56 protein-coding genes and 2 tRNA genes (2 of these 58 only partly in view) are annotated in these 57,671 nt (G+C 52.2%); 51 read left to right on the top strand and 7 right to left on the bottom strand.

Going from position 1 to position 57,671, the window contains the following annotated elements; translation table 11 throughout:
- The 22 genes from rarD to KNP78_RS00820 form a co-directional block, all read left to right on the top strand.
- Positions 1 to 593, top strand: partial view of an EamA family transporter RarD gene (gene rarD / locus KNP78_RS00925; RefSeq protein ID WP_034779976.1) — the 3' portion only. The gene continues 286 nt to the left of window position 1, outside the view; 593 of the gene's 879 nt are visible here — the last part of the coding sequence; the start codon falls outside the window, past its left edge; it ends in the stop codon at positions 591 to 593.
- Positions 594 to 684: 91 nt separating this feature from the next.
- The gene (gene deoC / locus KNP78_RS00920) at positions 685 to 1,350 is read left to right on the top strand and encodes a deoxyribose-phosphate aldolase (RefSeq protein WP_029595219.1); all 666 of its coding nucleotides are present in this window, start codon (positions 685 to 687) and stop codon (positions 1,348 to 1,350) included.
- A 77-nt stretch (positions 1,351 to 1,427) separates the two neighbouring features.
- Entirely contained in the window at positions 1,428 to 1,622 is a 195-nt protein-coding gene (rpsU, locus tag KNP78_RS00915; RefSeq protein WP_029334745.1) for a 30S ribosomal protein S21, read from the top strand.
- Between the two features lie 33 nt (positions 1,623 to 1,655).
- On the top strand, positions 1,656 to 2,105 hold the full coding sequence (locus tag KNP78_RS00910) for a GatB/YqeY domain-containing protein (protein WP_034778124.1): 450 nt from the start codon (positions 1,656 to 1,658) through the stop codon (positions 2,103 to 2,105).
- 136 nt (positions 2,106 to 2,241) lie between these two features.
- The gene (locus KNP78_RS00905; protein WP_034778122.1) at positions 2,242 to 2,754 is read left to right on the top strand and encodes an NfeD family protein; all 513 of its coding nucleotides are present in this window, start codon (positions 2,242 to 2,244) and stop codon (positions 2,752 to 2,754) included.
- Positions 2,751 to 3,731 (top strand): flotillin-like protein FloA, encoded by a 981-nt coding sequence (gene floA / locus KNP78_RS00900; RefSeq protein ID WP_034778121.1) that lies wholly within the window; start codon positions 2,751 to 2,753, stop codon positions 3,729 to 3,731. The genes KNP78_RS00905 and floA overlap by 4 nt, the downstream gene beginning before the upstream one ends.
- Positions 3,732 to 3,736: 5 nt before the next feature.
- The gene (locus KNP78_RS00895) at positions 3,737 to 4,177 is read left to right on the top strand and encodes a hypothetical protein (protein ID WP_034778119.1); all 441 of its coding nucleotides are present in this window, start codon (positions 3,737 to 3,739) and stop codon (positions 4,175 to 4,177) included.
- Between the two features lie 134 nt (positions 4,178 to 4,311).
- Positions 4,312 to 5,268: a PhoH family protein gene (locus KNP78_RS00890; RefSeq protein WP_034779973.1), complete on the top strand. Its 957-nt coding sequence runs from the start codon at positions 4,312 to 4,314 to the stop codon at positions 5,266 to 5,268.
- An 18-nt stretch (positions 5,269 to 5,286) separates the two neighbouring features.
- A complete protein-coding gene (locus tag KNP78_RS00885) occupies positions 5,287 to 7,368 on the top strand; it encodes an HD family phosphohydrolase (RefSeq protein WP_034778117.1) in 2,082 nt (693 codons plus the stop codon).
- Positions 7,346 to 7,822, top strand: a complete 477-nt coding sequence (ybeY, locus tag KNP78_RS00880; RefSeq protein ID WP_034778115.1) for an rRNA maturation RNase YbeY — start codon at positions 7,346 to 7,348, stop codon at positions 7,820 to 7,822. The genes KNP78_RS00885 and ybeY overlap by 23 nt, the downstream gene beginning before the upstream one ends.
- Positions 7,819 to 8,169 carry a diacylglycerol kinase family protein gene (locus KNP78_RS00875; RefSeq protein ID WP_113929795.1) on the top strand — a complete coding sequence of 117 codons (351 nt, stop codon included), beginning with the start codon at positions 7,819 to 7,821 and terminating at the stop codon, positions 8,167 to 8,169. The genes ybeY and KNP78_RS00875 overlap by 4 nt, the downstream gene beginning before the upstream one ends.
- Positions 8,170 to 8,204: 35 nt before the next feature.
- On the top strand, positions 8,205 to 9,113 hold the full coding sequence (gene era / locus KNP78_RS00870; RefSeq protein WP_214753083.1) for a GTPase Era: 909 nt from the start codon (positions 8,205 to 8,207) through the stop codon (positions 9,111 to 9,113).
- 3 nt (positions 9,114 to 9,116) lie between these two features.
- A complete protein-coding gene (recO, locus tag KNP78_RS00865; RefSeq protein WP_034778111.1) occupies positions 9,117 to 9,866 on the top strand; it encodes a DNA repair protein RecO in 750 nt (249 codons plus the stop codon).
- 287 nt (positions 9,867 to 10,153) lie between these two features.
- Positions 10,154 to 11,047 carry a glycine--tRNA ligase subunit alpha gene (glyQ, locus tag KNP78_RS00860; RefSeq protein WP_371743415.1) on the top strand — a complete coding sequence of 298 codons (894 nt, stop codon included), beginning with the start codon at positions 10,154 to 10,156 and terminating at the stop codon, positions 11,045 to 11,047.
- Positions 11,040 to 13,094: a glycine--tRNA ligase subunit beta gene (gene glyS, locus KNP78_RS00855; protein ID WP_214753089.1), complete on the top strand. Its 2,055-nt coding sequence runs from the start codon at positions 11,040 to 11,042 to the stop codon at positions 13,092 to 13,094. Before glyQ ends, glyS begins: the two co-directional genes overlap by 8 nt.
- Before the next feature lie 21 nt (positions 13,095 to 13,115).
- Positions 13,116 to 13,745 (top strand): transcriptional regulator CcpN, encoded by a 630-nt coding sequence (gene ccpN, locus KNP78_RS00850; protein ID WP_034778102.1) that lies wholly within the window; start codon positions 13,116 to 13,118, stop codon positions 13,743 to 13,745.
- Positions 13,732 to 14,580 carry a pyruvate, water dikinase regulatory protein gene (locus KNP78_RS00845; protein ID WP_214711413.1) on the top strand — a complete coding sequence of 283 codons (849 nt, stop codon included), beginning with the start codon at positions 13,732 to 13,734 and terminating at the stop codon, positions 14,578 to 14,580. The genes ccpN and KNP78_RS00845 overlap by 14 nt, the downstream gene beginning before the upstream one ends.
- Positions 14,581 to 14,687: 107 nt before the next feature.
- The gene (dnaG, locus tag KNP78_RS00840) at positions 14,688 to 16,508 is read left to right on the top strand and encodes a DNA primase (protein ID WP_371819144.1); all 1,821 of its coding nucleotides are present in this window, start codon (positions 14,688 to 14,690) and stop codon (positions 16,506 to 16,508) included.
- A gap of 35 nt (positions 16,509 to 16,543) precedes the next feature.
- A complete protein-coding gene (gene rpoD, locus KNP78_RS00835) occupies positions 16,544 to 17,638 on the top strand; it encodes an RNA polymerase sigma factor RpoD (RefSeq protein WP_034778096.1) in 1,095 nt (364 codons plus the stop codon).
- A 132-nt stretch (positions 17,639 to 17,770) separates the two neighbouring features.
- Positions 17,771 to 18,109, top strand: coding sequence for a cytochrome c550 (cccA, locus tag KNP78_RS00830; RefSeq protein WP_021065699.1), 339 nt, complete (start codon positions 17,771 to 17,773; stop codon positions 18,107 to 18,109).
- A 97-nt stretch (positions 18,110 to 18,206) separates the two neighbouring features.
- Positions 18,207 to 18,923: a tRNA (adenine(22)-N(1))-methyltransferase gene (locus KNP78_RS00825; protein WP_034778092.1), complete on the top strand. Its 717-nt coding sequence runs from the start codon at positions 18,207 to 18,209 to the stop codon at positions 18,921 to 18,923.
- Positions 18,923 to 20,035: a Nif3-like dinuclear metal center hexameric protein gene (locus KNP78_RS00820; protein ID WP_214823129.1), complete on the top strand. Its 1,113-nt coding sequence runs from the start codon at positions 18,923 to 18,925 to the stop codon at positions 20,033 to 20,035. Before KNP78_RS00825 ends, KNP78_RS00820 begins: the two co-directional genes overlap by 1 nt.
- 48 nt (positions 20,036 to 20,083) lie before the next feature.
- Here KNP78_RS00820 and KNP78_RS00815 read toward each other — a convergent pair whose 3' ends face one another.
- Complete coding sequence (locus tag KNP78_RS00815; RefSeq protein WP_214753094.1) at positions 20,084 to 21,037, bottom strand: 4-hydroxy-3-methylbut-2-enyl diphosphate reductase; 954 nt, start codon at positions 21,035 to 21,037, stop codon at positions 20,084 to 20,086.
- Positions 21,038 to 21,157: 120 nt separating this feature from the next.
- On the opposite strand from KNP78_RS00815, the gene KNP78_RS00810 reads away from it, so the two are divergent.
- The 5 genes from KNP78_RS00810 to KNP78_RS00790 all read left to right on the top strand — a co-directional run bounded on the left by KNP78_RS00810 (position 21,158) and on the right by KNP78_RS00790 (position 26,810).
- Positions 21,158 to 22,921 carry an ATP-binding protein gene (locus tag KNP78_RS00810; RefSeq protein ID WP_214823128.1) on the top strand — a complete coding sequence of 588 codons (1,764 nt, stop codon included), beginning with the start codon at positions 21,158 to 21,160 and terminating at the stop codon, positions 22,919 to 22,921.
- Entirely contained in the window at positions 22,918 to 23,856 is a 939-nt protein-coding gene (locus tag KNP78_RS00805) for a sugar ABC transporter substrate-binding protein (RefSeq protein WP_034778085.1), read from the top strand. Before KNP78_RS00810 ends, KNP78_RS00805 begins: the two co-directional genes overlap by 4 nt.
- A 52-nt stretch (positions 23,857 to 23,908) precedes the next feature.
- Entirely contained in the window at positions 23,909 to 25,261 is a 1,353-nt protein-coding gene (locus KNP78_RS00800) for a DEAD/DEAH box helicase (protein ID WP_330857571.1), read from the top strand.
- 81 nt (positions 25,262 to 25,342) lie between these two features.
- A complete protein-coding gene (locus KNP78_RS00795; RefSeq protein WP_034778080.1) occupies positions 25,343 to 26,245 on the top strand; it encodes a deoxyribonuclease IV in 903 nt (300 codons plus the stop codon).
- On the top strand, positions 26,205 to 26,810 hold the full coding sequence (locus KNP78_RS00790; RefSeq protein WP_251128401.1) for a hypothetical protein: 606 nt from the start codon (positions 26,205 to 26,207) through the stop codon (positions 26,808 to 26,810). The genes KNP78_RS00795 and KNP78_RS00790 overlap by 41 nt, the downstream gene beginning before the upstream one ends.
- A 32-nt stretch (positions 26,811 to 26,842) precedes the next feature.
- On the opposite strand, the gene KNP78_RS00785 is transcribed toward KNP78_RS00790, so the two are convergent.
- The 3 genes from KNP78_RS00785 to KNP78_RS00775 form a co-directional block, all read right to left on the bottom strand.
- A complete protein-coding gene (locus KNP78_RS00785; RefSeq protein ID WP_021065708.1) occupies positions 26,843 to 27,013 on the bottom strand; it encodes a DUF1427 family protein in 171 nt (56 codons plus the stop codon).
- Positions 27,014 to 27,105: 92 nt separating this feature from the next.
- The gene (locus KNP78_RS00780; protein WP_034778078.1) at positions 27,106 to 29,271 is read right to left on the bottom strand and encodes an RNA degradosome polyphosphate kinase; all 2,166 of its coding nucleotides are present in this window, start codon (positions 29,269 to 29,271) and stop codon (positions 27,106 to 27,108) included.
- Entirely contained in the window at positions 29,268 to 30,800 is a 1,533-nt protein-coding gene (locus KNP78_RS00775) for a Ppx/GppA phosphatase family protein (RefSeq protein WP_214823127.1), read from the bottom strand. The genes KNP78_RS00780 and KNP78_RS00775 overlap by 4 nt, the downstream gene beginning before the upstream one ends.
- 189 nt (positions 30,801 to 30,989) lie before the next feature.
- Between KNP78_RS00775 and KNP78_RS00770 the strand changes: the two genes are divergently transcribed.
- Genes KNP78_RS00770 through KNP78_RS00755 form a run of 4 tightly spaced genes read left to right on the top strand, consistent with a single transcriptional unit; the run spans position 30,990 to position 34,462 of the window.
- The gene (locus KNP78_RS00770; protein ID WP_034778073.1) at positions 30,990 to 31,748 is read left to right on the top strand and encodes a metal ABC transporter ATP-binding protein; all 759 of its coding nucleotides are present in this window, start codon (positions 30,990 to 30,992) and stop codon (positions 31,746 to 31,748) included.
- On the top strand, positions 31,745 to 32,608 hold the full coding sequence (locus tag KNP78_RS00765; RefSeq protein WP_034778071.1) for a metal ABC transporter permease: 864 nt from the start codon (positions 31,745 to 31,747) through the stop codon (positions 32,606 to 32,608). The genes KNP78_RS00770 and KNP78_RS00765 overlap by 4 nt, the downstream gene beginning before the upstream one ends.
- Entirely contained in the window at positions 32,595 to 33,005 is a 411-nt protein-coding gene (locus KNP78_RS00760) for a Fur family transcriptional regulator (RefSeq protein ID WP_214823126.1), read from the top strand. The genes KNP78_RS00765 and KNP78_RS00760 overlap by 14 nt, the downstream gene beginning before the upstream one ends.
- Positions 33,006 to 33,064: 59 nt before the next feature.
- Positions 33,065 to 34,462, top strand: coding sequence for an NAD(P)H-hydrate dehydratase (locus KNP78_RS00755; protein ID WP_214823125.1), 1,398 nt, complete (start codon positions 33,065 to 33,067; stop codon positions 34,460 to 34,462).
- Between the two features lie 31 nt (positions 34,463 to 34,493).
- On the opposite strand, the gene KNP78_RS00750 is transcribed toward KNP78_RS00755, so the two are convergent.
- On the bottom strand, positions 34,494 to 35,075 hold the full coding sequence (locus KNP78_RS00750; protein WP_233004382.1) for a hypothetical protein: 582 nt from the start codon (positions 35,073 to 35,075) through the stop codon (positions 34,494 to 34,496).
- 71 nt (positions 35,076 to 35,146) lie between these two features.
- Positions 35,147 to 36,268: a flavodoxin-dependent (E)-4-hydroxy-3-methylbut-2-enyl-diphosphate synthase gene (ispG, locus tag KNP78_RS00745; protein WP_021065716.1), complete on the bottom strand. Its 1,122-nt coding sequence runs from the start codon at positions 36,266 to 36,268 to the stop codon at positions 35,147 to 35,149.
- A 217-nt stretch (positions 36,269 to 36,485) separates the two neighbouring features.
- Here ispG and KNP78_RS00740 point away from each other — a divergent pair, with 217 nt between their 5' ends.
- On the top strand, positions 36,486 to 38,171 hold the full coding sequence (locus tag KNP78_RS00740; RefSeq protein ID WP_214753102.1) for a methyl-accepting chemotaxis protein: 1,686 nt from the start codon (positions 36,486 to 36,488) through the stop codon (positions 38,169 to 38,171).
- 15 nt (positions 38,172 to 38,186) lie between these two features.
- Here KNP78_RS00740 and KNP78_RS00735 read toward each other — a convergent pair whose 3' ends face one another.
- Positions 38,187 to 38,663 (bottom strand): hypothetical protein, encoded by a 477-nt coding sequence (locus KNP78_RS00735; RefSeq protein ID WP_251128400.1) that lies wholly within the window; start codon positions 38,661 to 38,663, stop codon positions 38,187 to 38,189.
- Positions 38,664 to 38,844: 181 nt separating this feature from the next.
- Here KNP78_RS00735 and KNP78_RS00730 point away from each other — a divergent pair, with 181 nt between their 5' ends.
- From KNP78_RS00730 to KNP78_RS00640, 19 genes are all read left to right on the top strand, one after another.
- Complete coding sequence (locus tag KNP78_RS00730; RefSeq protein ID WP_034778062.1) at positions 38,845 to 40,488, top strand: Na/Pi cotransporter family protein; 1,644 nt, start codon at positions 38,845 to 38,847, stop codon at positions 40,486 to 40,488.
- A 108-nt stretch (positions 40,489 to 40,596) separates the two neighbouring features.
- A tRNA-Met gene (locus KNP78_RS00725) sits at positions 40,597 to 40,673 on the top strand.
- 4 nt (positions 40,674 to 40,677) lie between these two features.
- Positions 40,678 to 40,751: transfer RNA gene (locus KNP78_RS00720), tRNA-Ile, on the top strand.
- A 125-nt stretch (positions 40,752 to 40,876) separates the two neighbouring features.
- Positions 40,877 to 42,346 (top strand): alpha-amylase, encoded by a 1,470-nt coding sequence (locus KNP78_RS00715; RefSeq protein ID WP_214823124.1) that lies wholly within the window; start codon positions 40,877 to 40,879, stop codon positions 42,344 to 42,346.
- 84 nt (positions 42,347 to 42,430) lie between these two features.
- Positions 42,431 to 43,039, top strand: a complete 609-nt coding sequence (locus KNP78_RS00710) for a superoxide dismutase (protein WP_214711426.1) — start codon at positions 42,431 to 42,433, stop codon at positions 43,037 to 43,039.
- 165 nt (positions 43,040 to 43,204) lie between these two features.
- Complete coding sequence (locus KNP78_RS00705; protein ID WP_214823123.1) at positions 43,205 to 45,262, top strand: peptidoglycan D,D-transpeptidase FtsI family protein; 2,058 nt, start codon at positions 43,205 to 43,207, stop codon at positions 45,260 to 45,262.
- A 152-nt stretch (positions 45,263 to 45,414) separates the two neighbouring features.
- Complete coding sequence (locus KNP78_RS00700) at positions 45,415 to 46,353, top strand: PstS family phosphate ABC transporter substrate-binding protein (protein ID WP_214706183.1); 939 nt, start codon at positions 45,415 to 45,417, stop codon at positions 46,351 to 46,353.
- 83 nt (positions 46,354 to 46,436) lie between these two features.
- A complete protein-coding gene (gene pstC, locus KNP78_RS00695; RefSeq protein ID WP_138859246.1) occupies positions 46,437 to 47,381 on the top strand; it encodes a phosphate ABC transporter permease subunit PstC in 945 nt (314 codons plus the stop codon).
- Between the two features lies 1 nt (position 47,382).
- Positions 47,383 to 48,294, top strand: a complete 912-nt coding sequence (gene pstA, locus KNP78_RS00690; RefSeq protein ID WP_034778052.1) for a phosphate ABC transporter permease PstA — start codon at positions 47,383 to 47,385, stop codon at positions 48,292 to 48,294.
- 103 nt (positions 48,295 to 48,397) lie between these two features.
- Positions 48,398 to 49,159: a phosphate ABC transporter ATP-binding protein PstB gene (pstB, locus tag KNP78_RS00685; protein ID WP_233004945.1), complete on the top strand. Its 762-nt coding sequence runs from the start codon at positions 48,398 to 48,400 to the stop codon at positions 49,157 to 49,159.
- 15 nt (positions 49,160 to 49,174) lie between these two features.
- Entirely contained in the window at positions 49,175 to 49,837 is a 663-nt protein-coding gene (gene phoU / locus KNP78_RS00680) for a phosphate signaling complex protein PhoU (RefSeq protein ID WP_034778050.1), read from the top strand.
- Between the two features lie 117 nt (positions 49,838 to 49,954).
- A complete protein-coding gene (locus KNP78_RS00675; protein ID WP_214706178.1) occupies positions 49,955 to 50,722 on the top strand; it encodes a DUF4912 domain-containing protein in 768 nt (255 codons plus the stop codon).
- A gap of 14 nt (positions 50,723 to 50,736) precedes the next feature.
- Entirely contained in the window at positions 50,737 to 52,938 is a 2,202-nt protein-coding gene (locus KNP78_RS00670) for a 1,4-alpha-glucan branching protein domain-containing protein (protein ID WP_214753107.1), read from the top strand.
- 84 nt (positions 52,939 to 53,022) lie between these two features.
- Positions 53,023 to 53,187: a 50S ribosomal protein L33 gene (gene rpmG, locus KNP78_RS00665; RefSeq protein WP_255313299.1), complete on the top strand. Its 165-nt coding sequence runs from the start codon at positions 53,023 to 53,025 to the stop codon at positions 53,185 to 53,187.
- A gap of 55 nt (positions 53,188 to 53,242) precedes the next feature.
- Positions 53,243 to 53,797, top strand: a complete 555-nt coding sequence (locus KNP78_RS00660; RefSeq protein ID WP_214823121.1) for a 5-formyltetrahydrofolate cyclo-ligase — start codon at positions 53,243 to 53,245, stop codon at positions 53,795 to 53,797.
- Entirely contained in the window at positions 53,776 to 54,546 is a 771-nt protein-coding gene (locus KNP78_RS00655; protein WP_214797258.1) for a DUF92 domain-containing protein, read from the top strand. Before KNP78_RS00660 ends, KNP78_RS00655 begins: the two co-directional genes overlap by 22 nt.
- A gap of 169 nt (positions 54,547 to 54,715) precedes the next feature.
- Complete coding sequence (locus KNP78_RS00650) at positions 54,716 to 55,672, top strand: L-lactate dehydrogenase (RefSeq protein ID WP_034778040.1); 957 nt, start codon at positions 54,716 to 54,718, stop codon at positions 55,670 to 55,672.
- Between the two features lie 151 nt (positions 55,673 to 55,823).
- Entirely contained in the window at positions 55,824 to 56,876 is a 1,053-nt protein-coding gene (locus tag KNP78_RS00645) for a rhomboid family intramembrane serine protease (protein ID WP_214823120.1), read from the top strand.
- 15 nt (positions 56,877 to 56,891) lie between these two features.
- Positions 56,892 to 57,671 carry the 5' portion of a M42 family metallopeptidase gene (locus tag KNP78_RS00640; RefSeq protein WP_214823119.1) on the top strand. Its footprint extends 243 nt past the window's final position, so only the first 780 of its 1,023 coding nucleotides appear in the window; it begins with the start codon at positions 56,892 to 56,894; its stop codon lies off the right edge, out of view.

Here is a 57,671-nt window from a genome sequence, read left to right as displayed (position 1 = left end):
AGGCGTCACTTGGCTATTACATCAATCCGCTCGTGAGCATGGTGTTAGGTGTGCTTGTTTTTCGGGAATCATTAAACCGAGTCCAATGGCTCGCGGTGACGGTGGCGGCGATCGGCGTGCTCGTTTTGACGTTCGGGTATGGGTCGTTCCCGTGGATCGCCTTCATTCTGGCCAGTACGTTCGGATTTTACGGCATGGTGAAGAAACGCCGACCGCTTGCCTCGACGGTCAGTCTCGGGATTGAGACGCTCGCGGTCGTGCCGGTCGCTATCATTTTCTTAGGTTGGCAGACGTCACAGGGCGGATTGACGATGACGACCGAACCGGTCATTTGGGTCGCCTTGGTCGGGACAGGCGTGATGACGGCGTTGCCGCTTCTTTTGTTCGGGTACGGGGCGCAACATATCCCGTTCACGCTTGTCGGGTTTCTTCAATTCATCGCACCGACGCTCAGTCTCGCGATCGGGGTCATCCTCTATAATGAGCCGTTCACGGGTTATCACATTTTTGCGTTCACGTGCATCTGGATTGCGATTTTCTTCTTTAGTTGGAACAGCTGGATTCAGACACGAAAACGTCGTCAACTCGTCTGAATTGAAAGCTGTTACATTTCAAGAAAACATGATAATATGTTAGATGTCAGACCTATATGTCAGACCGATACATCAGAGGAGGAATTTTACGATGGAATTAGCACGTTATATCGACCACACAGCCTTGAAGGCAGAAACAACGAAAGATCAAGTCACGAAACTTTGTGCCGAGGCGCTCGAATACAAATTCGCAAGCGTCTGTGTCAACCCGACATGGGTGAAGTACGCGGCGGAACAACTCAAATCAGATGACGACGTCAAAGTATGTACGGTCATCGGTTTCCCGCTCGGAGCCAACACGCCAGAAGTGAAAGCGTTCGAAACAAAAGACGCGATTGCCAACGGTGCAGATGAAATTGACATGGTCATCAACATCGGAGCCATGAAAGACGGCGACTTCGACCTCGTCGAGCGCGATATCCGCGCAGTCGTCGAAGCGGCAAACGGGACGCTCGTCAAAGTCATCTTTGAGACGTGCCTCCTTACGAAAGAAGAAATCAAAAAAGCGGCTGAGCTTTCAGTCAAAGCAGGCGCAGACTTCGTGAAAACGTCGACTGGCTTCTCAACAGGCGGCGCGACGGTAGAAGATATCCGCCTCATGCGTGAGACGGTCGGACCAGATCTCGGCGTCAAAGCTTCAGGCGGCGTACGTGATTTCGAAGGCGCACAAGCGATGATCGATGCCGGCGCGACGCGCATCGGCGCATCAGCTGGAATCGCCATCGTCACAGGCGGACGTTCAGATAGCGACTATTAATAACTAGTGGTTGACCGCACGACTTACTTTCACTATAATATGTTATGACGTGTGAAACACGTTTCCTTAGTCGTGTAATTCGGAGGGAGGGAAAACTAGTGGAAACTCGTGTCCGTAAAAACGAATCGCTTGAAGACGCTCTTCGTCGTTTCAAACGCGGTGTTTCGAAAGATGGCACTCTTGCCGAAGTTCGCAAACGTCGTCACTACGAAAAGCCAAGCGTAAAACGCAAATTGAAATCAGAAGCTGCGCGTAAGCGTAAGAAATTCTAATTTCAGTTTCATTTGTAGAGAGGGTGTTAGCTCATGAGTCTTCAAGAACGCTTGACGGACGACATGAAGCAAGCCATGCGCGCAAAACAGAAAGATCGTCTCACGACGATCCGAATGGTCAAAGCGTCGCTCCAAAATGAGGCCATCAAATTTGGTCGACAAGATCTTACTGAGGAAGAGGAACTCACGGTGCTCAACCGAGAGATGAAACAGCGCAGAGACTCCCTCCGAGAATTCGAAAGCGCTGGTCGTGAAGACCTTGCATCTAAAGTAGCTGACGAGATTGTCGTACTAGAGGCCTATATGCCTGAACAACTTTCTGAAGATGAAGTCACGGCGATCGTGAAAGCAGTTATTGCTCAAACGAATGCCACAGGCCCGTCAGATATGGGTAAGGTGATGGGCGTCGTCATGCCTCAAGTTAAAGGCAAGGCAGACGGTGGTCTTGTGAACCGCATTGTCAAACAACAATTGACGAATTAATGAAAGAGACAGGAGCTTTTGGGTCAAACCAAAAGTTTCTGTCTTTTTTTGCGTATTCTGAAACCACAAGCAAACTTGTTTCGTATACACTAGAGATAAGAGGTAGCTTGTGAACTCGGAAGGGGGTTGCAATACGATGACATTTGGTCTCGGAGTGATTCTGACGGTGTTTTTTGTCGGGATCGTCCTTCTAGGAATTGAAGTGTTCGTTGCCGGTTTTGGATTGTTTGGCGTGCTAGGGATCGGGGCGGTCGTCGCCAGTTTGATTATGGCGGGCGCCACGATCGGGCAACTATGGTTGTCGCTCGGTTTAGCCACGGCCATCGTCGCTGGACTCGGATTTTGGGCATATCGTCGCCTGCAGTCCAATCGTTCGCTCATGTATAAAGGGTTGATTTTGACCGATTCGACGTCATCAGACAAAGGGTACCTGTCTCACGATGACCGCAAACGGTTACTCGGGAAAGTCGGGGTCACATTGACGCCGCTGCGCCCGGCGGGTACCGCTGAGATTGACGGAGAACGGATTGATGTCGTGACAGAAGGTAGCTATCTCGATTCGCAAACGAAAATTCAGGTGTATAAAGTCGATTCAGGGCGCGTTGTCGTCCGTAGCTTTATAGAGCCGAAGGAGGATGTAACAGAATGACACCAGAACTATTGACCACGTTACTCATCTCAGGTGGAGGATTGATTGCGCTCGCCGTATTCTTCACGTTCGTCCCGGTCGGGCTGTGGATCAGCTCGTTCGCCGCTGGCGTCCACGTCTCGATTTTCACATTGATCGGGATGCGACTCCGTCGCGTCGTCCCATCGAAAATCGTCAACCCGCTCATCAAAGCGGTCAAAGCCGGTATTGGCTTAAATACGAACCAGCTCGAGAGTCACTTCTTGGCTGGGGGTAACGTTGACCGTGTCGTCAACGCCTTGATTGCGGCCCACCGTGCCGATATCGAATTGTCGTTTGAACGTGCCGCAGCAATCGACCTTGCCGGCCGAAACGTGTTAGAGGCTGTTCAAATGTCCGTCAACCCGAAAGTCATCGAAACGCCGTTCATCGCCGGTGTGGCCATGGACGGGATTGAAGTGAAAGCGAAAGCCCGGATCACGGTTCGTGCCAACATCGACCGTCTTGTCGGGGGTGCCGGAGAAGAAACGATTATCGCCCGTGTCGGTGAAGGGGTCGTCTCGACGATCGGTTCGCAACATAACCATAAACACGTTTTGGAAAATCCGGATATGATTTCACGTACCGTATTGACGAAAGGTCTTGATTCAGGGACCGCGTTTGAAATCTTGTCCATCGATATCGCCGACATTGATATCGGTAAAAACATCGGAGCGGTTCTTCAGACCGACCAAGCCGAGGCTGATAAGAAAATCGCGCAAGCGAAAGCGGAAGAACGCCGCGCGATGGCTATCGCCCGTGAGCAAGAGATGAAGTCATCAGTCGAAGAGATGCGCGCGAAAGTTGTCGCGGCCGAGGCTGAAGTCCCGCTTGCGATGGCAGATGCGCTTCGCCACGGCAAGCTCGGTGTCATGGACTACGTCAACTACTTGAACGTCCAAGCCGATACAGAAATGCGTAAAGCGATCGGTCACCCAGTCGAATCTGACAAAGAGTGATCGGGATGGATGGACTTTGGGTACTACTCCTCGCCGCATTCGGGATCGCTTCGGCGGTCATGAAGCGGATGGAGAAATCATCTTCTACTGGAGAACGGCCGCCGAGTACGGATTTGAAACGCTATCTCGATACGGTCGGTGACATGATGAAAGAAGTCGAGGCGACATTTGACGAGCCACGCGATGGCAAGGAAAAACCGACGCCGCAAAAACTGCGTCGTCGTGTCGCTGCCCCGGCTGAATCAAGAGAGTCTCAGCCGTCGCGCCGGCGGGAAGAATTACCGCACGTGAGTGCGCAGTTCGAACAAACAGTCAAGATTCCGCCGATTTCGGAGGCGACCGAGTCTCGGCCGCAACCGCAACCGCGCATGTCGATGAAGCAAGTTCGGCAAGCTGTCGTTTGGAGTGAAATTTTGCAGCCGCCGGTGTCGAAACGCCGTCGCTAAGCCTGAAGCAGTGACATCGAGTCACTGCTTCTTTTTGTGGCCGAAACGGACGGTCTTTCTTTCACGAACGGCTTGATAGTGCTAAAGTAAAGAAGGAACAATCTACTGATGGGGAGGAGAAACAACCATTGATTATGACTGATAAGATACCGTTCGTCATGGAACATGCGAACGAAGCACAGGCGCTCCTCGGGCCGAAAGACGAGGTCTTTCACGCTATCGAGGCAGAACTCGCGGTCGCACTCACTCCTCGTGGAGAAGAATTGATCATTCAGGCCGATACTGCTGACACACTTGAATTGACGAAAACCGTCATCAAGACGCTACAACAGCTTGTCAAAAAAGGGGCTCGCTTGAACGAGAGTGATGCCATCAGCGTGATTCAACATATCAAGGTCGGCAAAGGCGATGAACTGCTCGAGCATTATGAGCGGGTCGTCTTCACGACGAACAAAGGCAAACCGATCCGGGCGAAAACAGTCGGACAAAGCCGCTACGTTCGTGCCATTGAAAAACGCGATCTTGTCTTCGGAATCGGGCCGGCCGGGACCGGAAAGACCTATCTGGCCGTCGTTTTGGCAGCACGGGCATTGAAAGAAGGACAAGTCAAACGTATTATTTTGACGCGTCCAGCCGTCGAAGCAGGGGAAAACTTGGGTTTCTTGCCAGGCGACTTGAAAGAGAAAGTCGATCCATACTTACGTCCGCTCTATGACGCCTTGTTTGACGTCTATGGCGTCGAGCAGACGAATCGGTTGCTCGAACGTGGCACAATCGAAGTCGCCCCGCTCGCCTATATGCGAGGACGCACGCTTGAAGATGCGTTCGTCATTTTAGATGAGGCGCAGAACACGACGAAAGAGCAGATGAAAATGTTCTTGACGCGACTCGGTTTCGGGTCGAAAATGGTCGTCACAGGCGACTTGACGCAAGTGGATTTACCTAAAGGGAAGGCGTCAGGTCTTCAAGAGGCGTTACATCTGCTCGAGCGAGTCGAAGGGATTCATTTCGAACACTTTACGTCGTCCGATGTCGTTCGACATCCGCTCGTCAAGAAAATTATTAACGCCTATAGTACCGAACTCACATAACAAAAAGGGGGGGCACTGATGCAGCAAGCACGTCATTGGACGGTCGCGACAATCTCCGTCCTCTTTTTTCTCATTCTAGGCGCGATTCTCTATTTTACGGTGCGCCCATCTATTATTAGCGTCGAACCGCTCGGGATTGCCGAACAGGATATCCGCTCGCCCATCACGGTCGAGGACCGAACGGCGACGGAACGGTTGCAACAAGAAGCCGTCAATGGCGTCGGTAGTCAATTTTCGCTCCGACGCGAGTTTGCCGATCAACAAATCGCCAAAGTCGAGCAACTGTTCGCGGCGTTCGAGGAGACGGGAGAAGAGACCGAACTCTCGGATATTAAGAACCGGTTGAACTCGACCGAAGTGAATGGCTTTCTCGGTGACGATGAGTTGAATCTGTTGCTCGAGGCGAGTGAGAACACGCGTCGAACGGTCGAAGACGTCACCGTGACGGCGCTCCAAGAAGTAATGGGCAACCGCATCGAGACGAGCTCACAGTCGATTTCAGAAGCGAGAGACCGGGCCGAGACGCTCGTCGACCAATCCCCGCTCTCACTCGAGTTCCGGGCCATCGCCAACAGCCTGAGCGATCAATTGATCGTCCCGAACTACGTGTTCGACTCTGAGGCGACGCGCGAGAAAGAACAGCAGGCGCTCGACGCGGTCGAGCCGGTCATCATCCAAGAAGGACAATTGCTCGTCAATCAAGGCGAGGTCGTGACACGTGAGATTTATCGGAAGCTCGAATTGACCGGTGCGATCGACCCGAACCGTTCGTTCGCACCGCTGTTCGGGGCTTACTTACTGAGCGGACTGTTGACGACCGGATTTCTGTTCATGTTGATCCGGTCGAAGATTCAACAGTTGTTGCTTCGTCCTAAAATTTTGATTACCGTGTACGGGTTGTTACTGCTTCAACTCGGCATCTTTTTCGGGGTCGGCTATATCGGCATCGAGTTTACGACGTACGCATACGTGCTCGCACCGACGGCGTTCGTTGTCCTCTTGCTCCGTATCCTCGTCGATGAACGGGTCGCGCTCGCCTCGGCACTCATTACGATGATCGCCGGATCGATCGTGGCGAGTTTCGGGCAAAACACGAGCTTCATGACGGTCGTCTATTTTGCGACCGGTAGTTTCCTGGCTGTCTTCCTCGTCGAACCGAAGATTCAGCGGAAACGGTTATTCTTGTCAGGTGTCTTGCTCGGCATCATCAACATCATTATGGTGCTCGCGCTCTTGTTCCTGCGTAACACGGTAGTGACATGGGAGATGGTCGCGTATCTGTCAGGCTTCGCGATTACGAGTGCCCTGTTATCAATCGTGCTCACGTTCGGATTCCTGCCGTTTCTCGAGCCGTGGTTCGGCGTCTTGTCATCGGGTCGCTTAATCGAATTGATGAGCCCGACGCATCCGCTGTTGCGGAAATTGTTGATGGAGGCACCGGGTACGTATCATCACAGCATGATGGTCGCCAACCTGGCTGAATCGGCTTGTGAGGCGATCGGAGCCGACGGATTGCTCGCCCGGGTCGCTAGTTATTACCATGATCTTGGGAAGACCGAGCGGCCGCTCCACTTCATCGAGAACCAACAGAGCGGCGTCAACCCGCACGACCGGCTTACACCGGAAGAATCGGCCGACATCATCATGGCCCATCCGTATGACGGTGCTGATCTGTTGCGCCGTTACAAGCTACCGAAAGAAATCATCGATATCGCCGAGCAACATCACGGCACGTCATTGTTGAAGTTCTTTTATGTGAAAGCGAAAGAGACACGAGATGTCACTGAGTCGCGCTTCCGTTACCCGGGACCGAAACCGCAGACGCGCGAGGCGGCGGTCGTCATGATCGTCGATTCGATTGAGGCGGCGGTAAGGTCACAGAAGCAGCCGACACCAGAACGGATCCGGCAGCTTGTCAGCGCGATCATCCGTGACAAGTTGCAAGACGGACAGTTCGAAGACTGCGAGTTGACGACGAAAGAAGTATGGCGGGTCGGGGAGAGCGCGTGTGAGACGTTGACCGGCTTGTTCCATGAACGGATCGAGTACCCAGAACTGAAGAAAGAAGGCGAATTACATGCAAATCATTTCGAACGATGAGCACGGGTTGTTGACCGATGCTCAAGTCGAGCTCGTCGAATCTATTTTGATGCACGCAGCGCTCGAAGAGGACATTGAAGAACCGAGCGAACTGTCGGTCACCTTTTTGACGAACGACGAGATTCAAGCAATCAATCGGGAATGGCGCGGGAAAGATGCGCCGACCGACGTGATCAGTTTTGCTTTTGACGAGATGGGCGAAGAAGAGATGGATTTCATGCTCGATGAAGACGAGCCTCGTCTCCTTGGCGATTTACTCATCTCGGTCGAGCGTTGCCGCGAACAGGCGGCCGACTATGGCCACTCATTCGAACGAGAACTCGGATTTTTGGCCATTCATGGCTTCTTACATCTCCTCGGCTATGATCACATGACGCCTGAGGAAGAAGCGGAGATGACGGCGCGCCAAGAACAAGTGCTCGCTCACTTCGAGCTGAAACGAGGCGAAGTGTGAAACCGTTCTGGTTCGCCGTGCACGGCATCGTGCACGCAGTGCGGACCGAACGCAACATGCTGATTCATCTCGCATCGAGCCTGCTCGTCGTCGTATTTGCCTGGTGGCTCCCAACGACGAAACTCGAGAACTTGATTCTGTTCGGTTGGGTCGTACTCGTCATCGCGCTCGAGCTGATGAACACGGCGGTCGAACGCACGGTCGACCTCGTCACGAAAGACATCAAACCGTTAGCGAGGCAAGCGAAAGATGTCGCAGCCGGATCAGTGCTCGTTGCCGCCATCGGGGCCGCCATCACGGCACTTTTCATTTTTGGCCCTTATGTAATCGACAAATTCGTTATATGATTGAACGTATTGGAAATTTAGAAAGCAGGTGCACTATGTATCAAGAAGATTTTAAATCAGGGTTTGTGTCCATCATCGGTCGTCCGAACGTCGGAAAATCGACGTTCTTGAACCGGGTCATCGGACAAAAGATTGCCATCATGTCAGACAAGCCGCAGACGACGCGCAACAAGGTCCAAGGTGTATATACGGCGGATGATTCGCAAATCATCTTTATCGACACGCCAGGGATTCATAAGCCGAAACACCGTCTCGGCGATTTCATGATGAAAGTCGCGACGAACGCACTCCGTGAAGTCGATGCGATCCTCTTCATGGTCAACGTCACGGAACCGCGCGGCGCCGGCGATGAGTTCATCATCGAGAAGTTAAAAGGGCTCGATACGCCAATCATTCTCGTCATGAACAAAATCGATTTGATTCATCCGGACGAGATTCCGGCTGTCATCGAGCAGTATACGAACCAACTCGATTTCGCGGCGTACGTCCCGATCTCGGCACTTCAAGGCAATAACGTCGAACCGCTCCTTAAAGAAATCAAAAAGTTGCTCCCGGAAGGACCGATGTATTACCCGGCCGACCAAGTGACCGACCACCCGGAACGGTTCATCATCTCTGAATTGATTCGCGAGAAAGTGCTCCATAAGACGCGTGATGAAGTGCCGCACTCAATCGCGGTCGCCATCGAATCGATCAAGAAACGGGAAAACTCGGAAATGATTGATGTCGAGGCCGTCATCATGGTCGAGCGTGATTCGCAAAAAGGAATCGTCATCGGCAAAAAAGGTGCGATGCTCCGCGAAATCGGGACAGAAGCACGCCACGACATCGAGGCGCTCCTCGGGACAAAAGTGTATTTGAACCTATGGGTGAAAGTACAAAAAGATTGGCGTAACAAGATGGGTCAACTCCGCGACCTCGGTTTCCGCGACGACGAGTATTAAGCCATGTTGCAAAAGGTCACGGGAATCGTCATTCGGACGGTCAATTACGGGGAATCGAACAAAGTCGTCACGTTGTTCACCGAAGAACTCGGGAAAGTCGCCGTCATGGCGCGCGGTGCGAAAAAGCCGGGCAGTCGCCTGCATGCGTCGAGCCAGCCTTTCGTCGAGGCGGTGTATATTTTCCCGGCGAGCCGTGGCCTCGGTCAACTGAAGTCGTCGGATGTGATCACGTCCTATCCGGAAATCCGGAAAGACGTCGAGCGCATGGCGTACGCCATGTACTGGCTCGAGCTCGTCGACCGCACCGTCGAGGACCGGGTGCCGAACCGTCCGCTCTATCGCATCTTGAACGATGCTCTGCAGGCGCTCAATGCAGGGATGGACCCGGATGTGATCACGCACCACTTTGAACTGCGGATTTTGCACCTGCTCGGGGTCGCACCGGTCTTGACCGGTTGCATCCGGTGCAACGATGTGACCGACCCGATGTATTTTTCAGTGGCGGCCGGTGGCTTTCTTTGCTCGCGTCACCAAGAAGAAGGGTCGGCCCGCATGAGCGAACGTCTAGCGAAGCTCCTCTATTTGATGAGCCGACACGAGCTGTCCGAATTCAGTAACGTCCCGCTCACAAAAGAGACGCGGATTCTGCTCAGGCAGCTGTTCGACGCCTATATGGAATCATACAGTGGCTTGCGGCTGAAGACGAAACGTGTCCTCGATCAAATGCAACGCCTTTACTTGAACGATGATTGACTTTTTCGACAAGATTCGATACCATAATCTACGATTAGACAAATGAAATAGCGTGCGCAATGAAGGAAACGAGTAGCTTTTACGCCATGGGTACAGCGAGTTCGGGGAGGTGGGAGCCGAACGCCAGGGGGAAGTGAATGGCAATTCCGGAGCGCCCACAATCCAAAGAGTGGCCTCATCTCGAGGCAAGTAGGGTGGAACCGCGGGTAATCCCGTCCCTATGTGCATGGCACATAGGGGCGTTTTTTGTCGTTTCAATACTTTTGGAGGTGTCACATATGAAGCACATGACCGTGCAAGAAATTATTTTGACGTTACAAAATTTCTGGGCGTCGAAAGGCTGCTTGACAATGCAAGCGTATGACGTTGAGAAAGGGGCCGGTACGATGAACCCGATGACGTTCTTACGGAGTCTCGGACCAGAGCCGTGGAACGTCTGTTACACGGAGCCGTCACGTCGTCCGGCGGATGGACGGTACGGAGAAAACCCGAACCGTTTGTATCAGCATCATCAGTTCCAAGTCATCATGAAGCCGTCACCGAGCAACATCCAAGAGCTTTACTTAGAAAGTTTAGAGTTGATCGGAATCAACCCACTCGAGCACGATATCCGTTTCGTCGAAGACAACTGGGAAAACCCGACGTTCGGCGCGGCCGGTCTAGGTTGGGAAGTTTGGTTGAACGGGATGGAGATCACCCAGTTCACGTATTTCCAACAAGTCGGTGGCATCGAGTGTGACCCGATCGCCGTCGAGATCACATACGGTCTCGAACGTCTCGCGTCGTACATCCAAGAAGTCGAGAGCGTGTTTGACCTCGTCTGGACGGACGGATTCAAGTATGGGGACATCTTCTACCAGCCCGAGTATGAACACTCAAAATATACGTTCGAACTTTCAGACGTCGACATGTTGTTCACGTTGTTCGATACGTACGAAAAAGAAGCGAAGCGTGCCCTTGACGAGAACCTCGTCTTCCCGGCTTACGACTATATCCTCAAATGTTCGCATACGTTCAACCTACTCGATGCGAAAGGCGCCATCTCGGTGACGGAACGGACCGGTTTCATCCAACGTGTCCGCAACATGTCCCGTGCGTGTGCTGCCAAATTTATCGAAGAGCGGGAACGTCTCGGTTTCCCACTTTTGAACCAAGAGAAAGCAGGTGCCCTTGATGCGTGACCTTTTATTAGAAATCGGACTTGAAGAATTACCAGCGCAATACGTCCTCCGTTCGGAGAAACAATTGGCAGAGCGTGTGACCGCCTTCTTGACGGACGCCCGTGTCCAGTTCGGGACATTGACCGTCTATTCAACACCGCGCCGTCTCGCCGTTCTTGTCAAAGACGTCGAAGAGAAGCAACAAGACTTGACGGAGACGCTTCGCGGACCGGCGAAAAAGATCGCTCAAGACGCTGAAGGAAACTGGTCGAAAGCAGCCGCTGGGTTTGCCCGTGGCCGTGGTCTCTCGGTCGACGACTTGTACTTCGCTGAAGAGAAAGGTGTCGAGTACGTGTTCGCAGACCGTCACGAGTCAGGTCAGGCGACGAGCACGCTGCTTCCGGCACTCGAAGACGTCGTCCGTGGTATGACGTTCCCGAAAAACATGAAGTGGGGCACGAGCAGTCTCCGCTACATGCGTCCGATTCGTTGGCTCGTCGCGTTGTTCGGTGCCGAGCAAATTGATTTTGAAATCGAAGGCGTAAAGACAGGAAACGTGACACGTGGTCACCGCTTCTTGAGTAAAGGTGACGTCACGATCGCCGAGCCGGCCGGCTACGCCGAGACGCTCGAACGCGAATTCGTCGTCGCGTCATATGAAGACCGTAAGGCCCGCATTGAGCGTCAAATCGACGAGTTGGCTTCAGAACAAGGGTGGACGGTTCCGCTCGACGCCTCATTGCTCGAGGAAGTGACGAACCTCGTCGAATGGCCGACTGCGCTGTTCGGTGAATTCGATGCAAGCTATCTCGAACTTCCGGAAGAAGTATTGATCACGACGATGAAAGAGCACCAACGCTATTTCCCGGTCTATATCGGTGAAACGCTTAAAAACTATTTCGTGACCGTCCGTAACGGGAACGCAGACCATCTTCAAAACGTGGCCAAAGGGAACGAGAAGGTCATCCGGGCCCGCTTGGCAGACGCCGTCTTCTTCTATGAGGAAGACCAAAAGACGAAGATTGACGATCAACTCGTCCGTCTCGACCGCATCGTCTTCCATGAGAAGTTGGGCACGACGGGAGACAAGGTCCGTCGCGTAGAACAACTCGCCGGAACGCTGGCGCCATTGTTCAATGCGGATGCAGCCAAAGTCGCCCGGGCTGGTGCCATCCATAAGTTCGACCTCGTCAGCCAAATGGTGTATGAGTTCACAGAACTCCAAGGGGTGATGGGTGAGAAGTATGCGCTCCAACAAGGTGAGGACAAAGAAGTGGCCGCGGCCATCCGTGAACACTATATGCCACGCTTTGCGGGCGACGCGTCACCATCGACGCCAACGGGTGCGGTTCTCGCACTAGCCGATAAATTGGATTCGATCGCTGCATTCTTCGGAATCGGCATGATTCCGAGCGGTTCGCAAGACCCGTTCGCGCTTCGTCGTCAAGCCCAAGGGGTCGTCCAAATTCTAGCGGATTGGAAGATTGTGCTCCCACTCGACAAATTACTTTCACAAGTTGTCGATTCGCAACTTCAGGCAGGACTTTATGATGCCGATAAAGAACAAGTCAAGGCGCAACTAAAAGACTTCTTCATGCTTCGCCTGAAGTATCGTCTCCAAGAACGGCAAGTCCGTTATGACGTCATCGACGCCGTATTGACGACAGAGCTCGCCATCAACCGGCTCGATGCCCGAGCGGACGCGGTTCAAGCCATGCTCGCAAACGATGCGAAACTACTCATTGAGCAATTGACGCGTGTCGTCAATATCGCCAAGAAAGGTGAGGCTGGAGAGGTCGATCCGGCATTGTTCGAAAACAAAGAAGAGAACGAACTCCATGTCGCCATCGAAGCGACGCTACCGGAAACGGAGCGAGCCGTCGAGGATGGGGATTATCATCAAGCGATCGCGTCATTGCGCGTATTGGAACAACCGATTAGCGCTTATTTCGAAAATACAATGGTCATGAGCGACGTTGAAGCGATTCGCGAGAACCGTCTGCGCGAGATGAAACGACTCGCCATGACGATCGAGAGCGTCGCCGACTTTAGCGCGCTCGTACTCTGACCAAACTTGAGGGGGTTGGCTATGCAGCTGAATGAACGCCAACAGAAGATCGTTGAGATCGTCAGGGTCAACGGACCGATCACGGGTGAGCAGATCGCGCAAGAGCTGTCGCTCACTCGCGCCACGCTCCGCCCGGACCTGGCCATCTTGACGATGACTGGAATACTAGAAGCCCGGCCACGTGTCGGCTACACGTTCGTCGGCAAACGAAACTCATCCCTGCTTCGGGAAAAATTGGATTCATTGACGGTCGGCGACTTCATGTCGTCCGCGAAAGTCGTCAGTGACGAGATGACGGTGTATGACGCCGTCGTGACCTTGTTTTTAGAAGACGTCGGTTCGCTGTTCGTCGTCGGCAAGGACAACGAGCTCGTCGGTGTCTTGTCACGTAAAGACTTACTTCGGGCCGCCATCGGCAATCAAGACTTGGATCAATTGCCGGTCAACGTCATCATGACCCGCATGCCGAACATCACGGTGTGCGAGAAGAGTGAGACGTTGATTCGGGCCGGGATGAAGCTGATCGAGAAACAAATCGATGCCATGCCAGTCGTCGAAGAGAAAGACGGCAAGCTGATCGTGCTCGGTCGCATGACGAAGACGAACATGACGAAAGTATTGATCGCACTCGCCAACGATGAGTCGTTCTGAGGAGGAATCTGGTTTGACACTGACACAAAAACAACTCGTATTTGTCGTGAGCGATTCGGTCGGGGAGACATGTGAACTCGTCGTCCGCGCCGCGAGCATCCAGTTCCACGAGAATGCGATTGAGACGCTTAGAATTCCGTTCGTGGAAGATGAACAGACGATTCACGATGTCGTGACACAAGCGCGTGCCCAAGGAGCAGTCATCGCCTTCACGTTGGTCAACGAAGAGCATCGGGCCCTCCTCGTTCAACTCGGACGAGAGCATGACGTGAAGACGGTCGACTTGCTCGGCGACTTACTCGACGTGCTCGCTGGTCAACTCGGAGAGAGTCCGCGCGAGAAACCGGGACTCATCTATCGTCTCGATGAGGATTACTTCCGGAAAATCGAAGCGATGGAGTTCGCGGTCAAGTACGACGACGGACGTGACCCAAGAGGCTTGAAAAAAGCTGATATCGTCCTCGTCGGCGTATCACGCACATCCAAGACGCCGCTCTCACAATATTTGGCGTTGAAGCGGTATAAGGTCGCCAACGTACCGCTCGTGCCGGAATCACGCCCGCCGGAAGAACTGTTCGATTTGCCGCCTGACAAGTGCGTCGGGTTGATCATCTCGCCGGATAAGTTGATTTCGATTCGGATGGAACGGTTGAAGTCGCTCGGTTTGAAACCGGAGGCCGACTACGCCCAACTCGAACGCATCAATCGTGAACTCGAGTATGCCCGAGGGATTTACGAACGAATCGGTTGCGAGGTCATCGACGTGACGAACAAAGCCGTCGAAGAGACGGCAGGCATCATTTTACGGATGCTCGACCAATCGAAAGACGATTGAGTACTCGGATTAGTAATCGACTGGTGTTAACGGTATAATAGAGTACTGACATTACAGTGAAACGGAACGTGGTGAGCGTTCCGTTTCGTTGCGAGTTTGGATAGGGAGTGGTCGAGTTGCCGCGAATACCGGATGAAGTCATTGCGGAAGTGAAACAAGCCACAGATATCGTTGATTTAATCAGTGAACGCGTTGAATTGAAGAAGCAAGGCCATCGCCTCGTCGGTCTCTGTCCGTTCCACTCGGAGAACAGTCCATCGTTCTCCGTGTCCCCGGAAAAAGGGATGTACCATTGTTTTGGATGTGGAGCCGGCGGGAACGTATTTACGTTCGTCATGGAGACAGAAGGTTTGTCGTTCCCTGAGACGATTGAACGTCTCGCGACGCGGGCGAACATCGCCATCGAGGGCGGGGTGTCTGGCGATGAGGAGTTGTCACGAGACCAAGTCATTCGTAAACAGATGCGCGATGCCCATCGTGTCGTGGCGGATTTGTATCATGAAGTGTTGATGAAGACCGAAGCGGGCGAAGTCGGATTGACGTATTTGCAAGCGCGCGGTCTACAGGAGACGACGATCGGACAGTATAAGATCGGGTATGCGCCTGATCATCGCCGTTTTACCGTTGATTCATTGGAACGAAGAGGTTTCGACCTCGAGGTCATGGTGGAGGCGGGGTTGATTTCTAAGTCAAGGTCCGGTGAATATTTTGACCGGTTTGAAGGCAGAGTCGTCTTTCCGATTGCGGATCGAGACGGCACCATCGTCGGATTTAGCGGACGGGCGATCGATGAGCGACAGCCAAAGTACGTCAACACGGCGGATACGCCCTTGTTCAACAAGAGCGAACTCCTCTTCGGCTTTTCACAGGCACGGGCCACGATGCGAAAGCAAAAACGGGTCGTGCTCGTGGAAGGGAACGTCGACGTCTTGCAAGTCGCGCAAGCTGGGACGAAGGAAGTCGTCGCGTCGCTCGGGACGGCGTTTTCGACGCAGCATGCCCGTGCGTTAGCTCGCATGGTCGAAGAAGTGATCATCTGTTATGACGGTGATACGGCCGGACAAGAAGCGACGATGAAAGTCGTCCGCTTGCTCGAGGGCTACCCGCTCGATGTCCAGGTGCTGATGTTACCTGAGAAGACCGACCCGGATGATTATATTCGGACGAACGGGGCGGAGCAGTGGCACAGACTTGTCGAATCGGAGCGTTTATCCGTCCTCGACTTCATGAACCGGACGCTACGGCGTGGGAAAAACATGAATCGAGAAGGAGAACGGATTCGATTTATTGAATCTATGCTTGTGGAAATCAGTAAAACGGACAATTCGATTCGACGTGATTTATATGTGAGAAAGCTGGCCGACGAATTTGAGATTCCAGTCGAGACATTCTTGTCACGGATGCCCTCGACAAGACCGAAAGAAATCGCACCCCAACGAGTGCCGGAAGCTGAACCGGTTCGCCGGCGTTCATCTAAGACGAATGAACCGCGTTATGTCAAAGCCGAAAAGCTGTTACTTCGGGCCATGCTGAGTGGTCCGGAGCGGGTCCGCTTCGTCAGGGACCGCCTCGGGCTAGCCTATCAGGACGAAGTGCATCGCATGCTGGCGACGGCCCTCTATGAGATCGTCTCGGAGGACATGACGCATGAAGAATTCGAACAAGTGGCGCCCCCGTTCATGGAGCGCTATTGTGACCAACGTCCGGACTATGCGAATCGGTATGCCGAGATTCGGCTCATGTCCGCACCGGACGAACTGACCGAAGAGGTTTTAGATGAATACATTAAGGTCATAAACAGTTATGAGGAACAGCGTCAAATCGAACGAGCGAAAAGGGAAATCGGACAAGATGCCGAAAGTATAGTGGACCAGGCATCCAAGTTACAAGAATTGATTACCCGGAGTCGTCGTCTTCGTGAACGATGAACGTGAAGGAAGTTTGGAAGGAGTTGAACTGCTAGATGGCAGAGAAGAAAAAAGAGGATTTATTTAACGCCATAGACGAACTCGAGAAATTAGGTAAGAAAAAAGGCGTCGTATCCATGCAAGCAATCCAAGATCGCCTCAGCCATTTCGAGGTGGATTCGGACTTTATCGATAACTTCATTGAAGACTTAGAAGGTAAAGATATCCGCGTCACAGAAGATGCGGCCGATGCCGAAGAAACACCAACCAAAAAAGAGGACGAAGAGGTCGATTTGAACGACTTGTCCGTCCCGCCAGGTATTAAGATCAACGACCCGGTCCGCATGTATTTGAAAGAGATCGGCCGCGTCGATCTCCTCAGTGCGAAAGATGAGACCGAACTCGCGAAACGGATTGAACAAGGGGACGAAGAGGCGAAGAAACGTCTTGCCGAAGCCAACCTCCGTCTCGTCGTCTCAATCGCGAAACGTTATGTCGGGCGCGGTATGCTCTTCCTTGACTTGATTCAAGAAGGAAACATGGGCCTCATTAAAGCCGTCGAGAAGTTCGACTACATGAAAGGGTTCAAGTTCTCGACGTACGCGACGTGGTGGATTCGTCAAGCTATCACCCGCGCCATCGCCGACCAAGCTCGGACAATCCGGATCCCGGTCCACATGGTCGAGACGATCAACAAGTTGATTCGTGTTCAACGTCAACTGTTGCAAGACCTCGGGCGCGAACCGGCACCTGAAGAAATCGCCAAAGAGATGGAACTCACACCTGAAAAAGTGCGTGAAATCTTGAAAATCGCCCAAGAGCCTGTCTCGCTCGAGACACCGATTGGGGAAGAGGATGATTCGCACCTCGGCGACTTCATCGAAGACCAAGATGCGATGGCACCGCAAGACGCCGCTGCCTATGAGCTACTCAAAGAACAACTCGAAGACGTGCTCGACACGCTCACGGACCGCGAAGAAAACGTACTCCGTCTCCGTTTCGGTCTCGATGATGGCCGTACGCGCACGCTCGAAGAAGTCGGGAAAGTGTTCGGCGTCACCCGCGAGCGGATTCGTCAAATCGAGGCGAAAGCGCTCCGGAAACTCCGTCACCCGAGCCGTTCGAAACGCTTGAAAGACTTCCTTGATTAATTGTGTTTTTGAATAAAATGTGAAGTTTTAGAAGAAAGGAAGGAAAATGAGTGATTTTCCTTCCTTCTTTATTATTTTTTGAGTAAAATAGTGATGGGTAGAAATTTGGAATGAACATGAGGGGGAAATACAATGCGTAATCCATTGTTACCGTTTGCAGCGATCGCGATCGTCGCAATCATTGCCATGGTCTCATTATCGTATTTTGGCGTGAACCAAGCTCAGCAGGCTGCTGAAGGTCCGTCGGTCACTGAGATGAACCCGGAAGACTTGTACGCGGCGAAAGGCTGCACAGGTTGCCACGGTGGAAATCTCGAAGGTGGCGTCGGTCCTGCGTTGACAGGCGTCGGCGAACGTTTATCGGCGGAAGAGATCACAAACATCATCGTCAACGGTAAAGGTGCAATGCCAGCCGGTCTCGCGACTGCCGAAGAAGCAGACGTACTCGCGACTTGGTTGCTCGAACAATAAGGGTGAAACGTACTCCTTCTGGGGTACGTTTTTTATTGTCCTGGATATAAATATTCGTTACCCTAATAGTGAAGAAGTAGAAAAAGGAGTTGTCCCTATGCAAGAACAAGTGACGTTAGACCGCCGACTGAAGCAAGTCGTCGATTTCATTCCGAAAGGCAGTGTAGTGGCGGACATCGGCTCTGACCACGCCTACGTGCCATGCTATCTCGTTCAGCAAGGCATCGTCGACCGCGCCATCGCAGGCGAAGTGAACCGTGGACCGATGGAAGCGGCCAAAGCTCAAGTCGAGCTCATCGGGGCGACCGAAAACATCGACGTCCGTCTCGGTGACGGGCTCGCCGTCCTCGAAGCAGATGAGGCGACATGCATCTCGATTTGCGGGATGGGCGGAAGTTTGATTCGGTCGATTTTAGAGAGCGGCCGTGACAAGTTAGGAGCGGTCGAACGGCTCGTCCTGCAACCGAACGTGGACGGGCAACACGTCCGCGAATGGTTGCTCGACGCAGGATTCGTCCTAGTCGCGGAATCAATCGTTGAAGAGAATGACAAAGTATACGAGATTCTCGTCGGCGAACGTGGCACGGAGACGTGCTATAGCCTAGATGACACAGAACGCGCGTGGCAGCTCATGTTCGGACCGTACTTGCTCACGACACGCCCAGAGGCGTTCAAAATGAAATGGGGCCGCGAGGCGGACAAGCTCGATTACGTGCTCGGTCAGATGGCGGCAGGTGCCCAAACCGAAGCGCTCATCCGCAAACAGGAGGAGTTCAAGACGCTGCGTGACAAAATGAGAGAGGTGAGCAACTGATGGCGAACGGAAATCATGTCATTCAATTGTTTGAGGAGTTCGCCCCGAAACATCTCGCGGTCGAGGGCGATAAAATTGGTCTTCAAATCGGTACGTTGAATAAACCGGTACGACGAGTCATGGTGACGCTAGACGTGCTCGAGTCGGTCGTCGATGAAGCGATCGAGCGAGACGTCGATTTGATTATCGCCCACCACCCACCCATTTTCAGCGCGCTTGCGCAAGTGAACGATCGCAGTGCCGCTGGCCGGATCGTCATGAAATGCATCCGGCATGACATTGCCGTCTATGTCGCCCACACGAACTTGGACGTCTGTCAGGGCGGGGTCAACGATTGGATGAGTCAGGCACTTGGACTCGTCGACCCGACGGTACTCATTCCAACGTATGAAGAACCGGTGTATAAGCTGTCCGTCTTCGTTCCGGTGACCCATCGGACCGCCGTCTCGGATGCGCTAGGACGTGCCGGCGCCGGCCGAATTGGGGATTATGGGGACTGCCAGTTCACTGTTTCAGGAGAAGGGCAGTTTACTCCGCTTGCCGGGTCCGACCCGTACATCGGTCAGCATGGCAAGACGGAGCGTGTCGAAGAAGTGAAAATCGAGACGATTGTCACGGAGAGCCAAAAGAAAAGAGTGCTTAAGGCGATGACGGACGCGCATCCATACGAAGAAGTGGCCTACGATTTGATTCGTGACGACATTGACGGGCCCGTGTTCGGCCTCGGTCGTATCGGATGTCTCGAGGTGCCTCTCACACTTGAGTCGTTCGCCGAACACGTCAAGACGAGCTTTGACGTCGAAGCCGTCCGTGTCGTCGGCGATCCGAACCGGATCATCGAGAAAGTGGCGGTGCTCGGCGGGGACGGGAATAAATACGTATCGGCAGCCCATTTCAAAGGTGCGGATGCGTATGTGACGGGCGACCTGTACTTCCATGTGGCCCACGATGCAATGGCGCTCGGACTTTCTGTCGTCGACCCGGGTCATCACGTGGAGAGCGTGATGAAGCAAGGCGTCGTCGACGTGATGCGCGAGAAGTGTGAACGTGCGAAACTCGATGTCGAATTGTTTGTTTCGGAAGCCGATACAAACCCGTTCCGCTTCTACTGATGATTAAACGAAAAACCCCCGGACCTCATGAGAGGACGGGGGTTCATGTCATTTACGGAGCGCCTTCACTTTCGGAAGAATGCTGCGCAGTTCAAGATATGGCGTCTTATCGTGCGTGCTCAAATCGAGCGGGTCATATTGGGTCAAGAAGTCGATGACTTTTTTTGTGATTGGTGTCGGTGTCGACGCGCCTGACGTGACGGCGACCGTTTCGACACCTTCGAGCCAAGCCAGGTCGAGTTCGCTCAAGTCGCCGATGCGATAGGCGTTCGTGCCTGCAATCTCTTTCGAGACCTGGGCCAAACGGTTCGAGTTGTTCGACTTCGGGTCACCGACGACGATCAATAGTTCACAGTCACCGGCTTGTTCAGCGACAGCTTCTTGTCGGACTTGGGTCGCGTTACAGATTTCGTTGTGGACCTCGACATGAGGATACCGTTCTTGAATCATCTCAATCAAAGCCGAGACGTCCCATTGGCTCATCGTCGTCTGGTTCGTGACGAGAATTTTTGCATCATACAGGTGAGCCGGGAGCGCCTCGAAGTCACTCTCGTATTGGACGAGATGAACTTTTCCTGGAGCGACGCCCATCGCGCCTTCCGGTTCCGGGTGGCCATGCTTGCCGATGTAGATGACTTCATAGCCGACCGCTGTCTTTTCGCGAATCAAATCGTGGGTGACCAGTACATCCGGGCACGAGGCATCGACAATCGTCAAGCCTTTCTCAATGGCACGCTTACGCACGAGCGGCGAGATGCCGTGGGCGGTAAAGACGACCGTTCCACGATCAATTGTCTCGAGTGCTTTCATTCGATCCTCACCGTCGACCGTCTTGACGCCGAGTTCCTCGAATGCTTGGGTGACATGACGATTATGGACAATCATGCCAAGTATATGGATAGGACGCGGTAAATCTGGGTTGGCCACAGCTTCGTTGGCGAGCTTCATGGCATCGACGACGCCGTAGCAATATCCGCGTGGACTAATTTTTTTAACTTTCATTTTGTAAGGAACGCTCCTTTCGCGATGCTTTCATACGTATTAGTCTAACATTGTTTCGAAAATACGAAAAGATTTCCGTGTATTCATGCTATAATCTTAAGGTTAGAAAGGAGGGACACCGTGGAACGCCTAAGAACATTGCTTGAAGTTCGAAAATCGTACTTCTTTCAGATTACATTCATTATCTTCATTATACTAGGACTTGTCATCTCTTCATTAGCCTTCTCTGCCGACCGCGTGACGGTGTCCCGCGCGGAAGAACTGGCGAAAGAACAATTCGACTACGCGATTGACGGGAGTATTGAAAACCTGGAGACGCGGCTCGGTAAACTATACGAAGACTTGGTCTATCTCGGTGCTTACGTCGGGAATGAGACGTATATCGAAGAGCGGATCCGCACCGGTTATTTGAATCAGCGGACGAGCTTCACCTCGATTTTTTATTACGATTTAGAAGGCGATGCGTTCACGTGGTACTCGCAACGCCAAGTACCGGCGCTGACGCTCAAGAGTGATCCGAAATTTAAAGAGGTGCTCACCGGCGGCAGGAACGACTTGTTTATGAGTGACCCGATTTCGATCTCGGGTGACGTCGGGACGTATTTATACGTACCGGTGCTTGAAGACAACCGGATGGTCGGGATGTTCGGCGGTAGTATCAGCGTGCTCAATTCCGATTTATATCGTCGGATGCTTGAATCGGCGAATGATGACATGATTCTCTACTTGTTGAATGAACGGGGCGAAGTATTGTCGACCTCGTTCAATCTCGTCACGGACGCAGAACGGCGTTTGTCCCGGTCCATCATCGAAGCGACGGACGCCTACGACGTCCGTTCGGTGTTCAGTACGAAAGACGATGTCCTCATGTTTGAGCCCGATGCGCGTGTCAACGGATGGAGCGTCCTCGCAAAGCATAGTACCGATTCGGTCTACGAAGCGGTGTATGCGACGCGTTGGCAATACTTGATGATTACGCTCGTGACATTCTTCTTGAGTATCATGGTCGGTCTACTGTTGTCGAAGACGTTGACAAGTCCGCTGCTTGAACTTGTGCAAAATATTAAGCGACAACAGTCACTCGAACCGATCCAACTCGAACGGACCGGCTCCAAAGAAGTCGAGACGTTGCTCGATACGTATAACGATTATTCCCGCCGCATGGAGACGGCCCGACGCGAACAGCTCAGTCAACAGCAACTATTGTTGCAGCAAGAGAAGCTCGCCTCGCTCGGACAGCTCGCGGCAGGGATTGCCCACGAGATTCGCAATCCGCTCACGCCGGTCCAAATCACGTTGCAGATGGTGAAAGAAGGGCACAGTAGTAGCGACATGCTCGATCTCGCGCTTTCAGAACTTGATCGGGCCAACCATTTGATCACGACGATGCTCACGCTCGCGAAGCCCGACCAGGCGAAGCTACAAGAAGAGTGGCTCGACATGACCGAGTTTGCGAAACGCCTCGAATTCTTGCTCGACGCCGAATGCTATAAGCGGGTCACGAACTGGGAGTTGAACGTCCCGAACGACATGCCGCCGTTTTACTGCTCGAACGACATGCTCGTCCAAATCATCTATAACTTGTTCAAAAACGCGGTCGAGGCCGTCGATACGAAAGGTGCCGACGGCGTCGTGACGGTCACGATTCAATTCACGGAACGGGACTACCGCTTCTTGATCGAAGACAATGGGATCGGGATGACCGAATCTCAAGTCAAGTCGGTCGGGTCCGCGTTTTATACAACGAAAGAGAACGGCAACGGCTTAGGGCTCTACATGATTCGGGAATACTTGAAAGCCGTGAACGGTCACATGGAAATTGAAAGTGTTGAAGGAGAAGGTACGGCCATGATGATTAAAATCCCAAGGCGGTCGCACCCATGACGAAAGGGTTCAAACATTACTGGCTTTGGCTGCCGATCGTCTGGGCGCTATCGATTCTATTGATTACGTCAATCCAATTACCGGAACGGGCGCGAGAAAATAATGAAGTCGGTTTCGTATTCGTCAGTGAAAAGCATGAGCATGCCAATAAACTGTTGGCCGCGTTCGTCCGGACGGCGAATCAAAAAGGTTTTATCCCTGTCCCGACGACGAGTGAGGATTCCCGTGTCCTGGAGAAAGAAAAATTGGACGCGCTGATCGACCGCGGGGTCGAAGCGATTTTCGTGACGACGCTCGATGAAGCATTCATCCGACCATCGCTCGAACGGGCCGAACGGGAGGGTATTCCGATTATCGCCATCGATCGGATGATCGACCATGACAGCGTCTTGACGTCGGTCATGTCCGATAACGTCGAGATCGGCCGGATGGCAGCGAACCATATCGCCGCCCAACACGCCGGGCTCGACCGTCCGATTCGTGTCGTCGAAGTGAGAGGGACCGCCAAAGTCCGTTCGACGATCGATCGGAGCCTCGGGTTGACGGAATATGACAAGGCCAACGACAACCTGCAAGTCGTCGCCTCGATCACGGGTAATTACGACACGTTCCAAGCCGAGATCGAGATGTCTCGGTGGCTCGATGCCGGTATTCCGTTCGATGCCGTCTTTTCTCACAATGATGACAATACGTTCGGTGTCGTCCGGGCCCTCGAAAGCCATGGCCTCAGTGACAAAACGCTCGTATCGGTCGACGGTGTGACCGGCATTTATCCGCTGATTCATAGCGGGAAAGTCGATGCGACCGTCGTCCAATCACCGAACGAAATGATCGAGGTCGGATTCAAGGCGCTCGAACATCATTTGAACGGCAAGAAAATTGCGTCACACTACTATTCGTCGAGCTATTTGTACGAAGGGCTCGCAAAAGATTAATTGACAAATGATTAGATTCCGCTATGCTAGGAAAAGTGGAAAGAAACAGGAGGTGTATCGATTGAACAGCTTCCAACAGTTCAAATTGTTACCGTTTATCGTCGATGCCTTGACAGAAAAGCGCATCACAGTACCGACGGACATTCAAGCCCGGATTATTCCGGCTGCGATGAATGGCCGCGATATCATTGGGAAATCACAAACCGGGACGGGGAAGACGCTTGCGTTCCTCTTACCTATTTTAGAAGCAATCGATCCGAAAGAAGAATCGGTCCAAGCCATCGTCGTCGCACCGACGCGCGAACTCGCATGGCAGATTCACGAAGAGTTGAAAACGCTCCTCGTCAAACAGCCGGACTACATTAAAACAAGTCTGATTGTCGGAGGAACTGACCGGGAACGACAAATCGACAAGATGAAAAACCCACCACAACTGATCATCGGGACACCAGGTCGTCTACTCGACTTGATGAAAGTCCAAGCGTTATTCCCGCACAAAGTCACGCATTTCGTCGTCGATGAAGCCGACCAAATGCTCGACATGGGCTTCTTGCCTGAAGTCGACCGCATCGCGCAGGCGTTGCCAGAGAAACTTCAAACGATGGTCTTCTCAGCGACGATTCCTGAGAAGCTACAACCGTTCTTGAAGAAATATTTGCATGACCCGCGTTATGCGGAAGCGAGTGAAGAGCACCGCGTCGTTCCGAAAATCAAGCATCACGTCATCCCGGTCCGTCACCGTGACCGCAAGGCATTGACGGTCGACATCGCAAAAGCGATCAACCCGTTCGTCTGTCTCGTGTTCACGAACACGAAACAAGATGCGGATGAGTTGGAGACGTCGTTCCGCGAGGCGGGACTCAACGTCGGCACGCTTCATGGGGATATGCAAGCCCGTCGCCGGAAGCAAGCGATCAAAGACATCAACGACGCGAAATATCAGTTCGTGATTGCTACCGACTTGGCGGCGCGCGGCATCGATATTAAAGGTGTGTCGCACATCATCAACTTCGGCATTCCGAAAGACCTCGACTTCTATACGCACCGTGTCGGCCGGACGGGCCGCGCTGGTGAGACTGGCGAAGCGTACACGCTGTATGAAGATCACGAGAACGGTCCAATCAATCGACTCGAAGAGCGTGGATTCACGTTCAAGCACGTCGATTTGAAGAACGGATCGCTTCAAGAGATCAAGACACGCAAACGCCGCACGACCGACCGGAAGATGAAAGTCTCGCAAACGGCGCACAGCCGGATGGCGGGCGAAATCAAGAAGGCGAAGAAAAAGGTCAAACCTGGTTACAAGAAGAAGTTCAAGTATAAATTGAAAGAGACGGCCTCACGTGAGCATATGCAGAGCCAACGTAAGGAACGTCGCGAAGTTCGTAAAAAGAACCGACGCTAAGCAAAAGAAGAATCGACTTCGTGGAGTCGATTCTTCTTTTTGTGTACACTAAGGACAGATGAGAATGAAGGAGAAATGACTATGTTAAAAATTGGTTCCCACGTTTCTGTATCCGGTAAGAAAATGTTGCTCGCTGGCAGTGAAGAAGCCGTCTCATACGGCGCTAACACGATGATGGTATATACGGGTGCGCCCCAAAACACACGGCGCAAGCCAATCGAGGATTTGAATATCGAGGCGGCGCTCGCCCATATGGCGGCGCACGACATCGATGAGATCGTCGTCCATGCCCCGTATATCATCAACTTGGGCAACACGACGAAACCGGAGACGTTCGAACTCGCCGTCTCGTTTTTGGCCGCCGAAATCAAACGGGCCGAAGCGCTCCAAGTCGCACGTCACGTCGTCCTTCACCCGGGCGCGCATGTCGGTGCAGGGGAAGACGTCGGCTTGGCCCGCATCATCGAAGGCTTGAACGAGGTGCTCACCGGTGACGAGACCGTGAAAATCGCACTTGAGACGATGGCTGGAAAAGGCAGCGAACTCGGCAAGACGTTCGAAGAACTGGCAACGATCATCGACGGGGTGACGCACAACGACCGGCTCTCGGTCTGTTTCGACACATGTCACGTTCATGACGCGGGTTATGACCTTGTCGGCGATTTGGACGGTGTCATTGAACAGTTCGACCAAATCGTCGGACTGGACCGTCTCGGCGTCATCCACGTCAACGATTCGAAGAACGTGCGCGGCGCGAAAAAAGACCGTCACGAGAATATCGGCTATGGCGAAATCGGCTTCGACACGTTGAACCGGATCATCCACCACGAGGCGTTCACCCACTTGCCAAAAATTTTGGAGACGCCGTATATTCCAATCAGTGAGAAGACGAAAGTGGCACCATACAAACAAGAGATCGAGATGTTCCGGGCGAACCGGTTCGATGCCGAATGGCGCGAACAGTTCACGCTCGCGCACCAATAAGATGAACATCATCCGAATCGATCCGAACGAGTATGATGTCTGGTCCGCGCTCCCGATCTACTTTCAGGAAGCGAGCCCGTTCTATGTGGAGGGCCGGCTCGGAGAGGGGACAGCTTGGATTGAGATTCTCGGATACGGGATCGTGGCTGAAGTCGAAGTCATGCTCGTCGAGATGACCAAGCGCCCGGCCGACCGCTATTGGCGGACGGAGGCGGGGCCAGAGGCGAAGGCGTATAGCCTCGTCGACGTGGTCGGTCTTGATTTCCATCATCCGTTGCTTCAATCAGGTATGTACGAGGAAGACACGGACGCCGTCATCCGCACCAAATGGGAGCAAGCGTACCGCGTCCCGTCTGCCAAGTGGACCCGGGAGACGTTCACTGCTCACTTGACCGAAGAGCAGGCAGTGTCACAGCTCGCCCCGACGGCCATCTGTGAAGCGTGCGGGGATGACATGAACCGTTTCGGGCCGACCGGGATTCGTTTGATGGAGTATCATCTCGAAGCAGGGAGTGGCACGTGGCTCTGCCCGACGTGTCACAAAGCGAGACATTATGATCTATAAAAAAACGAAGCCCGCGGGCTTCGTTTTTTGAATTAAAAGGGCCAGTTCGCGAGTGCGAATTGATATACTTTCATCCCAAGAAACACACCGAAGATGCCGATGACGCCCGGTAAGACCGGCGGGGCAGGGAGCGGCAACTTCAAGGCCGTGAAAATCATGCCACAAATGAGACCAGCGAGCAATGACAATAGGATTTCTTGCATGAATGATTCCTCCATAATCGAAATGAAAACGCTTAACTAACAGGTAACCGAGTTCATTATACAATGTTCATTCTCGTTTGAGAAGTCTAACATCAGTCATCTGTCATTTTCTCGTTTTCGGCTCGCAAGCGGAGGACTTCCCGTTCGGCCCAGTTCGACGGTTCGCGCTCAAACACGCTCGGAATGTTGTTCCAACGTCCGCCCGTGTATTGATGGATGATGATTTGTGATTGGATGCGCTCTTGTCCGGCCTCTTGTTTCAAATAGACGTAACTGCCGTCAGCACGCTGGATTCTCGCTTTCACGTTATCGACGAGTTGCAGCGCGAGCATATCTTTGATGTATGACTTGTGTCCCGCGTCAAGAATCGGGAAGAGGATCTCGATCCGTTTGCGCATGTTGCGCGTCATCCAGTCGGCCGATGAGCAATACAAGTCTTCTTTCCCGTTTTGATAGAAGTAGAAGATGCGCGAGTGCTCCAAATACCGGTCGATGATGGACACGACGCGGATATTATCCGAGATGCCCTTGATCCCGGGACGTAAACAACAGATGCCACGGATAATCAAATCGATTTTGACCCCGGCCTGCGAGGCATCATACAGTTTTGTGATGATTGGCTTGTCGGTGATTGAGTTCATCTTGGCGACGATGCGGCCGTTCCCGTATTTCTCATGCAGTTTAATCTCTTCGTCAATCTTTTGAAGGAAGAAGTCGTGCATGTCGTCCGGTGACGTCTCGAACTTGTGCCATGACGGGCGTTCGCCGTAACCGGAGAGCCAGTTGAAGAAGTTGGTCGCATCTTCAGCGAGTTCTTCATTTGTCGTCAACAAACCGATGTCTGTGTACAGTTTGGCGGTCGAGTCGTTATAGTTGCCGGTACCGAGATGAACGAACCGCTGCAGCACCCCGCCTTCTAAGATGCGGACGACGAGCGTGATCTTCGAGTGTGTCTTCAACTCCTTATAGCCATAAATGACGTGGGCGCCGGCCTTCTCGAGCTGTTTCGCCCATTGGATGTTCTTCTCCTCGTCGAACCGTGCCTTCAATTCGACGAGAACGGTCACTTGTTTCCCGCTCTCGGCGGCGTCGGTCAACGCCTTGATAATCGGTGAGTCGCCGGAGACACGATAGAGCGTCTGCTTGATGGCAAGCACGTTCGGGTCTTTGGCGGCTTGGGCGATGAAGCGGACGATCGGGTCGAACGAATGGTACGGGTGGTGGAGCAAATAGTCGCGTTTGAGTAACGCTTGGAACAAGTCTTTCCCCGGCTCGAGTCCTTCTGGGACGAACGGGATGAGCGTCTCATTGATCATGTCATCGTATTCGATACCAATCTTGTTATACACCCCAAACAGGAACGTCAAATCGATCGGGCCGTCGACGAGGAAGATGTCGCGGTCATGCAAGTCGAGCACGTCTTGAAGCATGAACAATAGCTCTTTACTGAGCGACCGTTGCTGAACCTCAAGGCGTATCGCGACACCATAACGCCGTTTCTTCAACTCTTTTTCAATCTGTTTAAGGACGTCGCGGCTTCCTTCCTCATGGAACGGCATATCCGCGTTCCGTGTGATCCGGAACGGCATCGTCGACTCGACTTCAAAACCTTTGAACAGCGAGTCGATGAACTGGATGATGACGTCCTCGAGCAACATCAAATCGGTATGGTCCTCGTCCTCTGTTGGCAATTCGAGATAACGCGGCAACACGGCCGGTACCTGGACGAGGGCGAGCCGTTTTTTGCCTTCATCGGTCGAGGCGATCTCGACGGCGATATTGAGTGATTTGGACAACAGCATCGGGAACGGTCGATAAGCGTCGACGGCAATCGGCGTCAACACCGGGAAGACGTGGGTCCGGAAGTATAACTTGACGAAGTCGAGCTGTTCTTTGTTCAAATGTTTCGGGCGTAGGAAGCGGACGTTCTCCGAGGCGAGCTGTTTGACGATTTTCTTATATGTCGCGTACTGGACCTCCACGAGTTCCTGAGCTTTGATAGAGATGGCTTTGATTTGCTGTTTCGGTGTCAATCCGGCCTTGTCTTCCGGACGGTTGAAGCCGGCGAGCACTTCATCTTTCAATCCGCCGAAACGGACCATGTAAAACTCGTCGAGGTTCGAGCTGAAGATGCCGAGAAACTTCAACCGTTCCATGAGCGGGTTGCGTTCGTCCATCGCTTCTTGGAGGACGCGTTCGTTGAAGCTCAGCCAACTGAGCTCGCGGTTATTGAAATGTTCGGGTAAGTAGATGGTCATGAATCTCTCTCCTCTACACGTAACTCGATGGTTTGGTCGATGGCACGTTCCAAATGTTTTTTATGACGGATGCCGCGCTGGACTTCAAAACGCGGCGAGCTGTGCGTATGAAGTGTCAAGACGAGTCCCTCGTCCGTCGCAGAGACGTCGATGTCCTCGACGACTTGACGTTCGGTCAAGTCGAGCGCGTCGACGAGTTTGACGATTGAGCCGAGCAGCTCTAAGCTCTTCAACATCTTCGAGTCGAACCATTCCGGGAAGCCCTCGATGTGTTGTTCGAGCAGGCGGCGCGATTTATATGACGTCACCAAGGCGAGAGCGAGCCGGTCCTCATTGTTCATCCCTTTAAAGTCGTTCGTCGTGATCAAGTGGAACGTGTGATCACTCTTGTTGTTATGGTCGATATATTCCCCGACGTAGGCGAGACGACAGGCCCCTTCTAACAGGCCGGGTTCGAACGGTTTCGGTTTGATCGTCTTCGTCTCGATCAGGCCGGTATAAATTTGACGGGCCAAGTGAATCAAATGTTTGTGCCGGATTGGGTCGACGTCATACTGTTTCTCGAAGTGACGGAAACTTTCCTCTTTGACGTCGCCGAAGCGGACACGGTTGTTTTCTTTTAAGTAATATTCGTAGAATAAGCCCTCGCGCAGACCGTTGTTGCTCATCATGAACTCGGGCACTTTCAAATATTTCGCCAGTTCATCGATGGCGGTCACGGCCGGGGCGATGATATCGATTCGGTCTTTCGACAACCCGTCAAGCCGGCCCAACTGTTTACTCGACATATCGATGAGCTCATCGACGACGTCATGCAAGCGGTCGGCCCCGATCGTGTATTGGTGGATGCCTTCGAGCGGGAACAATGACAGCGACTGTTCGACCCGGACGAGGTTTCGAGCGGTTCCTCCGACTCCGACGAGCGGAATGCCATGCGGCACGAGCCAGTCGATGTCTTTGAACGACTTCTTCAAAAACGACGTCAGTTGCTTGCGCTCGTCTTTTGAGAGCGTGTCGCCTTTCATGAAGTCTTCGGTCAACGTGACGGCACCGAACGGAAAACTATGATAGAAGACGAGTTCACGGTCTTTGAAGTACGTCACTTCCATCGAACCGCCGCCGATGTCGACCGAATAGCCATCCTCGATATACGTCGAATTGACGATGGCCGAATAGCCGTAAAAGGCTTCTTCATAATCGCTCAACAGTCGAATCTCCATCCCTGTCGCTTGTCGCACTTCTTCTAAAATGGCATCAGAATTGCTGGCGTTACGGATGGCGGCTGTCGCGACCGGCAGTACTTCTTTCACTCCATGATGATCGTTCAACCAGCGGAAATGGTTGAGCGTCTCGATGAGCGCCTCGATGCCGGAATCGGACAGTTCATTGTCGTCGGTAATATGACTCGATAACCGGGCCACTTCTTTTACGTTCAGTCGTTCGAAATATTGGCCGTGCCCGTTCACTTCAAAGATGACGTTTCGAATCGAGTTCGATCCGATATCGATGACTGCTAGCTTTTTCTCCACGGAAAAACCCCCTCTGCGTTATCTCTAGTGTACAACGAAGATCCTGAAAAGACATATGCATTTCATACGGACGGACCGACCATCCTCTCTCATCGCCTCATACTTGAAGCCTCGCCTGATATTCTGTATAATACAGACGCCAAGCAAGTAGAAATGATTACGATTTATAACACGAGAGAAGGGTAGCTTATGACGACATCCGTCGTAAAATTAAATCATGTTTCCTATCACTACGATGGGACCGCCGCGCTACAGGACGTGTCCATCGATATCAAACAAGGCGACTTCGTTGCTGTCGTCGGGGAGAACGGATCCGGGAAATCGACATTGATTCGAACGATTCTCGGACTGTTATCCCCACAAACCGGGACAGTGGAACTGTTTGGACGCCCTCAAGGCCAGTTCAAAGACAAGTCCCGTATCAGTTACGTTTCCCAAAAAGCGGCATCGTTTAACTCGGGTTTTCCGGTGACGGTCGAAGAAGTCGTGGCCATGGGCCGCTATGGACGGCTTGGTTTGTTCAAGCGTTTGAACATCGAGGATAAGGCGGCCATTCAAAATGCCCTTGAGACAGTCAACATGTGGCAGTTCCGGCATCGGAAGATCGGTAGCTTGTCTGGTGGGCAACAACAGCGCGTCTTTATCGCCCGGGCCATCGTCAATCAGCCGGACCTGCTGATCTTGGATGAGCCGACGGTCGGCGTCGACCAGAAGCATTTGCGCGACTTCTACGAAGTGCTTCATCTGTTGCGTGAACATACGACATGTACGTTCATTCTGGTCACCCATGACTTGAACGTCGTCACCGACCTCGTCACGAAAGTCGTCCATCTCGACCACGGACGGATGGCGTGCAACTGTGGATTGAAAGAATATAGTGAACTCGGCGAATTGACCGCGATCAAGCCATATCCGGTCAAAGTGCTCGTCCATGAAGGTACGTCATGATTGCGGATCTGTTTACGTACAGCTTTTTACGTTATGCGTTCATCGCAGCCGTCGTCATCGGGTTCACCGCTCCGCTCATCGGCTCATTTGTCGTCGTCAGACGGATGAGCTTGATTGCCGACGCGCTGTCCCACATGACGCTTGCCGGAATATCGTTCAGTCTATTTCTCGGACAGTACGTTTTACTGTTCAACGAGTTGAACCCGCTTTACCTCGGGACGCTCGTATCCGTCCTCGCAGCACTCGGGCTGAACTGGCTTCGCGGGAAATATGTGCACTTCCAAGAGTTGTCGATTCCCATTATGATGTCGGCGGGGATGGGGCTTAGTGCCATCTTCATTTCGCTATCGCGTGGATTTTCAATTGATTTGTCGACGCTGTTGTTCGGATCGATTTCGGCGGTCAGTCTGTCGGATATTTGGTTGATTTTGGCGGTGGCCGGTATCACCTTGCTCGTCATCGTCATGTTTTATAAACAGCTGTTGTTCTTGTCGTTCGATGAGGAACAAGCCAAAGTGTCCGGCTTGCCGAGCACGATGCTGCATGTGTTGTTCATGTTCGTCGTCGCACTCGTCATCGCCGTCAGCATGCGCATCGTCGGTACGCTTCTCGTATCGAGTCTCATTACGCTGCCGGTCGCGGCTGCACTCCGGTTCACAAACAGCTTTAAACAGACGATTCTTTGGTCGATCGTCTTCGGTGAGGTTGCGACAATCGGTGGGCTCGTGCTCGCCTATGAACTTGATGTCGCCCCAGGCGGTGTCATTGTTTTGCTCGCCGTCTTGATTTTGGCCGTCGTCATGTTGGCCGAGCGATTCGGGATCGCTCGGAAAAAGGAGGTTCGCTATGAAGGAAACTGAACAGTTGGCCCGCTTGCAGTCCTCGTCGCTCAAAGTGACGCCGAAACGGATCGAGATGTTTGCCTTTCTCGCAGCGGAAGAACGCTATGTCAGTGCGAAAGACGTCCTCGATTATATGCGCTCAAAGCATCCGACGATGAGTTTTGACACGGTGTACCGCAACTTGAAATCGTTCGCCGAAGAAGGTCTGCTCGAGTCGACCGAGTTGAACGGAGAAAAAGCGTTCCGTGTCACCTGCGGATCGAATCATCACCATCACCATCTCATTTGTCGAGGTTGTGGCAAGACGAAGTTGCTCGAACTCTGTCCGATGCGCTACGTCGAGACGCTCGACCCTGATTTTGAAGTCGTCGATCATAAATTCGAAATTTATGGGTATTGTAAACAATGTAAGTGACCAAAAAGGGATTGTTCATGCAATCCCTTTTTGGTCGAATCACGAAAGGGGGAGTCGGAATGATTTACACGGCAGCTGAAATCAAGCAGGCTGACGAGACAGCGCTCCGACATGGCATGCCGGCTGACGTCTTGATGGAACGGGCGGCCTCGGCCTTGGCGGCACGTCTTACCTTCAAGTCGAGAACGTCCGTCCTCGTCGTCTGTGGAGCGGGCAACAATGGGGGAGACGGTTGGGTCGTGGCGCGCGAATTGGCGCAACGAGGTCATGCCGTCACTGTCTATGCCCCGTTCGGTGAACCGAAATCGACAGAAGGCAGCAGGCATGCACAGTATGCGCGACAGTTTGTCACGGTCAGCGATGAGCCGCGAGACGCCGATCACGTCATCGATGCATTGTTCGGAGTCGGCTTCCATGGTCCGGTCACGGGTAAGGCTCGTGACGTGATCACATGGATACGCGAGCAAACCGCACCGGTCACAGCCGTCGATGTCCCGTCCGGAGTCCCGAGTGACGACGCAATCAACTTTGACGGTCACGCGGTCGAGGCAGAAGTCACTTTCTCCCTCCATGGCTATAAGCGAAGCGCGTTTTTAAAACGGACCGCGCCGTATTACGGTAAGGTCGAGGTCGTTGAAATCGGACTGCCGCATACGTCAAGATGGCGCGTGCTGACGGAATCAGACTTTGACCGTAACCTACTCGAACGGGATTCCTATAGTCATAAAAATACGTATGGGCACGGTCGCTTGATTGGCGGAAGTCGTCATTTAATCGGCGCCCCGTTCTTGGCGGCGCGGTCGGCGCTCCGGACGGGAGTCGGTCTGCTCGATTTGGCCATCCCGCATGAGGCGCTCGCGCTCGCCTCGAGTTTGCCGGAGGCAATGTATTACGACATCGACGAGTTACCGGACAAGGACTACGCTGCCACGGCGATCGGTCCTGGCCTCATCGATGACGAGCGTCTCAAGCGAGTGTGGGCACTCATCAGCAACGTGAGCGCGCCACTCATCGTCGATGCCGGAGCGCTGACGAAAGAGCGCCTCGAGGCATCTGGCCCGCTCACGCTGACACCGCATCCGGGTGAACTGGCGCGCTTGATCGATAAATCAGTCGACGAGATCGAAGCGAATCGATTTCAGGTTGCCTCAGAATTTGCGAGGACGCACGGGGTCCATCTCATCTTGAAAGGGACGTTTACCCTCATCGTCAATCCGGATGGTACCGGGGCGGTCAATACGGTCGAGGCTTCAGCGCTCGCGAAAGGTGGTAGTGGGGACGTGTTGACGGGGATGTTGCTCGCGTTATGGGCGAGAACGGACCGTTTACAAACCGACAAGTCCCCGAATGAGCAAGCGGTTCTCTGGCATGCGCTCGCGGCGAGAAAGGCGAGCGAACAGGTTCATCCGGCGAGCGTGCTCGCGACCGATGTCATCGAAGCGATCGGACGCATCTAAAAAAGAGGAATCCCGAGTGGATTCCTCTTTTTTAGATGGTGATTGAATTCGTCGTCTCGATGTGACGCACGATGTGCTGGGCCTCGCTCCACGTGGAGATTCGTTTCACGCCGGTCGGCAACGGCTTACGATTATACGGGGCGTCGAACAACAGCACCGGAATCGACGTCTGTTCATGGATGGAGATCGCGTTCTCATAGCGGTCTTCCATAAACAAGTCGAGGTCGAGCTGTTTGACGACACCGACCTTGTCATGACTCCCCGTCATGATGAGGGAGTCGAGTGGGAGTTCATGCTGTCGAATCCACTCCTCGGTGACGGCGCGCACGGCCTCGCTCCGGGCCGTGACGTAATGGAGGCGGTGCGACTTGCGCATATTCCATAAGACGGCGTTCACTTCGGAATGCGGAAGTGAGCGACGATAAATCGCTTCCTCATGACCTTGTTCAATCATGAAGCGCCAAAACGCCTCTTGTGTCATATCTGTATAAGTGTGCAGCTCGTATTCGGTCGCCTGATGATAATCGATGGCGTATCCGAGCGCATCGTTCATATAATGAAAACAACTTTGCGGATCCGTGACGGTTCCGTCGAGGTCAATTCCAATGTGCATATTCGTCCCTCCTTGCTCATAACCCTTATTGTACCAAAAGCCCGCTCGGTTGCAACCGAGCGGGCAAAGGATTAGTTAGATTGGTTGGCGAGCTCTTGCTCTTCAAGTTCACGTGCGGCCAATTTTTCGGCGACGATGGCGTCGATTTCTTTTTTCAATTCTTCGACCATCGTGGCTTCCGGTACTTTCCGGATGATTTTCCCGTGACGGAAGAGAAGGCCTTCGTTGCGGGCGCCGGCGATACCGATATCAGCTTCACGAGCTTCCCCAGGTCCGTTTACTGCACAGCCGAGGACGGCAACTTTAATGTTGACGTTGATGTTTTGGATATACTCCTCGACTTCTTTAGCGATTGAAATCAAGTCGATCTCAATGCGACCACATGTTGGGCATGAGATGAGTGTCGCTGCGTTAGCCGCGAGACCAAACGATTTGAGCACTTCTTTGGCAACTTTGATTTCTTCGACCGGATCGTCCGATAACGAGACGCGGACCGTCGAACCGATACCGAGCGAAAGGATTGCCCCGAGGCCAGCTGCTGACTTGAGTGAGCCTGAGAAGAGCGGGCCTGATTCCGTGATCCCAACGTGGAGCGGGTAGTCAAACGTCTTGGCCGCGAGCGTGTATGCTTCGAGGGCGAGGTTTACGTCAGACGCCTTGAGCGAGATGATCGTGTTATAGAAGCCGAGATCTTCCAAAATCTTGACGTGGTGCATGGCACTCTCGACCATTCCTTGAGCCGTCGGATAACCGTACTTTTCAAGGAACTGCTTTTCGAGTGAGCCGGCGTTGACACCGATGCGAATCGGGATGCCTTTTGCTTTAGCGGCGTTGACGACCGCTTCGACTTTCTCGCGACGACCGATGTTACCCGGGTTGATGCGAATCTTATCGACACCGCTCTCGATGGCTTTGAGCGCCAATTTGTAGTCGAAGTGAATATCGACGACGAGCGGGATATTGATGCGGCTCTTGATTTCAGCGAGGGCGTCAGCCGCACGCTCGTCAGGACAAGCGACGCGGACGACTTGGCAGCCCGCTTCTTCGAGACGTAAAATCTCAGCGACGGTTGCTTCGACGTCATGAGTTTTTGTTGTCGTCATCGACTGGATGACGACTTCATTGGATCCACCGATGATGAGGTTGCCGACACGGATCGGACGGGTTAATGAACGATGCAAAATTTCTGACATATACGTAATCTCCTTCTTTTGGAAAGGTTCCAATCGATTTCAGATGAGTGGTTTCCTTATTATCATAACGAAATGTTTGTGAAAAAGCACCCGGCAAGCGCTTGATCGGTGTGCTCTTACAAAACGCTAACGTTATCTTAACAGATGCTTCATAATTTTCCACCGTCTCAGGACCGATATATTCAAAGAAATGACGTCTGAAAAGGTGGAATGTATCATGTTGGAACGATTGAAACAAATATGGGGTAGGAAGCGACAGGCGGAGAAGACGATGAGCCATCGCTTGCTATGGACGTTGATGCCGGTCATGCTCGTCCTGTTTTTAACCGTGTTCGGCTGGTTCGCTTTGAAAGCGGAGCAGTTGTTGACGAGCGAGGTTGAGAAACGGCTACATCGTGAAGCGACCGTCGTCCGCGAAACGGTCAAGGCGACGTATGGGGCGTACGTTGCGAATGAGAAAGTGCTGAACCGGGCGTTGAAGTCGATGTATATGCAACAAGCTTCCATTTTATCGGAGGATGGTTTAGAAGCGAGTCAATATTTATTGCGCGACACACAAGTCGAGCAATTGAGCGGTCGACAAGTGGAGGATCGGTTTATGAACCGTCTGGATGACAGCATGGCGAACGATGTGAGTGTCAGCGAACAAAAAGACGTGTTTATCGTTACGGCACCGATTCCCGAGTTGAAAGCCCATTATGCGATTGTCGTCATGAAACAGTCGGTGCTCGGCACGATGTGGAATTTAAGAGAACTTGTTTTCGTCGCAATCACGGTCATGCTCGTTATGATGATTGGCTTATTCTCGTTCATGATTCGGCGTGAAATCAAGCCGTTGACGGCATTTGCGGTCCGGCTTCGCGAATCAGTCGCCACGCGTTCGTTTTCAGAGGTTGAACTTCACGCAAAATCGTTTGAAATGCGAAGTTTGGAACGAGAGTACAACACGTTTATCGGACTATGGAAACGTTCGTTGTTGACGATGCTCGAGACGTCGACCGCTTTTGAATCGAGTCTACCTGTCTTTATGCGACAACTTGAAGCGAATCAAGAGCAAGTGACGGGGTTCAAACAAGTTGCCGCGACCGTCGCGTCGACGAGTCAGTCTTATCAGTCGTTCACGAACGAATCGACGCATCGTTTTACAGATTTGGCGGGACACGTCCGTTCGCTCGAACAAGAGATCGGTTCGGTTGATCAGCGGGCCGAGGCGTTGAAACAGACGATTAAGACAGAGATTGAATCATTCTCGACTGTCAAAGGAGCCAGCGAGCGATTCGCAAGAAAAGCGAGTGCGGTTCAGAACCGATTGCTAGAAAGTGAAGCGACGTCTGAACAGGCGGATGACGCACTTCAGAAGATTTTGTCTGTCGCGGCTGCGACGAAGATGTTGGCACTCAATGCCTCGATTGAAGCGGCACGGGCTGGAGAACACGGCAAAGGATTTTCCGTCGTCGCCCATGAAGTCGGCCAGTTGGCGAAGATCACGAATGAGTCGACACTGTCGGCCGTGGCTGCCATCGAAGCCATTCGATTGGAACGGGACGAGATTTTCAAGGAGATGAAACGCTTCGAAGAAGATATCTTTTATTTAGGCGAGACGTTGCGCCGGGTTGAAGGCGGGATTGAAACCATTGACCAGGAAATGAGAAGACAAATGACGCAGTTCCAATCCATCACCGAGCAAACAACTGCCACCGGACATCAATTACTACATATGGCGGAAGCAAATGAGCAATTAAAAGAAGTCGGCGTGGCACTCGAACGCAAATTAGACGAATTATATGAAGGCGTCGAGGGTTGGTCGGACGTACAACAGACGTTACAAGGCGCAGGGGTCGACTTAGGCAAACAAAGTAAACGGCTTCAAACCGTATTATCTGATTTGGCACCGACGTTATAACGATAGAAAGCCGGTTCAACGCAAACGTGCGTTGTCCGGCTTTTTTGATGACTTCGATTTGACGGGGATATGACGCAACGGAACAATCAAATAGACGAGGGATAAGACAACTCCGAGCCAAGTCAATGGAGGCGCGGCATGGTACAAAATAACCAGGAGGAGGACTGGAATCATCGTCATCGCGACTGCGTACGGCCAAGCCTGGCGATACGGCCACGTTTTCTTCGTGCGCCATTTCGTGGCGAGTTGGACGAGGAGGGCACTGAGCGCGACGAACCCCATATAGAAGAAGAAGATGGCGAAGCCATGTAAAAAGATCCACATCGGCCAAAAGAAATCGGGCTGTAATACGATGTAATCGAGCAACGTGACCACAACCGTCAAGACGAGACTCGCCAACATATAGGCGTGGAGTGGGGCGAGGCGTAACCGTAACGCCTGCTTGGACGGGAAGAGGCTGTGGCGGAGAAACTGTGACGTCGTTTTGAGCATAAAATCTAACTCCAATCTGTTATAGTACAAATCTAGTAAAACAAACATAAATCATACAGTGGTTTAATAAAACCTTAACATTAAAGCTGTTTACATCGAATGGGTGATGCGGGCATAATGAGTAGGGCAATAAAAACCAAGCAAACACAACTAATTCACAATCAAAAGGAGTACAAAAATCGTGGAATACAATTTGCAAGAAATGTTATTCATGTTTTTTGGAGGATTAGGGATCTTCCTCTTCGGTATCAAATCGATGGGAGACGGCCTCCAAAAGTCAGCAGGTAACCGCCTGCGCGACATCCTTGATAAGTATACATCGAATCCGTTCCTCGGAGTACTAGCCGGGATCATTGTAACGGTCTTAATTCAATCATCGTCAGGTACGACGGTCATCACGGTCGGTCTTGTCAGTGCCGGCTTCATGACACTCCGTCAAGCAATCGGGGTCATCATGGGAGCGAACATCGGAACGACGGTGACGGCGTTCATCATCGGTTTCGACGTCGGCGCCTATGCATTGCCGATTATCGCTATCGGTGCGATTCTCCTGTTCTTCTTTAAAAAAGAGAAGTTGCAACACTTAGGTCAAATCTTCTTCGGGTTCGGGATGCTGTTCTACGGTCTTGAACTCATGGGCAGCGGGATGAAGCCGCTCCGTTCGAGCGAATACTTCATCGACTTGACGCAATCGATGAGTGACAACCCGTTCCTCGGTGTCGTCGTCGGTACGGTCTTCACGGTCATCGTCCAATCATCATCAGCGACGATCGGAATCTTGCAAGAATTGTACTCTGGTGGATCGATTCAACTCGACGCGGCACTCCCGGTCTTGTTCGGGGATAACATCGGTACGACAATCACGGCGATTCTTGCTTCGATTGGTGCTTCGGTCGCGGCCCGTCGTGCAGCAGCAGCGCACGTTATCTTTAACTTGATTGGAACAACAATTTTCATGATCTTGTTGATTCCGTTCACGCAGTATATCTACTGGGTCACAGATCTCTTAGCAATCGAAGACAAGATGCAAATCGCTTTCGCTCACGGGACGTTCAACGTCGTCAACACGTTCATCCAGTTCTGGTTCATCGGAACGATCGCATGGATCGTGACGAAATTCGTACCAGGGGAAGATTCAATCGTCGATACGAAAGCACAGCACTTGGATCCAATCTTCATCCAACAGTCGCCATCGATTGCTGTCGAGCAAGCTAAATATGAAGTCATCCGCATGGGCGATTTCGCAAAACTTGGTCTCGATGAAGCACGCAAATATATGGCAACTGGTGATAAGAAACATGCTGAGAAGTCGGCGCACATCGAAGACGCGCTCAACTCACTCAACTCAAAAATCACGGATTACCTCGTGAAGCTTGCCGCTGTCGATTTGACAGAACAAGAATCACAAGAACACAAGACACTCATGCATGCAATCAATGATATTGAACGCATCGGTGATCACGTCGAGAACATCATCGAGTTGATCGACTATAAGACGGCAACGCGCGTCAATCTCTCGGCCGACGCTCAAAAAGAGTTGACGGAGATGTACGATTTGACTCGTTCCACGCTTGAGAAGTCGCTTCAAACGCTTGCGAGCGGCGACATGGTCGAAGCTCGTCAAGTCATCGAGATGGAAGCGAAACTCGACATGCTTGAACGTCAATTCCGTAAAAATCACGTCGTCCGCTTGAACACAGGCGAGTGTGACGGTCAAGCCGGGATGTTCTTCGTCGATATGCTCTCGAACTTGGAGCGCATCGGTGACCACGCGATGAACATCACAGAAATCACGCTTGAAGATGCAAACGAAGGAATCGTTTAATCAAACGGTCCCTCTGGCTCAAATGAGTCAGAGGGACTTTTTGTATAGATGTGACTTTTGATTGACAGTGACGCCTGCATTCAGTATATTATTACTGTATAACAACGTGGCGGTGTAGCTCAGCTGGCTAGAGCGTACGGTTCATACCCGTGAGGTCGTGGGTTCGACTCCCTCCGCCGCTACCAATTAGGACCCTTAGCTCAGCTGGTTAGAGCAGACGGCTCATAACCGTCCGGTCGTAGGTTCAAGTCCTACAGGGTCCATTTGTGAACAGCTTTCAGATGAAAGCTGTTTTTTTGTTTTCATTTTTAGTTTTCAAATCCGAAGTCCTGGGTAAATATCCGTTAGCATTTTGTTTTTTGAAAAATATGAAATGAGGCGAAGCGAGATGGAACGAAATCATACGATGATGCAATTTTTTGAATGGCACGTCCCGGCTGACCAGAAGCATTGGAAGCGATTGAAAGAACGGGCTTCCGAGTTGAATGAAGCTGGAATCACCGCATTATGGTTGCCGCCGGTCACGAAAGGCCAGAGCGACGAGGATACGGGATATGGCGTGTACGATTTGTATGATTTAGGAGAGTTTGACCAAAAAGGAACCGTCGCAACTAAATACGGGACGAAACAAGAACTGCTCGAGGCGACAAAACACGCGCAAGAGCTCGGCATGCAGATTTATATGGATGTCGTCTTGAACCATAAAGCCGGTGCCGATGCGACCGAGAAGTTCGATGTGCTCGAGGTCGACCCGGAGGACCGTACGAACGTACTTTCAGAAGAGCCGTTCGAGATCGAAGGATGGACGAAATTCGATTTTGAAGGCCGCAAAGATAAATACTCTTCATTTAAATGGAACTTCCATCATTTCAACGGGACGGATTATGACGCTGCGAACGACAAGAGCGGCATCTTCTTCATCATGGGTGAGAATAAGAAGTGGAACGATAACGTCGACGACGAGTTCGGCGTCTATGACTATTTGATGTTCGCCAATATCGACTATCATCACCCAGAAGTGAAGGAAGAAGTACTCAGCTGGGGCAAATGGTTTATCGAAGAGACGAAGTGTGACGGGTTCCGACTCGACGCGATTAAACACATCAACTATGATTTCGTCAAAGAGTTCAGTCAGACGATGAAAGCTGAAAAAGGTGAGAACTTCTATTTGGTCGGTGAGTTTTGGAAGTCAGAGCTCGAGGCATGCCGTGAGTTCCTCGACAACATTGACTATCATGTCGACTTGTTCGACGTGCCTCTCCATTACAACTTGCAACGCGCCTCGACCGAAGGAGAATCGTTCGATATGCGGACCATCTTTGACGACACGCTCGTCCAGTCCCACCCGCTCCATTCGGTGACGTTCGTCGACAACCACGATTCACAGCCGGAAGAGGCGCTCGAGTCATGGGTCGAGGATTGGTTCAAACAGATCGCTTACGGATTGATCTTGCTTCGCCAAGACGGTTATCCGTGTGTGTTCTACGGTGACTATTACGGAATCAACGGTCCGCATCCGGCCGAAGGGAAAAAACCGGCGATCGATCCGCTTCTTTATGCCCGTCGTGAAAAGGCATACGGCCAGCAAGATGACTACTTCGATGACGAGCACGTCATCGGCTGGGTCCGTCACGGCAGTGAAGAGATCGAGCGCTCAGGATGTGCTGTTGTGATTTCGAACAGCGAAGCAGCTGAGAAGCAGATGTTCGTCGGCGAACAACGAGCCGGTGAGAAATGGGTCGATTTGACGCAGACCGTCGATGAGATCGTCGAGATTGACGAAGATGGAAAAGGGGTATTTAAAGTGGCGGCAGGGTCGATTTCCGTATGGGCGTTGCCGGAACAAGACGTCGAGTGAAGCATTACAATTGAGTCAGCCGTCACAAATCTGTTACATTTAAAACGAACGTTGTTCAAACCAATTTTAAGGGGGATTTTAGTTATGGCTAAATTTGAATTACCACAACTTGATTACGCATACGATGCACTTGAACCACACATTGACGCACGCACGATGGAAATCCACCACACGAAACACCACAACACTTACGTCACGAACGTGAACAATGCACTCGAAGGAAAAGATGTGGAATACTCTTCGCTCGAAGACCTGCTCCAAAAAATCGATTCGCTTCCTGCTGACATTCAGACAGCGGTTCGCAACAACGGTGGCGGTCACTGGAACCACTCATTCTTCTGGAAATTGTTGAAGAAAAACGAGAACGGCGCACCGACAGGCGAACTCGCTTCGGCCATCGATGAGGCGTTCGGTAGCTTTGATGCCTTCAAAGAGGAGTTCACGAAAGCAGCAACAACTCGCTTCGGATCTGGTTGGGCTTGGCTCGTCGTGAAAAATGGCAAGCTCGAAGTCACATCGACACCAAACCAAGATTCACCGATCATGGAAGGCGTTCAGCCAATCCTCGGTCTTGACGTTTGGGAGCATGCGTACTACTTGAACTACCAAAACCGTCGTCCGGATTACATCCAAGCGTTCTTCCATGTCATCGACTGGGATTACGTCGCGAAGCTCTACGCAGACGCAAAATAATGACACTGTCCCGGGATTCTATTGAATCTCGGGATTTTTTCTACATTTCATTATTTTGTAAACAAATTATGATATAGTGAAAATCGAGTCTAAAAATAGAAATATCATCGACATATATGTCACCTATACTTATAGAAAGAACGAGTCAGGAAGGAGACAACTGAATTGGCCAGACACCGTGTGAAAGTGCCGAAGAAACGGCGCAACCACCTGCCCTTGCGATTGAACTTATTGTTTTTCATCGTGTTCATCTTGTTCGCGACGCTCATTTTTCGTTTAGGCGTCGTTCAAATCGTCAACGGCGAGTTGATCGCCCGTGAAGTGCAAAAGACGGAATCGAGTAAAATCAAATACGAGGTGCCGCGTGGCAAGATTTACGACCGGAACGGGCAAGTACTCGCCGATACTATCTCAAACTATTCGGTCATGTACCGTCGTTCGCAAGTGACAAAGACGGAAGAACGGCTCGATGTCGCCATCAAGCTCGCTGAGATCGTCGACGTCCCAGAGAAAGACCGCAAAGTGACGGAGCGGGACCGCAAGGATTATTGGATCGCCATCGATCCTGAGCGCTCGCAAGAACGTGTCCAAAATCTATTAGCCGATCTCCCGGAAGAAGAGCGGGCCGCCCTGTCGAACCAAGACGTCGACCAACTGTTGCTCGATTCGATCACAGAAGCGGAAATCACGTTCGATGATGCGACCGAGGAAATCATCGCCATCAAACATAACATGGAGTCGGGTTACGCCCTCGACCCGCAAGTCATCAAAATCGGGGCGTCTCCGAAAGAGATGGCACTGATTGAAGAAAACTTGGAACTGCTCCCTGGCGTCAGCGTTGAACCGTATTATCAGCGGGATTATCCGTTCGGTGAGACGTTCCAAAGTTTCCTCGGAAGTTATCGTCAAATCCCGGCCGAGCAACGCGCCTCATATCAAGCGAAAGGCTATGGTTTGAATGACCGCGTCGGCACATCTTATCTCGAACAACAGTATGAGGACGTGCTACGCGGAACCCCGGCCTATGACGTCTTCACGACGTATAAAGGAGAGCCGGTCGGAGAACCGACTCGTGTCAGTGGGAACCCAGGGAAAGATATCATCTTGTCGACGGACATCGAGTTCCAAAAAGAAATCGATGAGATTTTGAAGAAAGCGATTCGAGCCGGCCGTTCGGGAAGCCCGCACTTTGACCGTGCCTTCGCCGTCGTCATGAACCCACAGACGGGTGAATTGCTCGCCCTATCGGGACAAGAGCTCGACTATGAAACGAACGAATTCAAAGATGTCTCGACCGGGACGGTCCTGCGAGCGAGTCAAATCGGCTCGACGATCAAGGGAGCGACGGTCGCGTTCGGCCTTGAAGAAGAAGTCATCCAACCGGGTGAATACATTTATGACACGCCGATTCGCATCGGCTCGTCGCTCAAGTCGTCGTACCGAAACATGGGGAACATCAACGACCTGGATGCCCTCGCTTTGTCATCGAACATTTATATGTTCCAAATTGCCCTCCGGCTCGCCGATTATTACTCGACCGGCCAAATCGTCGGCGACAACGTGACCGAGGCGTTCAATACGATGGAACATTACTACAAACAGTTTGGGCTTGGCATCGAGACAGGGATTGACCTCCCGTATGAATCAATCGGATTCCGTAGTGTACCGGACCGTGTCACGCTCCTCATGGACATGTCGATCGGTCAGTTCATCTCGTACACGCCGATTCAATTGGCGCAGTATACGTCGACGCTCGCGAACGGTGGATACCGGATTCAACCGCACCTATTGAAAGAAATCATCGAACCGGGTTCGCTCGACGAGTCGAACAAGCAAGTCGTCAGCACGTTCCAACCGAATGCGCTCAATAAAGTCGACATCCGTGATGAATTCATTCAACGGGCGCGCCAAGGCTTCCGACAAGGGGTCGAGAGCGGAACGTCTCGTATCCTGCAACAGACAGGAATCACGGCGGCCGGTAAGACCGGTACCGCTCAAGCGATCGCAGAAGGGCCGGATGGTCAAGCGAAGCGAAACGCGAACGGGGAACCGATCAAGACACTCAACTCGAACCACGTCGGCTGGGCGCCGTATGATGACCCGGAAATCGCTTGGGCCATCATCATGCCAGGCCTCGAGGCGGAAGGGATCAACACCCGTGTCGCGCACGACATCATGAAGGCGTACTTTGATTTAGAAGACGTCCAAGCACAGCTCCAGTAAAGAAGTCACTTCGGTGGCTTCTTTTTTTGTCTTTACAATTCTTTTACGTTCCGTTTATTTCGCGTTAATAGTAGTTTATTAGGATGTTAATTGTAGGACAGAGCAAGGAAGCTACAACACAAATCAAAGCAAACTCAAGGAGGACGTCAGAAATGTCTTGGATGAAAAAATCAGCTTTAGTCGCTTCACTCACTTCGGTGGCCATCATCGGTGCCGCGTGTGGAAACAATGAAGAAGGAAACGGCGCAGCCGAAGGTGAAGGACTTTCAGGTAAAGTCGTCATGGATGGTTCGTCTACCGTATTCCCAATCATGGAAGCTGTAGCGGAAGAATACTCAGCTGAACAGCCAGACGTTGAAGTGACGGTCGGGGTTTCAGGTACAGGTGGCGGATTCAAACGTTTCGTCACTGGTGAGACAGACTTCTCGAACGCATCACGTGAAATCAAAGAAGAAGAAGCGGCTGAAGCCGAGAAGAATGGCGTTGAGTACACACAACTCGCTGTAGCGCTTGACGGTCTCTCGCTCGTCGTCAACCCAGAGAACGATTGGGCACAAGACATCACAATTGATGAGCTCAACAAAATGTGGACTGATCCGAACGTGAAGACATGGAAGGACGTCCGTTCAGACTGGCCGGATGAAGAAATCTCATTCTTCTCACCTGGTAAAGATTCAGGAACGTACGACTTCTTCAACGAAGCAGTCCTTGAAGATACAGACATCCGCGAAGACGCACAATTGTCAGAAGACGATAACGTCCTCGTAACAGGTGTCGCCGGTACGAAAGGTGCGATCGGATTCTTCGGATATGCGTATTACATTGAAAACAAAGATACGCTTCGCGCATTGAACGTCGAAGGCATTGAACCGACGACTGACACAATCAATGATCTTTCATACCCGCTCTCACGTGAAATCTACACATACGTGAACAACGCGTCGTTGAAAGATAAGCCGCAAGTCGCTGACTACACGCGCTTCTTGAATGAAAATGCAGCAGCCCTTTCAGAAGAAGTCGGATATGTCGGAATGGAACAAGCACGATACGATGAGAACGCTGAAGTGATCGACGAGATCGCTGGCGAGTAATAGCGCAGAAGGCAGAAGGTGAGAGTCGCTCTCGCCTTCTCGCCGTGCTTTCTAGTATGAAGAGGTAGGGAGCGATACACGAGATGAATCAACCAAACAAAGGGCTGTCAATTCGAGAGATGATTGAAGCCAATAAGAAAAAGAAATATAGTACGACGAACGTGTTTGATAAAGTCATGCCGTTCTTATTATTCTTGAGCGCATTCGTTTCGGTCGTCACGACGGTCGGCATCGCGTTCACACTCGGTTTTGAACTGTTCAAGTTTTTCGAGCGCGTACCGGTCGCCGAGTTTTTAGGCTCGACCGAATGGTATCCGCTTAGTGCCGATCAACGGTTCGGCGTCTGGGCCCTCGTCATGGGAACACTCCAGATCACCGTCATTGCCATGATTGTCGCTGTCCCGCTCGGTTTGGCATCGGCGATTTATTTGAGCGAGTACGCATCTGAGCGTGCCCGCACCATTTTGAAGCCGATTCTTGAAGTGCTCGCTGGCGTTCCAACGATTGTCTTCGGATTCTTCGCTTTGTCGTTCGTTACACCGATTTTGCAAGCGTTGATTCCGGGGCTTCAAATCTATAACGCACTCAGCCCGGGGATCGTTGTCGGAATCATGATTATTCCGATGATCGCTTCTATTTCGGAAGACTCGATGAGCGCCGTACCGAAAAAGATTCGGGATGGAGCCCTCGGTCTTGGCGCGACACGTCTCGAAGTCGCCATCAAAGTCGTCATGCCAGCCGCGCTCTCAGGGATTATCGCCTCGATCGTCCTCGGGATGAGCCGTGCCATCGGTGAGACGATGATCGTAACGATCGCTGGTGGGTCGCAGCCGAACTTCGAGTTCAACCCGCTCAACGCGATTCAAACGATGACGGCGTATATTGTCCAAATCGCCAAAGGTGATGCAGGATACGGGACAATCGAATACTACAGTATCTATGCGGTTGGTGCGCTATTGTTCGTCTTCACCCTTGTGATGAACCTATTCGCGAACTGGGTGACGCGCCGCTTCAGAGAGGAGTACTAATATGGCATTGCCGAACAGTGAGTTCAAGAATACGAAGAACTTGATGGATCGTGATTCGGTTTCACAACGAATCAAACGCCGTCTTCAATTGAATGAGATTTTTAAATATATCTTCTTAGCGGGGCTCGTTTTCGCCCTGCTCGTCTTGTCGACGTTGATTTATGACGTCGTTTCTAAAGGTGGCGGCTGGGTGAATTTGGATTTTCTCCGCAACTTCCCATCCCGTCGTCCTGAACAGGCCGGGCTGTACCCTGCCTTGATTGGGACGTTTTGGTTGATGCTTCTCATCGTCCCGATGGTGTTTGTCATCGGTGTCGGTGCCGCGATTTATCTTGAAGAGTACGCACCGAAGAACCGCATCACGTCGTTTATCGAAGTGAACATTTCGAACTTGGCCGGCGTGCCGTCAATCGTGTTCGGTTTGCTCGGATTGACCATTTTTGTACGTGTCATGGAACTCGGGAATTCGATTATGGCCGGAGCCTTGACGCTCGGACTGATGAGTCTACCGATTGTCATCGTCGCGTCGCAAGAAGCGCTCCGCTCGGTCAAAATGGAGTTGCGTCACGCATCGCTCGCGCTCGGAGCCTCGAAATGGCAGACGACGTTCAACGTCGTCTTGCCGTCGGCGATTCCAGGGATTATCACAGGAATCATCTTGGCCGTATCACGTGCGATTGGCGAGACGGCTCCATTGATCATGGTCGGAGCGGCGACGTTTATTTCGACGACGCCGAGCAGCGTGTTCTCGGACTTCACAGCGCTCCCGATTCAAATCTATAACTGGACGAGCCGTCCGCAAGCGGAATTCCAAAACTTGGCCGCTGCCGGTATCATCGTTTTGATGACGATGTTGATCATCATGAACTCGGCCGCCATCTATATCCGTAACAAATATACGAACCGACATTAAGTCGTAGCAGTAAACGAGGAGGACTCTCGAGATGATGAAACAAAAAGAACTCAAAGGAGATCATGAAGTGAATACAACGACGACCCAACCGAACGAAACGGTGATGCAGAAAGACAGTGCCTATGTCGTGAACAACTTGAACTTATGGTATGGTGACGATCAGGCGTTGATTGACGTCAATCTCGACATCAAGCAAAACGAAGTGACGGCCATCATCGGTCCGTCGGGTTGCGGGAAGTCGACGTTCATCAAGACGTTGAACCGGATGGTCGAGCTCGTGCCTTCGGTGCGTACGAACGGTGAGATTCTTTATCACGGCCGCAACATCTTTGACCGCGACTATCGGGTCGAAGATCTTCGGACGTCGGTCGGTATGGTATTCCAACAGCCGAACCCGTTCCCGAAATCAGTGTATGACAACGTGGCATACGGGCCGCGTACACACGGAATCAAAAACAAGAAAGTGCTCGATGAAATCGTCGAACGTTCGCTTCGCGGCGCGGCGATCTGGGATGAAGTGAAAGATCGTTTGAACGAGAACGCCTACGGCCTCTCGGGTGGTCAACAACAACGTCTCTGTATCGCTCGTACGCTCGCCATCGAACCGGACGTCATCCTCATGGATGAACCGACGTCAGCGCTCGACCCGATTTCGACGCTCAAAGTCGAAGAGCTCGTCCAAGAGTTGAAAGAGCAGTACTCGATCATCATCGTCACACACAACATGCAACAAGCGGCTCGTGTATCGGATAAGACGGCGTTCTTCTTAAACGGAGAAGTTGTCGAGTTCGATGCGACCGACAAAATCTTCTCGAATCCAGCTGATAAACGGACTGAAGATTATATTTCTGGCCGGTTCGGTTAAGAAGGGGAGACAATCATGGCACAAAATCGCACATTCTTTGATATGAAGTTAAACGAATTAGAAGATAAAGTCGTTCGCTTGGCGAACTTGACGATGCGCCAGACGGCGACCGCCATCGAGGTGCTTGAGAAACGTGACCTCGAGCTCGCCCAGACGGTCATCGACAACGATAATGAGCTTGACGACCTCGAGCTCGAAATCAACGACGAGGCCATTCTATTGATCGCGAAACAGCAACCGGTCGCAACCGACCTCCGCCGCTTGATCGTGACGATGAAATCGGCGACGGACCTTGAGCGGATTGCGGACTATGCGACGAACATCGCCAAAGCCGTCGGCCGTATCGAGCACGTCCCGTACGTCCTCGACATCAAACCGCTCAAACAGATGGCCGAGCAGTTGATCGACATGCTCGAGCTCGCGACGCGCGCTTACCGGAAGGGCGAGGTCAGCCGGGTGCGTGAATTGAATGAGATGGATAAAGTCATCGATGATTTGAACTTACAGACAATCAAACAATACATGGGATTCGTTCCGAATATGACGGTTGGAACGAACGACGTGTATGAGTTTTCGAACATCGCCCGTTATTTAGAACGGATGGGTGATCACGTGACCAATTTCGGAGAACATCTCATTTTCCTTGAAAAAGGGAAACATTATGATTTAAATCAGTGACAAGAGTGGTAAAGAACAACAGACCAGTTGTTCTTTACTTTTTTTGTGCAGGAATTCACGGATAAGGAGCGAATAGTAGAACACATGGATTTTTTTTAGGAAGGGAGCCACACATATATGGAAGAGAAAATCGTTTCCTTGAAACAACAAGGACTGACGTTAAAACAGATTGCAGAACAATTAGATATGCCAATCGGGAAAGTCCAATACGCTTGGCGTAAATGGCGTTCCCAACACGGGGAGCCGGCGAAGCCGGTAGCCGCACCAAAACGAAAGACTGAAGGGAAGAAAGCAATGACATCTAAATCGAAGCAAGTACCCGCCTCGTCTGTGAAGCAGGTCGCTTCGACGCTGCAACACGAGGAGCCTGCCCAATCACCGCTTCTTGACAAAGGTCCAGAAGGGTTCTGGAAGCTCCCGGACCGCTACGATCAAGATTTGATGCATGCGGTCGTCCAATCACCGAACGCCGTTTACGTCTTCTGGGAAGTGTCGGACAGCGTCAAAGAGACGCTCTCGATGCAATTTATGCGTCCATGGGAAGACTTGCCGAAAGCGTTCCGCATCCTTGACATCACATTGCTTGATTACGCGAGCGGGCATGCGAACCGGGCGTATACGTTCGAATTGCCGGAGATGACGAACAGTTGGTTCGTCCGTCCGCTCGACCCGAATACGACATACGTATTTGAGTTTGGGATTCGGACGATGGAAGGGGAATTCCTTCCGCTGCTCGCATCCTCACCGATTGACACGCCACGAGCTGAGCCGGCCGGGCACGGTCGTTTCGCCGAACCGGTGCGACGCTGGCAATACGGGGAAGTCGAGGCTCCTGAACTACTCGACACTTTACCAAAATATTCCGCATATCGATTCGTGCGCTGAGGAGGATTTTTTAGATGAAACCAGGTTATTTTTCACTCGTCCTTCATGCCCACCTTCCGTACGTAAGACATGAAGAGAAACACCGTCTAGAAGAGAGATGGGTGTATGAAGCCATCTCCGAGACATATATCCCGATTCTTTGGCAAGTCGACCGTCTGCAAAAACCGCTCCATTGGACGGTCAGCATCTCACCGCCCGTCGTCGAGATGCTCGCCGACCCGCTCGTCCAGGACCGTTACGTGGAACACTTGGATGAGATGCTCGAATTGATTGAGATCGAGCTCGCCGAAGGACGGAGCGAACAGGAAGTTGAGACGCTCCATTTTTATCGCGGGCGCTACAACGATTTGAAAACAACGTTCCTGCATTGGGAAAAGAACTTGAACCATGCGTTCCGTACATATCGTGAGCAAGGGTTCATCGATATGGTCACGTGTACGGCGACGCACGGCTTCAACCCGCACTTGTTCACTGAGCAGGCGGCTCGCGCTGAAATCCGGACGGGACTGAACTGTTTCGAACGTCATTACGGGTTCCGTCCGACCGGCATTTGGTTACCGGAATGCGCCTACACACCAGGTGTCGACCGTATCCTTTATGAAGAAGGGATTCGCTATACGTTCGTCGATGAGCACGCCTTGCTCGAAGCTGATCCGACGCCGGAGAAAGGCATTGGCGCTCCGGTCTACTCGCCACATGGCGTCGCCTTGTTCCCGCGTGACCAAATCATCTCCGGAAAAATCTGGAGCTCGATGATCGGGTATCCGGGCCATCCGGACTATCGCGAGTTTTATCGTGACCTCGCCTACGATCGCGACTGGGAGTATATTGAAAAGTTCATGCATCCGGAAGGAATTCGCTTCGATACGGGCTTGAAGATGCACCGCATCACGGGCGACTCGGATGAGAAAGACTATTATGTCCGCGCCTGGGCCGAACATCAAATCGACAACCACGCCCTCGATTTCGCACAGACGCTCGAAGGGCATCTCGAGGCCCACGGTGGACAGATGTTCCCGCCGTTTCTCGTGACGGCACCGTTCGATGCTGAGCTGTTCGGACACTGGTGGTTTGAAGGACCCGAGTTCCTCGGGAAAGTCGCCGAACGGCTCGAAGAGTTTGGCATCGAGACAATCACGCCAGCTTTGTTCCTCGAGCGTCACTTCCAAGACCTCGAGACGGTCCACGTATCGATGAACACGTGGGGACGTAAAGGGTACGGCGACGTCTGGATCAACGAACGCAACGAATGGATGCTACGTCACTTACACATGATGGAGACGCAACTCGTCAAAGACGTGGCCGACTATCGTCACAAGTCGCCACTCGTCGACCGGACACTGATCCAACTCATTCGCCATTACGTACTCGCTGTGTCGAGTGACTGGGCGTTTATCCTCGACGGGCAGACTACGGCCCAATATGCGGCAGAACGGTTCCGCGAGCATACGCGATTGTTCGCCGAGCTCGAGACGGCACTTTATCAAGACAAGCTATCGGACGAGTTGCTCGCTGAACATTATCGCGCGTATCCGTTTCTTGACGATGTGGACATCGACATCGACACGTTCTTGTCGCCACACGACTATTATGTGACTACGGAGCGTGGCCAAGAGGACGAGGCAATCCTCGTCTTGACGCCTGAATATACAGGCAACGTCGTCGGGGACCTCGGTCGTCGCGTCATCGACGAGGTCGAGGCACGAGCAGCGGACGGGGAGACAGTGTACGTCTTGACACCGTTCAAAGAAGGGTTGCCGGAATATGAACGCCACAACCGTGTTCACGTGTACCGCGTTCGCCTGACGAGCCCGTTCTTGGAGCATGTGATGAACCAAGTTGCGGCTCAAAACGTGGCCTACGTCAAACTTGCACATGAGCTTGTCTCGAAAGTCACCTTCAAAGCGATCCATCAATTCGATTGGATGACGATTACAGCGGCACGTTCACTTGCGAAAGCACTACAAGTTCCGTTATACTCAACTATGTTGTCATTTGAAACGACTCGCAATCCGCATGGACACGGCGGACTGTTCGACGCAATCCATCGAATCGAGAGCAGCATCCTCGCTGAAGCCGATACGGTCTTTATTTGCGAACAACTGTCGACCGAGGAAGTCGGAATGCGCTATCCGATTGGCGATAACGTAAAAACCTGCCTGCCGCTCGATGCTTCGCCATACGGGCAGAAACGTTTGAAAAAGAACACGAAATAACCTTGCTTTTTCAAATAAAACTTGGTAGGATAATTGAGTATGCTTAGACTGTAAAGCAAAAGCACTTGATACAACATCAGTAAGATGGGAGTGAAAGAAATGCGCGTTAAAATCACACTAGCTTGCACAGAAACAGGCGATCGCACGTACATCACGAAGAAAAACAAACGTAACAACCCAGAGCGCCTCGAATTGCGCAAATACAACCCACGTCTCCGTCGTCACACGCTTTACCGCGAAGTGAAATAATGAGACTGGCCGTCACTCATGTGGCGGCCTTTTTTTTGAACAAGGGGGAATTGAAGTGATTGAAAAGAAACTACTCCGGCAAAATGTACATCGTCAAATCCGTGAACTCGACGACCGACCGGACCGGGACCGCGTCATCATACATACATTGACCGAACTGAAGGCGTGGCGAGAGGCGGATACGGTGGCCGTCACGCTCGCCCTCGATTTAGAGATTGATACGTTGCCACTCATTCGCTTAGCTTGGCAGGCAGGAAAATCGGTGTTCGTGCCGAAAGTTACAAAACAGGGACTTACGTTCCATGAAATTCATTCGTTCGAAGACCTTGAGTCGGGCGTCATGGGTATTTTAGAGCCGACGACGGTCGCGACGACGCGGACGATTGACGTCTGTATCGTGCCGGGACGTGTCTTTAACCGATCCGGGTATCGGATCGGCTGGGGTGGGGGGTATTACGACCGTTTTTTAGCGACGTATGAAGGTGTCACCATCTCGTTGGCCTATGACGTCCAACTGCTCGATGAAATCCCGGTCGAGCCACACGACATTCCTGTCGAATTTATCGTGACGGAAAGGGAAACGATTCTATGCTCGCCATCTTTCTCGTAACTTGTCTGGTAGCCTTCGCCGGCTATCGTCTGCGCTCACTGACCCGTTCTGGGGCTGTCTTGACGGTCGTGACGGGTACAGTCATTGGGTACGGATTTGGTTGGTTCGGGCTCTATTTGCTCGGTGTCTTCTTTTCGACGTCATCGCTCGCCTCGAAATACCGTTCCCGCGACAAAGAGCCTGTCGATGAAATCGTTGAAAAATCGGGACCTCGTGACTTCGTTCAAGTGCTCGCCAACGGTGGTATCGGTATGGCGACGGCGCTCGGTACGTTACTTACACCGAACGATGCCTGGTTATTCGCGTACATCGCTTCGATTGCGGCGGCGACGAGCGACACTTGGGGCTCCGAGTTCGGGGTGCTCGCCAAACAAAAACCGCGCTCCATTTTGACGTTCCGCGAAGTGGAACCGGGAACGAGTGGCGGGGTGTCTCCGTTCGGGACGTTCATGTCGGTCGCGGGGGCAACGGTCATTATCGTCGCTTCGTTGCCATTTATCGATATCAGCTTACGGTTCGCCGGCTTGTTGATTGCTCTCGGGTTGACCGGAAGCGTTGTCGACACTCTCCTTGGGGCGACGGTTCAACGCAAGTTTCGCTGTCGTGTATGCGGTAAGTTGACCGAGAAGAAAGTCCATCATCACGAGCCGACGACTTACGTTTCAGGCTGGCGCTTTCTCGGCAATGACGCCGTCAACTTTTTGGCGATCGCCTCGGCGGCGGCGATTAGTTTCCTCTTGCTGCGATGAGGGTAGTACAGTCAGTGAAGATGTTTCAAATGAATGTGAATATTGTCACAATATTGCCAAACTGAAAACGGTTTCCCTTGTAGTGAGTGTTTGTGAATGATGTTACAATCTTTATGTAACAGACAAAACAAAAACATGAAACAGATTGTTCGAAGGGTGGAGAATCAATATGGAAACATTAAATCATGCTAAAGTAACACGCGTCGCGCTCGTCGGGGCCGGAGCGGTCGGTGCCAGCTTTGCTTACCAATTGACGACAGCTAGTCTCTGTGAGGAACTTGTGATCATCGATATCAACAAATCGAAAGCTGAAGGGGAAGCAATGGACTTGAATCACGGTGTCTCGTTCGCCTCTTCACCGATGCGCGTCTGGGCAGGAGACTACACAGACTGTGGTGCAGCAGATATCGTCGTCATCACTGCCGGCGCACCGCAAAAACCAGGTGAAACACGTCTCGACCTCGTCGAAAAGAACGCCAAAATCATGAAGTCGATGATTGGGGACATCATGGCATCTGGTTTTGATGGCATCATCATCATCGCCTCAAACCCGGTCGACATCATGACCCACTTGGCTTGGAAATATTCAGGATTACCGAAGCATCGGGTGTTCGGTTCAGGAACGGTACTCGATACGTCACGTCTTCGCTACATGCTCGGTGATTACTTCAACGTCGATCCACGTAACTGCCACGCTTACATTATGGGCGAGCATGGCGACACAGAGTTCGCGGCATGGAGCAACGCCCGCATTTACGGAAAATCGGTCGAACAGTTGCTTGAAGAGAATGACGAGTACACATGGGAAGACCTCGAAGATATCTACGTCAACGTTCGTGACGCAGCCTACCATATCATCGAACGTAAAGGGGCGACGTACTACGCCATCGGTCTTGGTCTCCTTCGTCTTGTCAAAGCCGTGCTTCGCAACGAGAACACGTTATTGACGGTCGGCGCGCACTTGGACGGTGAGTACGGTTTGAACGACATCCACATCGGGGTACCAGCGATCATCAACCGTCAAGGTGTCCGTCAAGTCGTGGAAATCGAGTTATCAGAAGAAGAAAAACAAAAGATGCATCATTCGGCAGAAGTGCTCTTGAAAACGATGCAACCTGTCTTATAAAACCGAGCAATCCTTCGCTCATCACCGTAGCCGCCTAACGCCGCTACGGTTTTTTTGTCATCCGCTCTTCTCGACACGTTGCATAGAGGCTCTCTTTTGTCGCCAGCTATAATTTCCTTTAAAATAAAAGTATAGAAGGAGGTGACCATCGATGTCAGAGCCAGCTTGTTTTTGGGAAGACGTATATCGTGCGGTCGAATCGGGAGGGCGCATCGAGGGCATCTTAGAGCCGTCGCGGGCACTTTTATTGTTCGACACGAAAGCGGGGGACGTCTATCACCTCTACATACGGACGGACAAAGCCTGGGCGAACCATGTCGGCATGGACGTCGAGGCGGTCATGAACTCGTTTCGATTGGCCCGCATCGGTCGTGAGAAGTTACACGTCCACATTTACGGCGATCCGCTTGTCGATGAGGAGCGCCTATCGTCCCTCAAGTTCCCGATTGCGGCGAAAGTGAAGCTCGGCATGAGACCGTGTGGGCAAACAGAAGAGTCGTACCGACCACGGGCCGTCGCGCTCGATCAACAACGGAAGAACGAACTAAAGCAACGGTTCTCCTTCGGGAAACCACAATTCGTCTATGGACTCATGTTCGTGACGTTTCTTGTCATGTGGTTCGCCGAATCGATCGGGTCGACGCTCGACCCGAATACGCTCATCCGCTTCGGGGCGAAAGTGAATCCACTCATCGACGAAGGGGAATGGTGGCGCCTGGTCACACCGATGTTTCTCCATATCGGCTGGTTCCATTTCGCAATCAATATGTTCGCGCTTTGGTCGCTCGGTCCGCTCGTTGAACGGATGTACGGTTCGTCACGCTTCGTCACCATTTATTTGTTAGCCGGCGTCATCGCCACAGTCGCCTCTTACGCGTTCAGCGAAGCCATATCGGGCGGGGCATCGGGGGCGCTGTTCGGGCTCGTCGGGGCACTCCTCTATTTTGGCCTTCGAGACCGTTCCTTATTTATGAAGACGCTCGGTCCGCCGCTGTTTATTATGTTAGGATTAAACGTAGGACTCGCTTTCGTCCTTGGCGCTAGTTTGGACCATTCCGCACATGCGGGGGGGCTGGTCGGGGGCTTTTTGATGGCGGGAGTGGTCGGCTTGCCGGATGAGCATACGAAGAAGCGCCGCCTGTTGTTTGCGGTGATCGTACTCGTGGCATCTGGAGCGTTATTCTGGTTCGGCTATAATCGATGACAAAGGAGTAAGGATATGATTAATACGTTGAAGCAACTGGTTGAAATTCCGAGTCCGTCGGGCATGACGGATGAGGCGATCGGCTTCGTGGAGCAAGAACTCACGAATCTCGGCGTCGCCACGAAACGCTTGAATAAAGGAGCGCTCCTGGCGACGTTTGACGGGGAATCGGATCGGGCGCGCCTGTTGACGGCTCACATCGACACGCTCGGGGCGATGGTGAAAGAGATTTTGCCGAGTGGCCGTCTAAGGTTGACACAAGTCGGCGGCTACGCCTGGACCGCCATTGAAGGGGAGAACTGTTTGGTCCATGCGGAGGCGGGTGAACCCGTCGAAGGAACGATTCTTATCCATCAATCAAGCGTCCATGTGTATAAAGACACGAACAGTGCCGAACGGACGGCATCAAATATCGAGGTACGACTGGACGCTGACGTTCATTCGGCTGAAGACGTGCGTGCCCTAGGCATCGAGGTCGGGGACTTTGTCTCGTTCGATCCACGCTTTCGCCAGACGAACGCGGGCTATATCAAATCTCGACACCTCGACGATAAGGCGTCCGTCGCCATTTTGCTCGACTTGGCAAAAGACCTCGTCGGCGCCGACTTGCCACATCCGGTCCATTACTTGATCTCCAACTATGAAGAGGTCGGGTTCGGGGGCAACGCCGGGATACCAGAAGCGGTGACCGAATATATCGCCGTCGATATGGGAGCGCTCGGGGACGGCCAGCACTCGGACGAATATACGGTTTCAATCTGCGCGAAAGATTCATCAGGTCCGTACGATCTTGGA

This window comes from Exiguobacterium sp. s28 (genome assembly GCF_018618135.1).
In the GTDB taxonomy this organism is placed as follows: domain Bacteria; phylum Bacillota; class Bacilli; order Exiguobacteriales; family Exiguobacteriaceae; genus Exiguobacterium; species Exiguobacterium mexicanum_A.
The sequence above is the reverse complement of the archived record's forward strand: the minus strand, read 5'-3'. Positions and strand labels throughout refer to the sequence as shown.

What these genes read in the sequence shown, in the direction of transcription:
- KNP78_RS00895 (WP_034778119.1), top strand. Translation starts at nt 3,737, where the DNA reads ATGGATGGACTTTGGGTACTACTCCTCGCCGCATTCGGGATCGCTTCG.
- KNP78_RS00780 (WP_034778078.1), bottom strand. Translation starts at nt 29,271, where the DNA reads ATGACCATCTACTTACCCGAACATTTCAATAACCGCGAGCTCAGTTGG.
- rpmG (WP_255313299.1), top strand. Translation starts at nt 53,023, where the DNA reads ATGGGAGTGAAAGAAATGCGCGTTAAAATCACACTAGCTTGCACAGAA.
- KNP78_RS00645 (WP_214823120.1), top strand. Translation starts at nt 55,824, where the DNA reads ATGTCAGAGCCAGCTTGTTTTTGGGAAGACGTATATCGTGCGGTCGAA.
- KNP78_RS00805 (WP_034778085.1), top strand. Translation starts at nt 22,918, where the DNA reads ATGACGAAAGGGTTCAAACATTACTGGCTTTGGCTGCCGATCGTCTGG.
- KNP78_RS00905 (WP_034778122.1), top strand. Translation starts at nt 2,242, where the DNA reads ATGACATTTGGTCTCGGAGTGATTCTGACGGTGTTTTTTGTCGGGATC.
- KNP78_RS00740 (WP_214753102.1), top strand. Translation starts at nt 36,486, where the DNA reads ATGTTGGAACGATTGAAACAAATATGGGGTAGGAAGCGACAGGCGGAG.
- glyS (WP_214753089.1), top strand. Translation starts at nt 11,040, where the DNA reads ATGCGTGACCTTTTATTAGAAATCGGACTTGAAGAATTACCAGCGCAA.
- ybeY (WP_034778115.1), top strand. Translation starts at nt 7,346, where the DNA reads ATGCAAATCATTTCGAACGATGAGCACGGGTTGTTGACCGATGCTCAA.
- KNP78_RS00795 (WP_034778080.1), top strand. Translation starts at nt 25,343, where the DNA reads ATGTTAAAAATTGGTTCCCACGTTTCTGTATCCGGTAAGAAAATGTTG.
- cccA (WP_021065699.1), top strand. Translation starts at nt 17,771, where the DNA reads ATGCGTAATCCATTGTTACCGTTTGCAGCGATCGCGATCGTCGCAATC.
- recO (WP_034778111.1), top strand. Translation starts at nt 9,117, where the DNA reads ATGTTGCAAAAGGTCACGGGAATCGTCATTCGGACGGTCAATTACGGG.
- floA (WP_034778121.1), top strand. Translation starts at nt 2,751, where the DNA reads ATGACACCAGAACTATTGACCACGTTACTCATCTCAGGTGGAGGATTG.
- phoU (WP_034778050.1), top strand. Translation starts at nt 49,175, where the DNA reads ATGGCACAAAATCGCACATTCTTTGATATGAAGTTAAACGAATTAGAA.
- KNP78_RS00815 (WP_214753094.1), bottom strand. Translation starts at nt 21,037, where the DNA reads ATGAAAGTTAAAAAAATTAGTCCACGCGGATATTGCTACGGCGTCGTC.
- KNP78_RS00885 (WP_034778117.1), top strand. Translation starts at nt 5,287, where the DNA reads ATGCAGCAAGCACGTCATTGGACGGTCGCGACAATCTCCGTCCTCTTT.
- KNP78_RS00670 (WP_214753107.1), top strand. Translation starts at nt 50,737, where the DNA reads ATGAAACCAGGTTATTTTTCACTCGTCCTTCATGCCCACCTTCCGTAC.
- KNP78_RS00820 (WP_214823129.1), top strand. Translation starts at nt 18,923, where the DNA reads ATGGCGAACGGAAATCATGTCATTCAATTGTTTGAGGAGTTCGCCCCG.
- KNP78_RS00890 (WP_034779973.1), top strand. Translation starts at nt 4,312, where the DNA reads ATGACTGATAAGATACCGTTCGTCATGGAACATGCGAACGAAGCACAG.
- KNP78_RS00735 (WP_251128400.1), bottom strand. Translation starts at nt 38,663, where the DNA reads ATGCTCAAAACGACGTCACAGTTTCTCCGCCACAGCCTCTTCCCGTCC.
- ccpN (WP_034778102.1), top strand. Translation starts at nt 13,116, where the DNA reads ATGCAGCTGAATGAACGCCAACAGAAGATCGTTGAGATCGTCAGGGTC.
- KNP78_RS00650 (WP_034778040.1), top strand. Translation starts at nt 54,716, where the DNA reads ATGGAAACATTAAATCATGCTAAAGTAACACGCGTCGCGCTCGTCGGG.
- KNP78_RS00675 (WP_214706178.1), top strand. Translation starts at nt 49,955, where the DNA reads ATGGAAGAGAAAATCGTTTCCTTGAAACAACAAGGACTGACGTTAAAA.
- KNP78_RS00785 (WP_021065708.1), bottom strand. Translation starts at nt 27,013, where the DNA reads ATGCAAGAAATCCTATTGTCATTGCTCGCTGGTCTCATTTGTGGCATG.
- KNP78_RS00825 (WP_034778092.1), top strand. Translation starts at nt 18,207, where the DNA reads ATGCAAGAACAAGTGACGTTAGACCGCCGACTGAAGCAAGTCGTCGAT.
- pstA (WP_034778052.1), top strand. Translation starts at nt 47,383, where the DNA reads ATGGCATTGCCGAACAGTGAGTTCAAGAATACGAAGAACTTGATGGAT.
- ispG (WP_021065716.1), bottom strand. Translation starts at nt 36,268, where the DNA reads ATGTCAGAAATTTTGCATCGTTCATTAACCCGTCCGATCCGTGTCGGC.
- KNP78_RS00760 (WP_214823126.1), top strand. Translation starts at nt 32,595, where the DNA reads ATGAAGGAAACTGAACAGTTGGCCCGCTTGCAGTCCTCGTCGCTCAAA.
- KNP78_RS00755 (WP_214823125.1), top strand. Translation starts at nt 33,065, where the DNA reads ATGATTTACACGGCAGCTGAAATCAAGCAGGCTGACGAGACAGCGCTC.
- KNP78_RS00710 (WP_214711426.1), top strand. Translation starts at nt 42,431, where the DNA reads ATGGCTAAATTTGAATTACCACAACTTGATTACGCATACGATGCACTT.
- KNP78_RS00770 (WP_034778073.1), top strand. Translation starts at nt 30,990, where the DNA reads ATGACGACATCCGTCGTAAAATTAAATCATGTTTCCTATCACTACGAT.
- KNP78_RS00845 (WP_214711413.1), top strand. Translation starts at nt 13,732, where the DNA reads ATGAGTCGTTCTGAGGAGGAATCTGGTTTGACACTGACACAAAAACAA.
- KNP78_RS00790 (WP_251128401.1), top strand. Translation starts at nt 26,205, where the DNA reads ATGCCGAATGGCGCGAACAGTTCACGCTCGCGCACCAATAAGATGAAC.
- KNP78_RS00700 (WP_214706183.1), top strand. Translation starts at nt 45,415, where the DNA reads ATGTCTTGGATGAAAAAATCAGCTTTAGTCGCTTCACTCACTTCGGTG.
- KNP78_RS00765 (WP_034778071.1), top strand. Translation starts at nt 31,745, where the DNA reads ATGATTGCGGATCTGTTTACGTACAGCTTTTTACGTTATGCGTTCATC.
- pstC (WP_138859246.1), top strand. Translation starts at nt 46,437, where the DNA reads ATGAATCAACCAAACAAAGGGCTGTCAATTCGAGAGATGATTGAAGCC.
- KNP78_RS00750 (WP_233004382.1), bottom strand. Translation starts at nt 35,075, where the DNA reads ATGCACATTGGAATTGACCTCGACGGAACCGTCACGGATCCGCAAAGT.
- pstB (WP_233004945.1), top strand. Translation starts at nt 48,398, where the DNA reads ATGCAGAAAGACAGTGCCTATGTCGTGAACAACTTGAACTTATGGTAT.
- era (WP_214753083.1), top strand. Translation starts at nt 8,205, where the DNA reads ATGTATCAAGAAGATTTTAAATCAGGGTTTGTGTCCATCATCGGTCGT.
- glyQ (WP_371743415.1), top strand. Translation starts at nt 10,154, where the DNA reads ATGACCGTGCAAGAAATTATTTTGACGTTACAAAATTTCTGGGCGTCG.
- deoC (WP_029595219.1), top strand. Translation starts at nt 685, where the DNA reads ATGGAATTAGCACGTTATATCGACCACACAGCCTTGAAGGCAGAAACA.
- rpoD (WP_034778096.1), top strand. Translation starts at nt 16,544, where the DNA reads ATGGCAGAGAAGAAAAAAGAGGATTTATTTAACGCCATAGACGAACTC.
- KNP78_RS00715 (WP_214823124.1), top strand. Translation starts at nt 40,877, where the DNA reads ATGGAACGAAATCATACGATGATGCAATTTTTTGAATGGCACGTCCCG.
- KNP78_RS00910 (WP_034778124.1), top strand. Translation starts at nt 1,656, where the DNA reads ATGAGTCTTCAAGAACGCTTGACGGACGACATGAAGCAAGCCATGCGC.
- KNP78_RS00655 (WP_214797258.1), top strand. Translation starts at nt 53,776, where the DNA reads ATGCTCGCCATCTTTCTCGTAACTTGTCTGGTAGCCTTCGCCGGCTAT.